The following is a 40,461-nucleotide window of genomic DNA, read 5'->3' on the forward strand; positions in this document are numbered from 1 at the left end:
AGGTCCGTAGGAGGGGGGGAGAGGGGCGGGGATTTTGCAGTGCAGACCGCGTCGGGGGAAAAAAAACCCGCGGAGGGGGGGGCGGGCCCCCGCCCCTCTCCCCCCCCCCCCCGCTACCGGTTGGTTCGCTCGGATCAGCGATCGAGTTCCCGCGCGACCGCGCGCACCACCTCGGAGATCCGCTGCGCCGTCTTGCGGTCGGGATAGCGCCCCTTGCGCAGATCCGGCTGCACCTTCGCTTCCAGCAGCGTGATCATGTCCTCGACCATGCCGTGCAGTTCGTCCGGGCTGTGCTTGCGGGCGACGGGCTCCTTGCGGGCGTTGCGTTCCTGGTTCTGGCGGACCGACGGCGGCGCTTCGACCAGTTTCAGGCTCAGCGCCTGCGGGCCGCGGCGGCCGGCCGCCATCCCGAACTCCACCCGCTGACCGGGCTTCAGCGTTTCCACACCCTGGGGCAGCGCGGACGAGCGGACGTAGACGTCCTCACCCTCGTCCTGGGAAAGGAAGCCGAAGCCCTTTTCCACGTCGTACCACTTCACCTTGCCGGTCGGCACTGCGCTCACCCGTTCGTCGTTCGGCGCCCGGCCCGCGGGCCCGGCGCACATGTCTGCTGAAACCCGCTGGTGGGCGGGCCACTGCTTTCTCTCGAAAGCTCTGCCTGCACTCGAAAAACGCGCCCCGCAAGCATGCAGGACGCGAGAACGTCCCCGAGTCTACCCCGGTGGGCAGGACGCCAGCACATCAGTTTTACCGTCGACAGGTGACCAACCCCGCTGATCCCCGGCCGTCCACCCCACCGCCCGGGCGCACCCCCGGCAACTGGCTCCTGCGGCTGGCGCTGGGCCTGTTCGCCCTCGGACTGCTCGCGATCGTGGCGATCTTCCTCACGCCGATCTTCACAGACGGCAAGCCCGGATTGTGGTTGTACCTGGGGGCCATAGCCCTGACCCCGCTGGGCTTCGTGCTGGCGCTGACATTCGCGCTGCTGTCCGGCCGGCGAGCCAGATGACCTCTATGCGGTACCCGGGCGAATCGCCGCCCGAAACTGTTGTGTGATGATAATCACATAACGGAATAATAACGCCTATTGCGGGGAGTTGACGCCCCTCAGCGCGAGCCCACTAGCTGCGCAGAGTCCCCGAGAGCCCGTTGTGACCACTCCGCAACCCTGCCGCACACGCCGGTTACCAAAAAGTGATTTTTCGCGGGATCCGTCGTACCGTCTATCCCAGCCGGGCACTCCGGCCCACCGGCCCGCCGCACCGAACCTCGCCCCGCGGGTACCGGACCCCAAGGAAACGACAGGGGCGAGGGCGGGACGGGCACCCTCTCAGCCTGGACCCGAGCGAATCCCTCGCAGGTGCGTACGAGAGGAAGACGAACCCGAATGAGTGGACGCCATCGCAAGCCCACCAATACCGGTCGCACTGTCGCCAAGGTTGCCGTCACCGGCGCCATGATGAGCGGTGCGGGTGCAGCCCTCGCCGGTAACGCCAGCGCGGCACCCGACTCCGACTGGGATCGACTCGCGCAGTGCGAAGCCGGTGGTAACTGGGGCATCAACACCGGCAACGGCTATCACGGCGGACTGCAGTTCTCGCAGAGCACCTGGCAGGCACACGGCGGCGGAGATTATGCGCCGACCGCCAACCAGGCCAGCCGCGAACAGCAGATCGCCGTTGCAGAAAAGGTCCTCGCCTCGCAGGGCTGGGGCGCCTGGCCTTCCTGCTCCTCCTCGCTGGGCCTGAGCAGCGGCTCGACCCCGCGCGAAGTGCCCTCCGATACCCCGGCCGTGCAGACCCAGAACCAGAGCACACCGGCCGCCCCCGCTGCCCCGCAGCAGGCACAGGCCCCGGCCCAGACGCAGACCCAGGAGGTCTACACCGCGGTCGATCGCGCCCTCGCCACCGTCCAGGCGCAGGGTGTTCAGGTACCGCAGCCCGCGCTGGACCTGTTCGAGGCGGTCAAGGCCGGCACCCCGCAGCTGGATCCCGCGCTGCTGGGCTTCTACGAGTCCAACAAGGGCCTGCTGCCGAACTGAGCGGCAACCACCCTTACAACGAAAAACCCCGTATCCGAATCTCGGATACGGGGTTCTTTCGTTCCGCCCGCTCAGCGGTTGATCACCGTATGCGGGTGCACGTACGGCAGCTGCTCGGCAGCCACCGGGAACTCGGTGTCCTCGCCGAACGGCGAGAGGTTACCGGCACGTGTCGCCGACAGCTCGGTCACGGCATGCTCGCCGTCACCCACTTCGGGCCAGCCGTTGTCGACGTAGGGTTTCTTCGATTTGTTCACCACGCACTCATTCTGGCATGTCCACCCGGCAGCCTCGCACGACAACCGACCCCGGCGGGCCGGGGTTTCCCGCGACTTGCCCCCGTTCCGGCACACAGGTCGGCACCGACGGCGGAGATAGGCCTAATCTGGACCGGATGACCGGCCCAGACTCGTATACCGCCTGGCTCGGCGGCCGCTCCGATGCCCAACTGGTGGCGTTGCTCGAACGGCGACCCGATCTCGCGGTACCGCTGCCCGCTTCGATGGCAGTGCTCGCCACCCGCGCCGAACAGCGCGCCTCGGTGCTGCGGGCCGCCGATGATCTGGACACAGCGGCGTTCGGGATAGTGGAGGCACTGGCCGCGCACACTTCGGCCGGCAACGAACCGCCGACACGTACGGAGCTGAAACGCGCGCTGCGCGCCCGCGCCAAGGCCGCGACGGTGGACGCGGCGCTCACCGAACTCGCCGACCGGGCCTTGGTCTGGTTCTCCGGCGACCGCATCCGGCTGGTATCCGCCGTCGCCGAGGCCCTGCCGTGGCCCCTGGGTAGCGGGACCGATACCGATACCCCGGGCGAGCAGGAAATCGCGGCAACGCTCGCCGGCCTGCCGCCCGCCGAACGGGCCCTGCTGGACAAACTGGCCGAAACCGGTCCGCGGGGACGCACCCGCGACGCGGCACCCGACGCCCAGGCCGACCGCCCGGTTCCGCAACTGCTGAGCCGCCGCCTGCTACGCCGGATCGATGACGAGACGGTGGAGCTGCCGCCCGCGGTGGGGCAGTTGCTGCGGGGCGAACCGGTCACCGATCCGCGCCGCCTCACCCCACCCGAACCGGTGGTCACCGTGCATGCCCTCGCCGAGGTCGACGGCGTGGGCGCCGGTGAGGTCGGCGAGCTGCTTCGGCATTGCGCCGCGATCGTGGAGGTGCTGGGCCAGGCGCCGGCCCCCGCACTGCGCGCCGGTGGCCTCGGGGTACGGGAAATACGCCGGATCGCCCGCGCCGCCGGTGTCGAGGAATCCCGCGCCGGCTTGCTGGTGGAATTGCTGGCGGCGGCGAAACTGATCGAGAAGGGTTTTCCGGATCCCCCGCCCGAGGCCGATGCCGACGAATTCTGGGCGCCCACCCCCGCCGCCGATTCGTGGCTGGAGGCGCCGCCCGCCCGCCGCTGGGTACCGCTGGCCCACGGCTGGCTGGAACTGGACCGCTACCCCTGGATGATCGGCCTGCGCGATGCGGCCGACAAACCGCTGGCGGCGCTCGCACACGAACTCCGGGTGCCCTACGCGGTCCGGGAACGCCGGACCGTTCTCGAGGCCCTCGCCGAACAACCTCCGGGCACAGCCCTGGCGCCCGCCGATATCGGTCGGCTGCTGGCCTGGCGCGCACCCCGGAGACGACGGCTCTACCGAGGGCAGGTCGTGGACAACACCCTGCGCGAAGCGGCCGCGCTGGGTCTCGTCGGCCGCGGCTCGCTCACTGCCGCCGGACGTGCCCTGCTCACCGAGCCCCTGTCGGCGGCCGAAGCCGCACTCGAGGCGGCGCTCCCCGACCCCGTCGATCATGTGCTGGTCCAGGCGGACCTCACAGTGGTGGCGCCCGGGCCGCTCACCGCCGAACTACAGCAGCGCATCGCCCTGGTCGCCGATGTGGAATCGGCGGGGGCCGCAACGGTCTACCGATTGTCGGAACCCTCACTGCGCCGGGCACTCGACGCGGGACTCACCGCCGCGGAACTACACCACCTGTTCGAACGGCATTCGCGCACACCCGTTCCGCAGACACTGACCTACCTCATCGACGATGTGGCGCGCCGCCACGGCCGGTTACGCGCCGGGATGGCGCAATCGTTCGTCCGCAGCGAGGATCCCGCACTACTGGCCCAGGTACTCGCCTCACCGGTGGCGGATACGCTGGCGCTGCGTGGGATCGCACCCACGGTGGCAATCTCCCAGGCACCGCTGGGCGAACTGTTCGAAGAACTCCGTTCGGCGGGTTTCGCACCCGCCGGCGAGGATTCCTCCGGCGCGATAGTCGACCTGCGGCAGCGCGGGGCGCGGATCAATGTGCGCCCGCTGGCCCGCCAGCCGTATCGCCCCGCGCCGCCCACCACCGAACAGCTGGAACTCCTGGTCACCGAGCTGCGGGCCGGTGAGCGCGCCGCCGGGGCGACCTCCGGGAAAACGGTGCGCAGCGACGGCAGCCGCACCAGCACGGCCGCCGCCCTGGCCCTGTTACAACTCGCCGCGCGGGTGCATCGGCAGGTGCATATCGGCTACGTCGACGCGAAGGGCACCGCAATCCAGCGGGTGGTCGAACCGGTGCGGGTCGGCAACGGTCAGCTCGAAGCACTGGACACGGTCACCGGGGCAGTCCGGCAGTTCACGCTGCACCGGATCTCGTCGGTCGCACTGCTGGAGTAGCCGTGGCCGGTCAGCCGCGCAGGTTGCCCGGATAGAGGTACTGGTCCGGCGGTGGGGTCGTGCCGTGCAGCCAGGCATCGAAGAATCCGGTCAGATCGACCGGCGATTTCGACTGCATGAAGGCACGGAATTCCGGCATCGAACTGTGACCGTAGGCGTGGGTGGTCACGAATTCCCGCAGGGCCCCGAAGAACACCGCATCCCCCAGCTGTTTACGCAGGGCATGCAGGAACAACGGGCCGCGGTAGTACACCGAGGTGAACATCTTCTCCGGCCCCGGATCCTGCAGCGGTACTGCCCAGAACTTGGGCTTGTCCATCACCTTTCGGATCGTGTCCCGGTATTCGGCGTCCACGTCGACGCCCTCCATCCGCTCCGGCCACAGATAGTCGGCGGTATAGCTCGCGAGGCATTCGTTCAGGCAGATATCGGACCAGCTGTACACCGAAACCGAATCACCCCACCACTGATGCGCCACCTCGTGCACCACCGTGTTCAGGTCGGCCCAGTCGGCGTAGACGGGCCGGGTCTGGGTTTCCAGCGAGAACGGTAGCGGGGCGGACAGATAGATACCGCCCGCGTTGTCGAACGGGTAGGGGCCGTACAGGCTTTCGGTGAAATCGAGCACCTCCGGCAGCCGCTGCTCGTGTGCGCGCAGTTCCTCGGCGCCGGGCGCGAACCCACTCAACAGCGGCGTACCGTTCGCGCGCCGCTGCTCCAGATATTCGAACTTGTCGATGGCGACCGTTGTGAGGTAGCCGATCACCGGGTGCCGCTGTTCCCAGCTCACCGTGCGGAATCCGTCGCGCACCTCATCGCGCACCCGGGCACCGCCGGACATCACTTCCCATTCCGCCGGGACGGTCGCGTGCAGGGTGAAGGTGGCCTTGTCGCGGGGGGAATCGTTGAGCGGGTACCAGGTCGCGGCCGAATGCGGTTGTCCCGCCGCGAAAGCGCCACCGGTCGGAGCGTAGGTCCAGCCTTCGCCCGCAGTATCGGCAGCGACACCCGCGTACTCGACGGTGACGGTGAAGGGCAGTCCCGGCAGCAGCGGCAGCGCCGGGGTGACGACCAATTCGTGTGGATCCTGCCGGACGAAACCGGCGGGCATATTGTTCACCCGGACCGCGCTCACCGGTGGCCCGTCGAAATCGAGGTTGAACGCGGTGAGCGGCTGGGTGGCATGTGCATCGATACGCGTGGACCCGGTGAGCTGGTGACCGGCCGGGTCGTACCCCAGTGTGACCTCGTAGTGTCCGACGTCGTACCCGCCGTTGCCGTCCTGCGGAAAGTAGGGATCGCCCAGTCCGTCGGCACCGGCGAGGTTCGCGGATTGGGCGTGCCCTACCGCGGGTGCCAGGGACAGACTCGACAGCACAACCACCCCGGCGATCAGCCAGCGGGTGAGTTTCATGCGGTTTCCACCTTCCGTGGTTCGGCATACGATCACAGCGACCACCCCGTTCGATGACGTTAGTCGCAGATCCCACCCGAGAAGCGTATGCGCCCCGGCGCGCTGCCGGTTTCGCCGGATGCGGCGCGCGCGAGCGTAACCCGCGGCAGGTCAGGCGCCGAGCCCCTCCGGTAACTGCCCCGGGCCGAGCAGCAGGCGTTTGGTGGCACTTCGCTGCACCTGATCGGCCAGCGCGAGATTATCGGCGAGCAGCCGCCATTCGATCTCGTCGATGGCCGCGCGGGCACGCTCGATCACGGCGCGGTCCGGGGTGCCCCAGGCGATCGGCATGGTGTCGACCGGGAGCCAGCGCTCCCCGATCGTGCGCGCGGACCGGTCGCCGTGGACCGCGATCGCCGGCACTCGTTCGCCCGGCGCGAACCGGTGCCCGGGTAACTCCCGCACCTTCTTGGTGACCAGCGCGTACCGTGACTCGCCGGTATCACGGCGTGCCACATTGACCAGTGCGAGCAGTACCGCGCCGCGCGAATGGAATCCGGAGACGACCGCCGGGATCAGCTCACCGTCGGCGTAGAGCCGGGCGATACCGGCGCGGCGCGGCGCCCATAACGCGACCCACAGCGCGGTCGCGGCGCCCAGCGCGCAGGCCAGTGCCAGCGGATAGGACCAGGCATGCCCCAACCGCACCAGGTACGCGGTGGCGGCTGCGCAGACCAGCGTCGCGATCAGTGCCGCCAGGCGCACCCGGCGGCGCCCCGCGACCACTTCGTTGACCGCCTGCACATGCCGGCGGTCCACCGCGAAGTCGAAGTGCCGCACTCGCCACCCCTTACACAGTCGGTCGAATCCGCGGGACCCTACTGGTCGTTCGCCCCGAACGCAGGACCCAGCAGATCATCGGCATCGGTTATCCGATAGGCATATCCCTGTTCGGCGAGGAAACGTTGCCGATGCGCGGCATAATCCGCGTCCAGCGTGTCGCGCGCCACGACGGAGTAGAAATGCGCTTGGCCGCCGTCCTGTTTGGGCCGCAACAATCGGCCCAGCCGCTGGGCCTCCTCCTGGCGGGAGCCGAACGTTCCCGAAACCTGCACCGCCACCGAGGCTTCCGGTAGGTCGATGGAGAAGTTCGCCACTTTGCTCACCACGAGCACGGGGATCTCCCCGAGACGGAACGCCTCGAACAGCGCCTCGCGTTCCTTGTTCTTCGTGGACCCCTGGATCACCGGGGCATCCAGTGCGGTGCCCAACTCGTCGAGCTGATCCAGGTAGGCGCCGATCACCAGCGTCGGGGCATCGCGATGCCGATCGAGGATGGATTTCACCACCGCGACCTTGGTGTGCGCGGTGGAGCACAATTTGTAGCGCTCCTCCGGCTCGGCCGTGGCATAGGACATCCGCTCGGCATCGGTCAGGGTGACCCGCACCTCGATACATTCGGCCGGCGCGATCCACCCCTGAGCTTCGATATCCTTCCACGGCGCGTCATAGCGTTTCGGCCCGATCAGCGAGAACACATCGCCTTCGCGGCCGTCCTCGCGGACGAGTGTCGCAGTGAGGCCCAGCCGGCGCCGCGACTGCAGATCGGCCGTCATCCGGAACACCGGCGCGGGCAGCAGGTGGACCTCGTCGTAGATCACCAGCCCCCAATCGCGGCTGTCGAAGAGTTCGAGGTGCTTGTACTCGCCTTTCGATTTACGGGTGATCACCTGGTAGGTGGCGATGGTGACCGGCCGGATCTCCTTGCGTTCGCCCGAGTACTCGCCGATCTCCTCATCGGTGAGCGAGGTCCGCGCGAGCAGTTCGCGCCGCCACTGCCGCCCGGCGACGGTATTGGTGACCAGGATCAGGGTGGTGGCCTTGGCCCGGGCCATAGCAGCCGCGCCGACCATGGTTTTCCCGGCCCCGCAGGGCAGCACCACCACCCCGGACCCGCCGGCCCAGAACGAATCGGCGGCCATCTCCTGGTAGTCGCGCAAATGCCAGCCGTCGCCGTGGTAATCGAGATCGATGGCATGGGCCTCGCCGTCGACGTAACCGGCCAGGTCCTCCGCGGGCCACCCGATCTTGAGCAGCTGCTGTTTGATATGCCCGCGTTCGGACGGGTGCACGATCACCGTGTCGTCGTCGAGACGGTCCCCGAGCATCGGGGCGATCTTCTTGTGCCGGAGCACCTCGGCCAGTACCGCCGCATCCAGGCTCACCAGGGTGAGCCCGTGCGCGGGATGTTTGACCAGCTGCAACCGCCCGTAGCGGGCCATCGTATCGACGATATCGACCAGCAGCGGCTGCGGAACCGGGAACCGGGAATGGCTGACCAGGGCATCCACCACCTGCTCCGCGTCGTGCCCGGCGGCACGCGCGTTCCACAGGGCCAGCGGGGTGATGCGATAGGTGTGCACATGCTCGGGCGCACGCTCCAGCTCGGCGAACGGGGCGATCGCCTGCCGCGCCATATCGGCGAGCTCGTGATCGACCTCCAGCAGCACAGTCTTATCGCTTTGTACGATCAGTGGCCCATCCGCCACGGGGCCCTCCTCACCTCGACTTCTGCCCATTGTCCCCGAAGCCACCGACAACGCCGGGTGACGAAGCAGACAACGCGCCGGGGGCCGGGCACGACCCGCGACCTCACCGGCTCCGCGCCTGCCCGGCAGGCTCCCGGGATCACTACCCGAGAGAGCCACCTTCTGTCCGGTGGGACGACAGGCACGATCGGCTGCACCACCCGCACCGGTCCGGCGGATGCACCCAGCAAGCACGGAATCCGCGTAGCCGCCGGCCAGGCCCGTACCTGCCGACGCGGCCGGACGGGACGCGAGTGGCTGCCACCGTATCGCCGAGCCGATCCGTGTCCGGGCATCCGGGGGCCGAATCCGGCCGCGGCCCCGATGCCGTGATCGGACGCAGCGGCCGGAACCGGGACTTCGATCGGTACGACGCATCCCGGGCTCCGATAGGAGCAGATTCAACGCCGCACGGCCAGTAGATGCCGACTGGACCGCGACACGACGGCCGGTCCTCACGATCATCGTGGAATGATCGAATTCTCGGCGGCGGCCGGTGTCGCGGTCGCGGCGCTCGGGTTGGTGCTCACGCCCGGACCGAACATGATGTACCTGGTCTCGCGCACGATATCGCAGGGCCGCGGCGCCGGACTGATCTCCCTGGCCGGGGTGGCCGCCGGGTTCGCGGTGTATCTCGCTGCAGCCGCCACCGGGATCACAGCGGTGTTCGCACTGGTCCCCGAGTTGTACACGGCGCTGAAGATCGCCGGCGCCGGTTATCTGCTGTGGCTAGCGTGGCAGACGCTGCGGCCGGGCGGGACCTCGGTGTTCGCACCCGCCGAGCTCCCCCGCGACCGGGCGGGCCGCCTGTTCACCATGGGGTTGGTCACCAACCTGCTCAATCCGAAGATCGCCGTGATGTACCTGGCCCTGATCCCGCAGTTCGTCGCCCCGGCGGCGGGTCCGGTGTGGTTGCAGAGCCTGTGCCTGGGCGGGGTGCAGATCGCGGTGGCGCTGGCGGTGAACGCACTCATCGTGTGCACGGCCGCTACGGTGAGCCGTTTCCTGGCGGGGCGGCGGCTGTGGTTGCGGGTGCAGCGACTGCTGATGGGCACGGTGCTGGGTGGGATGGCAGCGCTGCTGATCACCGACCGGACCCGGCCGCTACCGGCCTGAGCCGAACCACGCCGGCGGTCGCACGAGCCGTCCCGGCGGCAGCATCCGGCCTCGGTGATCGCGAGTGCGGGAGGTTCGTAGCGGCCCCATCGCGTCGGCGGCCGGGCGGTCAGCGCAACTGGACCCCCGTGAGCTTCGCCGGGTTGGCGATATCGTAGGTGCCCTGGACGAGACCGTCCACCACGGTGAAACCCATGACCCGCGCCGGGAATCCGGGGTGTGTTTCGTCGCCCGGGTGAGCCCGGACAAGCGCGCCCAGCTGACCGTTGACCCGGACGAATTCCACCCCGGTCGCGAGGAAATCCTTGTCCTGCCCCTCGAGCCCGTAGCGACGGATGAGACCGAAGAACAGGCGGGCCACCTTGTCCGGGCCGACGATCACATTGCGCGCGGTCGGCGTGGTGCCGCCGGAATCGCCGATCATCACCGCGTCCGGATGCAGCACGGCCGCCACCGCCTGCGCATCGCCGGTATTCAGCGCGACCAGCAGCTTCTGCACCGCCGCCTCGTGCTCCCCATCGGCGACCGGTTGCGGTGTCTGTTCCCGGACCGCCTTACGTGCGCGCGCCGCCAGCTGCCGCACCGCCTCGGTGGAGATATCCAGGATCGTGGCGATCTCGCCGTAGGGCACCCCGAGCCCCTCGTGCAGTACGAACGCGACCCGTTGCGGCGGCGTGAGCTGGTCCAGCACCACCAGTGCCGCCAGCCGGAACTCCTGCCGCAGCACCACCGTGGCCAGCGGATCGGAATCGCCCGCTGCGGCCACCGGTGTCACCACCGGCTCCGGGAGCCATTGCCCCACATAACTTTCCCGCCGGACCGCGGCGCTGCGCAATCGGTCCAGGCAGAGCCGGGAGACCACCGTGGTCAGCCAGGCCCGCAGATCCTCGATCTGGGATTGCGACGCCCCCGCCAGGCGTAGCCAGCTCTCCTGCACCGCGTCCTCGGCATCGGACACGCTGCCGGTCATCCGGTAGGCCACCGCCAGCAGATGCCCGCGATGCGATTCGAACTGGTCGGCGAGAAGCGCGGCTACCACCGCTCGAATTCTACGGAGAGCCGGACATCGCGTAGGCGGCGCACCCGGTAAAACCTGCTACCGCGGACACCTCCACGATGGGAACATCGGGCGGGTGGACGAACAGACGCTGACCGACGGCACGGTGTGGCTCGACCGGCCGGTCCCCGACGATATCGATGCCATCGTCGAGGCCTGTCAGGATCCGGCGATCGCCGAATGGATCACGATCCCGTGGCCCTACTGCCGTGCCGACGCCGATGAGTTCATCGGTGCAACGGTCGCGGACGGCTGGGCGACGCGCAGCCCGATCTGGGCCGTCCGAACCGCTGAGCGCGGCCGTTTACTCGGCACCGTGAGCCTGGGCACCCGGCCGCGCGACGAAACCGCCGCCGAAATCGGCTTCTGGCTGCACCCGGAATACCGCAGGAAAGGGATCATTTCCCGGGCGGTCACACTGACCTGCGACTTCGGCTTCGACCCGGCAGGTATGGGCCTGATCCGTATCCACTGGCGGGCCTACGTCGGCAACCATGCCTCGGCCGCCCTCGCCCGCACACACGGATTCCGGTACGAAGGGCTCGCACGGCTGGGCAGCGACCATCGCGGTACCCGCCGCGACCACTGGGTGGCCGCCCGGCTGAACACCGATCCGCCCGGCCCGGCCGGCGGATGGCCCGCCGACATCTGAACTCCCACTCCGCACGCACGGAATCGCCGAGGTCGCCGCCACCGCCCGCGGAACCCGACCGACCCACCGCGCCCACGGGCCACGACTGACCCGCGGCACCGCGGCAGGGGTTTCCGGACGCTCAGCGCTCACGGCGCAGGCGGACGGCTTCGGCCAGCCGGTCCAGCTGAGCGGCGGTGGTGTCCCAGTCCATGCAGGCGTCGGTGATCGACTGACCGTAGGTGAGATCGCCGGCCCGGCCGAGCGTCAGGTCCTGCCGGCCTTCGACGAGGAAGCTCTCCAGCATCACACCGACCACACTTCGTTCGCCCGCGGCGATCCGCTCGGCGATATCGGCGACCACGACCGGCTGGCGTTTGTGGTCCTTGTTGCTGTTGCCGTGGCTGGCGTCGACCACGATCCGCTGCGGCAGCCCGGACTTCTCCAGCCGCGCGCACGCGTCGGCCACCGAGGCGGCGTCGTAATTGGTGCCGTTGGAGCCGCCGCGCAGGATCACGTGGCAGTCCTCGTTACCGGCGGTCTGGATGAGCGCCGACCGGCCGTCCAGGTCGGTACCGGGGAAGACATGGCTGGCCGCGGCCGCCCGGACCCCGTCCACCGCGACCTGCACGTCACCGTCGGTGCCGTTCTTGATACCGACCGGCATGGACAGCGCGCTGCTCAGCTGCCGGTGTACCTGGCTGGCCGCGGTGCGCGCGCCGATGGCGCCGTAGGTCACCAGGTCGGAGATGTACTGCGGGGTGATGGGGTCGAGGAATTCGCAGGCCACCGGTAGGCCCATGGCGGTGATGTCTAGCAGTAACTGGCGGCCGATTCCCAACCCCGTGTTGACGTCGAAGCTGCCGTTGAGATGGGGATCGTTGATCAGGCCCTTCCAGCCGAGGGTGGTCCGCGGCTTCTCGAAGTACACCCGCATGACCAGGTGCAACCGGTCGGACAGGGTCTCCTGCAGGGCGGCGAGCCGGCGGGCGTAGTCGAGGGCGGCCGCGGGATCGTGCACCGAGCACGGTCCGACGATCACCATGAGGCGGTCGTCGGCGCCGTTCAGCACGTCGACGGTGCCGTGGCGCCCGGTGCGCACCGTGGCGGCGTGTTCATCGGTGATGGCGTGGACCCGGCGCACTTCCGCGGGGGAACGCAGCGGGCTCACGCTGAGGGTTCGCTGGTCGTCCAGATCGCTGTGGTCGGCATCGATATCGACTGCGATGGTCATCGTGGGTGGTGTCCTTCTCGTTCAGGCCGACCCACGGAAAAGAAAATCCCCGTCGAGCCGGTCGTCATCCGGCTCGGGGTGTACTGGTCAGCGCGCGTGGTTGCCGCAGACCGACCCGCCCCGGGCCGGCTTGCTAAACCAGAAATACACGCGCTGCACGATTTGCCAGGCTACCAGGCGGCGGAACGCGCAGGTGGGCCCGGGGCGGAATCGAGTGAAAGAAAGTGATGCTCAACACTTTTCCGCCCCGGCCCGTTCAGAACTGTCCCGGTTCGTAACTACCGGCCGGAGTGTGGGCGATGGCGTTGATCCGGTTCCAGGCATTGATCGTGGCGATAGCGGCGATCAGCCCGCCGATCTGCTCGTCGTCGTAGTGTTTGCGCACCCGCTGCCAGGTGTCCTCGCCGATTCCGCCGCCGTCGGCCAGCCGGGTGGCCGCCTCGGTGAGTTCGAGGGCGGCCCGTTCGGGCTCGGTGAACACTGTCGCTTCCCGCCAGGCGGCAACCAGATTGATCCGGACCTGGGATTCACCGGCGTGGGCGGCGTCCTTGGTGTGCATATCCACACAGAACGAGCAGCCGTTGATCTGGCTCGCCCGGATCTTCACCAGCTCGTAGACCTCCTTGGGCAGGCCGGAATCATCCACCACCTTTCCGGCGGTGACCAGGCGCTTGGTGTAGCTCGCGGTGACTTTGTTGGCGAAGAGATCGATACGGGGTTCCATCTCGAGTTCCTTTCGTGGTGCGGTCTCGTGGTGTCGACGACGCACGCACTCCAGGTGTGACATCCCGTGTTGATTTTCTTTTCCCGCCGTCCGGCGGCGGGCCGCCTCAGCCGGTGAAGTCGAACTTCACCCCGGTCAGCCGTTCGGAGAGGTCCCAGAGGGAACGGGCGGTGAGCTCGTCCTTGGCGCGCTGGGAACAGCCGGAGGGGCCGGGGTATCCACGCGTTCCGCCGAGTCCGGTCGGCCCGTAGTAGCCACCGGGTTCGACCGGCGCGGTGGCGGCGAAAAGTTCCGGTAGCGCGCCCATTTCGGCGCTCTGGGCGGCGAGTTTGTTCCCGAGGGCCATAACCTTGTCCAGGATGGATTCGGTATGCGATTGCAGGCCGGTGGCCGCGTAACCCGGATGCGCCGCAACGGCCAGTTTCGCCGAACCGGCCGCGGTGAGCCGGCGCTGGAGTTCGAAGGTGAACAGCAGATTCGCCAGTTTGGATTGACCGTAGGCGGGCCAGCGCTTGTAGGGACGGCGCTCCCAGTTGAGGTCGTCGATATCGATCGCACCGATGGTGTGGGCCCCGCTGGAGACCGTGACGACCCGTTCGCTGATCTTGCCGAGCAGCAGGCCCGTCAGCGCGAAATGCCCGAGATGGTTGGTCCCGATCTGCATTTCGAATCCGTCGGCGGTGCGGCGCAGCGGTACCGCCATCACCCCCGCGTTGTTGATCAGGACACGCGCACCGTCGACCCCCGCCGCGAACTCGCGGATCGAGGAGAGATCGGCCAGGTCCAATCGCCGGACCTGCGCACGATCCCCGATTTCGGCTGCGACGGCCTGCCCCTTGTCCACGTCCCGGCAGGCCAGGATCACCTGCGCCCCGGCGCCGGCCAGAGCGCGCGCGGCGACCGCGCCCAGGCCGCTGTTCGCGCCGGTCACGATCACGGTCCGGTCCTGCTGATCGGGGATATCCCCGACGCCCCAACCACTCATGGGGCGAGTCTAATCCGCATGGCAGCCATATACCGGGCGTGCGGCCCAGGGATACGCCGGACGCGGGCGAACACCGCGTGGACCGGCTCGAGAGTGACCCACCCCCTTCCCAAATTAGATAGGGTTGCCTAACCTATTGAGGGACCAGAACGCGCCGCACACAACTTCGAGTCCCTGTCCCCGATGAGGCCTATCGCAACCTTTTCCGCCGCCACCGGCACCGAGTATGCCGGTGAGCCTTCTTCTCCGGGGCCCCCGGACCGCCGATGAACAGGTCGGCTCAACCCTGCTGATGATCGTCGCCCGGTATCGCACGCCGGCATCCGGCAACCCTGGACACCCGAGGTCGTTATCTGCCCTCATCCGGAACGATCGCCTGTCCGTTCCCAGGACGTGGCAACTGTGGCGGGCGGAGCCCGCGACAGCTCCGGCAAACCCGCCCCGCACGGCGCGCGAGCCGTCCATAGTGGTCGCATGGAGTAATTTCGATTTCCACTGCCGCCGGCGACCGGCTCCCGGCGAACGAGCCGCGCACCGACCGCCTCGGACAGCACAGCCGCGAGCCCCTCCGATCGGACGCAGAGGATCCCACACCATGATCGAGAACCTCGGTGGCGCACCGTCGCCGGCCGACGATCCGCCGGAATCGGTGGTAGCGCTGGTGGATTCGACCTCGGGCACCGAACGCGAGCTGGTCGGCCGGTGGATCGCCGAAGGCGGCCTGGCCGCCGAACTCGGCGTCGGAGCTCCCGTCACCCAGCTCGATCTCGATGCCGCCGCCGTGGCCGGCCGGCTCACCGGCCGCACCGACGATCCGCTGGTGGTTCCCGTGCGGGTGCTGTGGCTACCACCCGAACGCGACGGCGTCCGCCGGGTCACCTTCGGCGATCTCGCCCTGCTCACCAACCCCCGCCGCCCCAACCGGCTCGCGCAACGCCGGCTGGTCGGCCGGGCCCCGGACCGGCATCTGGTGCTGACCGGCACTCCCGCCCGGCTCACCCAGTTACGCGCGAACCATCCGGAAGCGGCGGCGCTGCACCACACCGGCAGCGCCGAACCCTTCGCACGCGCGGTGGTGCGGGCCGCGGTGGTCGCGCTGGAACGGGCAGAACGTACCGTGATCGGCGACCGCTACAAGGTGCCGCGGCTGGTGGCCGAGGAGATCATGGACTCGCCGGATTTCCTGCGGCGGCTGGAACGTATCGCCGACGAGACCGGCACCGATCCACAGGAGGTGGCGCGGCGCGCCGAGAAAGCCCTGAACGAACTGGTCGCCGCGCAGAGCCGCACCGTTTCCGACCTGTTCACTCAGGCCATGCGCCCGGTACACGCATCGACATGGAAGGTCGACTGCGACGAGTCGGGTCTGGCCGCGCTACGCGATCTCAACCGGCGGTATCCGCTGGTGTTTCTGCCGTCGCACCGGTCGTATGTGGACGCCTTCGTCCTGGGCGATGTACTGGCGCGCAATGATTTCCCGCCCAACCACGTCGTCGGCGGGGCGAATCTGCGGTTCTGGCCGATGGGCCCGATCGCACGGCGGACCGGCACCATATTCATCCGGCGCAGTTTCGCCGGCGATACCGTCTACCAGGCGGTCGTCGAGGAATACTTCGGGTATCTGCTCGCCCGCCGCTTCAACCTGGAGTGGTATTTCGAAGGCGGCCGCACCCGCACCGGGAAACTCCGCCCACCACGCTACGGCCTGCTGAACTACCTGGCCGCGGCCGTGCGCCGCGACCGGGTCGCCGACGCGCTGCTGGTTCCGGTGTCGATCACCTACGAGCGGCTCAACGAACTCGGCGCCATCGCCGACGAACAGGCGGGCGGCCGGAAGAAACCCGAAGGCCTGGCCTGGATGGCTCGCTATGTGCGCAACCAGCAGCATTCGGCAGGCCATGTGTATGTCCGCTTCGGCGATCCGATCTCGGCACGCGACCGGCTGGCCACACACGGCGATCCGCTCACCGAGCCTCCGGTCACGATCCCGCTGCACCGTACCGATACCGGCGAGCGCCCGGACCGCGCCGAACCGGATCCCCTCGGCGAACAGCTCGGCGAACGAGAACGCGCCGCGGTGCAGCGGCTCGCCTTCGACGTGGCTGTCGGGATCAACACGGTCACGCCGATCACCGCCAACGCGCTGGTCACGTTGGCTCTGCTCGGCGTGCACGACCGCGCGCTGACACTGGCCGAGGTCTGCGAAGTCCTCAATCCGGTCATGGACTACATCGGCAAACGCGGCCTGCCCCGCGGTGAGGTCGCGAAATTGCGCGACGAAAAGAGCCTCGTCGTCGTGCTGGAGCAACTGTCACTCGCCAAGGTGGTCACGATCTATCGCGGCGGGGTCGAACCGGTGTATGCGATCGAGCCGGGCGCTCATCTCGAGGCCGCGTTCTACCGCAACAGCGCGGTCCACTGGTTCGTCGACCGGGCGATCCTGGAACTGGCGATCCTGGCCGCGGTCGAGGCGGCCCCCGACGATCCGGTGGCCGGCGCCATCGGACCGGATGCCGATGCCCTGGATATCGGCTGGGCGGAGGCGTATCGGCTGCGCGATCTGCTGAAGTTCGAATTCTTTTTCCCCGACCGGGCGGAATTCGCCGAGCGGATCACCGCGGAAATGCTGTTGGTGGACCCCGCCTGGCGGTCGCGTCCCCGCAACACCCTCGGCAGTGAAATCCTGGCTGCGCTCACCGGTAGCGGTTTCATGATGGCCCACCGCGTACTGCGTTCCTTTTTCGATGCGCAATTGGTGGTGGCCGAGCGGCTGGCCGATCGGGACCCGACGGCCGAAATCGACCAGAAGGAGTTCATCGCCGAATGCGTATCGGTCGGTAAACAGATGCTGCTGCAGAAACGCCTGCACAGCACGGAATCGGTATCCACCGAACTTTTCGGAAGTGCGCTGAAATTGGCCGCGAATCACGGTCTCGTCGAGGCCGCCGAACCGGATTCGGAGAAATCCGCGACGGCGTTGGCGGAGTCCCGGCGCGATTTCGCCGGCCGGCTGCGCACAATCGGTATCCGCATATCGCAGGCCGCCGCGCTCGACCCGTCCAACCGCACCGAAGGGCGGACCCGATGAGCAGGGCCACCACCACCGGAACCGGTGGCGCGGAGGCGCTCGACGCAGTGGTCGCGGCGATCCGGTCGGGTCCGCAAGGCGCGGATATCGGCGCGGTTTTCGACCTGTCGGCGATCGCGGATCTACGTACCATGGCGGGCCGCCGGTTCCGCGACCCCGATTCCGCGACGGCCGGCCTCCTGTTCGAGCAGTTACGCCAGAGCGGCGGCAGTTCGGGGCCCGGCCTGCTCGAACGTCTCGCCGGCCACGCCGCCGGGAGAACACCCGGCGAACTGACGGCGCAGAGCGAGCGGGTGTTCAAACGCGGTTGGTATGACAGGGTCTACCCGGAGGCCTGGCGGCTGGTGCGGGAACACCTCGCGGCCCGGCACACCGTGGTGCTGACCGGCACGGTCACCGAGTACCAGCTACATCCCGTGGCCGCCGCACTCGAGATCGGCCATACACTCGGTGCTCGGCCCCGGCTGGCCGGGGGCCTGTTCACCGGAGGGTTCGACGGCCCCCTGCCCTACGGCCCGGACAAGGCCGCGATGGTGGTCGATTTCGCCGCCGCCCACGGCATCGACCTGCGGCGTTCCTACGTATACACCGGTAGCGCCACCGATCTCCCGTTGCTGTCGAGTGTGGGAACCCCGGTCCCGATCGCACCGGACAGCACCCTCGCGGCCGCTGCGGCCGACCACGGCTGGACCCGGCCGCCCGTCGCCGCTCGGACCTCCCCCACCACCGCGGACCGGGTGCGCACCGTCCTCGGCTTCGCCGCCCTGCTCGGCGGCGCGCTGTTCGGAGTGCTGAGCAAGGCGTACACCCGCGACCGCCGCACCATGGCCGACGCACTGATGCGTTACGGCACCGGCTGGCCGTTACGGCTGTGCGGTATCAGGCTGCGGGTCACCGGCGCCGAATACGCCAGGAATCCGCGCCCGGCGGTGTTCCTGTTCAACCACCAGAGCCAGTTCGATGTCCTCATCGTTCCGGCCGTGCTCGGTGCGGGAGTGACGGGGGTCGGGAAGAAGGAACTCATCCGGCATCCGGTTTTCGGTCCGCTCATGCGGTTCGTGGGGGTGACGTTCATCGACCGCTCGAACACCGACCGCGCCAAGGCCTCGCTGGCGCCGGTCGTGCATACCCTGCGCGACGGGCTGTCGATAGCGATAGCGCCGGAAGGCACCCGCTCCTATACCTCGCAACCGGGCAAGTTCAAGAAAGGCGCGTTCCATATCGCCGCGCAGGCGGGCGTACCGGTGATCCCGGTGGTGATCCGCAATGCCGCCGATATCGGCCGGCGCGATTCCATGATCGCTCGTCCCGGCATCGTCGATATCGCGATTCTGCCGCCGATCGACAGCACCGGCTGGGATCCCGCGGATCTGGGTCAGGAGGTCGCCGCGGTCCGGCAGCGCTATCTCGACACCCTCCGCGACTGGCCCACCGCCACCGGTTAGAGCGACCGGCCCAGCAGCAGTTTCCAGGGCATGAGCGCGGATTCCAGCTGGACCGACAGGCTCATCTTGGACGCGCCCAGCGTCCGCTCCTCGAAGCGGATCGGCACTTCGGCGATACCGGCGCCCTGTTTCTTGGTCCGGTAGTTCATCTCCACCTGGAACGAATAGCCATTGCTGCGGATGGATTCGATATCGATCGCCCGCAGCGTATCGGCCTGCCAGGCCTTGAAACCGGCGGTGGCATCCTTGATACCCAGCCGCAGGATGGCATTGACGTAGAAGTTCGCCCAGGCCGAGAGCGCCTTGCGGTACCACTTCCATTCCGCGGCGGTCGAGCCGCCGGGCACGTAGCGCGAACCCAGTACCACCCCGATACCGGGCCGGTTCAGCTGTTCCAGCATGGCCGGGATCACTTCGGCGGGATGAGAGAGATCCGCGTCCATCTGGATCACCACATCGGCGCCTTCGTCGAGGGCCCGGGTGATCCCCGCGATATAGGCGCGCCCGAGGCCGTCCTTCTCGGTGCGGTGCAGCACGGAGACCACATTCGGCAGGTCCACGGCCAGTTTGTCCGCCACCTCGCCGGTACCGTCCGGGGAGTTGTCGTCGACTACCAGTACGTGCAGGTCGGGCACGGGTAGCGCAGTCAGCCGTTCCACCGCAACCGGCAGATTGTCCCGCTCGTTGTAGGTCGGCACAACAACGGTAACCCTCAAGGGTCGCCCTCCCTGGTCTCGCCCGTCAGCCGAACCATGAGCCGCGAGCGTCGCTACGTATTACCCGTGAACGGTAGCCCAACCGCGGACACGCAGCTGCAGCGCACCGGTCATACCGGCCGCTTCCCGGGCTGGACCGGCCGATCGTGACCCCGCACATCATTGCCCGTCGCGCCACTCCCGATCCGCCGCGTCCTGTGCGGCGTTGCGCTGCCGCACGATATCGAGCGCGCGCTCGGCAGTGGCGCGATCCGGATACGGACCCATCCGGTCGCGGAACCAGCACTGACGTCCGCGCTCGGCCCGCTGATGCTTCAAGCAGTAGTACCACCGTTCGGCCATGACCCCAGCATTCCATCCATCCGGGGCCAGGACGAACAAAACCCCCGGACCGTTGCGGTCAGGGGGTGGATTGTGGCCAGGGCCGGGATCGAACCGGCGACCTTTCGCTTTTCAGGCGAACGCTCGTACCAACTGAGCTACCTGGCCGCAGGCACCCGGAACGAATGCCATCCGATGGATGGCGGATTGCTCCGGACATCCACTGGCGACCCTGACGGGACTCGAACCCGCGACCTCCGCCGTGACAGGGCGGCGCGCTAACCAACTGCGCCACAGGGCCTTGCTCTGTGCAACCTACTTTCGTAAGTCGTACCCCCTACGGGATTCGAACCCGCGCTACCGCCTTGAAAGGGCGGCGTCCTAGGCCGCTAGACGAAGGGGGCTCGTCCCGGATCTCTCCGGACCGGCTTTTCAACGGCTGTCCGTTGGGAGCTCGCATAGCTTATGTCAGGGTGCACGCAATTCCCAAATCGGCTGGTCACGCCGGGGAAGTGAGCTCCTCCAGCTGTGCCTGCGCCCGCCAGCCGTGCGCCCGGAACTTCGCGGCCCATTCCGTCGTGCAGCTCGCCTGCACCACCACCTCCAGCACCTCCCGGAAGCGGGTACGCAGATCCGGACCACCGCGGTGGGCGTCGACGATATAGCGCTGGCCGATCAGCGCGCCGGCGAGCGTGCGCGTGAAACGGTCGAGGTCGGTATCCGGTCGCAGCTGCCCCTGATCGACGGCTCCGACAGCCAGGCTCCGGATGGTCGAGCAGAGCATCCGGCAACCGCCGCCGTCCTGCTGCCCGAACCCCGGATCGATGACCAGACGGAATTCGGCCTGCACGATGATGTCGTGTTCGAGGCGCAGTGCCACCTCGTCGAAGATGCCGTGCAAAATATCGAGCGGGCCCAGTTCCGCCCGAATGAGCCAGCGATCGATAGTGCGGCCATATCGCTCTACGGCCGATTCGAGTACAGCCCGCGCCAGATCCTCTTTCGAGTCGAAATGGAAGTACATGGCGCCCTTGGTCGCTCGCGATCCTTCCAAAATACGGTTGAGCGAAGCCGCGGCATAGCCGCTCTTCCCGAACTCAACGGCGGCGGACCGGATAATTGCCGCCCTTGTCCGACGGGCCCGCTCTTGCTGCCGTGCCATGCTCGAAACGCCTCCGAAGCCTTGTGCATCCGCCGGAATTTCCACCTGCGGAATGCCCGCGACCGATCAGCTGCTTTCGACGAGCGGGCCGACGTCGCGAACGTATCCTGTTGTATCCGACCTTCGGTCGGTTTTATGACCTGTATAGAACTTTCGGTACGGAACCCAGCCCAATGGAGAAACACACCGGCTGGTATAATTTGAACGCCCGGGTGCGCCGCAGGGGGTGCGCATCCGGGCAACTCCGTTGCGCTCTGCCTCGTCCCCGATCCGCCTCCCGCAGCGTCGACCCAAGTGACACCCCGAATTCGCTGAATCGTCACGGTACTCGGAATCGGGTACCGACACGCGGTAAACCGATAGAGCCGTCTACGATTTCGCGAACGGGATTGTGCGAACGCAACATGGTTCGCCGAGTCGCGAATGGTCGAACGAATCGAACCGGGCAACACCGAATGTTCACCCGCCGAGGCGGGTTTCGAACCGGAGTTCAGCCGGCCACTCCTATCCCTCGGTGCATACCGCCTCGCCCAGGAGCGATCGCGAACCGCCGACACTCCGGGAAACTCGTCCCCGGGCCCCACTTTTGCGAGAATTCTGCCTTTACCGATCCAAAGACATTGGTATCCAACATATTTGGATCGTATCGTGCTACCCGTTGTATCAACAATGCCAGAGGTACCGTGTTTCGATACCCGGTGGTATGGTTTCGGATCGCCGAGCGCCTCGAAACGGGGCGGACAGCCGTACTACCTCGCCCGACGCCTCACCCACAGCTACCGGCCGGCGACGCCGGCACACCCCGGGTAGCTCCACCGAGTGACACAAAGCACCAGCGTAACCACCCGATTACGTCCTCGCACCGTCTTCCCAGTACACTATCGCCCGCGCCCCTATAGCTCAGTTGGTAGAGCTACGGACTTTTAATCCGCAGGTCCCAGGTTCGAGCCCTGGTGGGGGCACCGCTCGGGCTCCCGGTCGATCACCGGGAGCCCGTTTTCGTTCCCGGACGCCGAGCTGCCCCGCTGTGACTTCCACCAGGTTCTCGCCCCGGGCACTGTGACCGAAATCGGCCGCCGGCCGCCACGACCCGGGATGTGCCGTTTCCCACGCCCGCTAACGCAAATGGGAAGGCCGTCGATATGCCCATAACCGAGCTTCGGGTCATACACTCGCTGTGACAACCCGATGGCAGACGCCGTACATCACCGTGCACTCTGTGTCCCCCGGATGCGTTTCGCATCACACCTACGGTGCCGTAAGGTATGGCCGCATCGGCAACGGTCTACATCAGGTGACCCGCACCAACGCAACATATGAAGGGCTTGATCACATGGCAAGGGATCTGACTCAACTCGAGCTGCTCTCCGAGTTGGAGCCGGTTGCCGAGCAGAACGTCAACCGGCACCTCTCCTTGGCTAAAGAGTGGCATCCGCACGACTACGTCCCGTGGGACGAGGGGCGCAACTTCGCCGCGCTCGGCGGTGTGGACTGGGACCCCGAACAATCCAAGCTCAGCGAGGTCGCGAAGGCGGCCATGATCACCAACCTCCTCACCGAGGACAACCTGCCTTCCTACCACCGGGAAATCGCCGAGAATTTCTCCCAGGACGGCGCATGGGGAACCTGGGTCGGGCGCTGGACCGCCGAGGAGAACCGCCACGGCATCGCCATGCGCGACTACCTGGTGGTCACCCGCGGTGTGGACCCGGTGGCACTGGAACAGGCCCGGATGGTCCATATGACCAACGGCTTCGCCTCCCCCGCCGAGGCCGACGCCGGATTCCTGCACTCGGTCGCCTACGTGACCTTCCAGGAACTGGCCACCCGCGTCTCGCACCGCAACACCGGCAAGGTCTGCGACGACGCGATCGCCGACCGGATGCTGCAGCGCATCGCGGCCGACGAGAACCTGCACATGATCTTCTACCGCAATATGTGCGGAGCGGCCCTGGACCTCTGCCCGGACCAGGCACTGGACGCAATCACCCTGATCCTGGAGAACTTCCAGATGCCGGGCGCGGGGATGCCCAATTTCCGGCGCAACGGTGTCCTGATGGCCAAGCACGGGATCTACGATCTGCGCCAGCACCTCGAAGAGGTCGTTCAGCCGGTCCTCAAGAAATGGGATATTTTCGGCCGTACCGATTTCACCGCCCGCGGTGAGGAAACCCGGGAGCGGCTCGGCCTTTTCCTGGACAAACTGTCCAAGGACGTCGACAAATTCGAAGAACAGCGCGACCGGATGCTCGCCCGCGAGGCCGCCAAGCGGGAGAAGGCTCTCGCCGCGACCGGCAGCTGAGGCCGTTCACCCGTACCGCACGACACAGACGTAACCGCCGGGAACATCCCGGCGGTTACGTCGTTTCCGGCCCTATCAGTTTGTGGTGCCGTTCAGTTCATGGGTAGAGCGCCGTCCACTCCGCCCACATCGGTGACCTGCCAGCCGGCGTTCTCGTCCAGGGTCACGGTGTAGGTGACCGTTGTCTGGGTGCCGTCCGGGTTCTGCGCATTGGTCGAGGTGACGTTGACGAATACGTTCACTTCGAAGACCCCGTCCTGCTCGGACATGACCTTCGCGGTGATGGGGCTCGCCGTGGACGTCCATTGCAGCGGAACCAGGATCTGCTCCAGTTTCGGCGCCGTTTCGTCGAATTTCCCGGCCAACTGCGGGGTGGTGTTCTGCTTCAGCGCCGTGATCCAGGCGTCGAGATCCTGGAAGTTCACCGTGGCCGCGCCCACCGCGTATTCGGTGGCCAGTTGTTCGGCATGGCGGTCGTCGGCGGCGCGTTCGTCGCGTTCGGCCAGATCACTGCGCGCGGTGAAATACAGCGCCGCGAACACGATCGCCACCACCGCGAGCACGGCGATCAATGCGCCGCGGGCCAAGCTGGATACCTGAATAGACACGGTGCCCGGCCGTTCGGCACCGCGCTGCTCGCCCGGTTTGTCTTCCGGGGAATCGGTGGTGGGGGCTGCGCCGGCGCTCGGCTTGCTGCCGGGGTCTTCGGTCTGGTCGGCCATGGTTTGTCGTCCTCTTTCGTTCGCCCCCGGTCGAGTCGAACCCGGGCTGTGCAGGAAATGGTCGGTTATCGGGTTGCCGCCACCCGGAACTGTTCGCGCCGGTCGCATCCGTTGTATTCGGTGACGCTGTCTCGGGCGATGCGGTGTTCGGCCGGATCGCCTCCGGCGGCCGGCGGGTAAGGCCGTACCGCGTATCCACCGTGGTCGCGGGCCCGGGTCGGGCCGTGAACACCGGGCGATTCACTTTCCAAGAGGCTAACGGTGGCTCCGGCGCAATCGACCGGCAGGGGCGCGCGCCGGTGAGGCACCCGATAGTGACGCCGCACCCCGCAGCAGGGAAAATGGATCCTCATGCAGGCAGAGTTGGCACAGGAGACAGGTTTGCGGATCGGCCCCTACCCGGTCGACCCGCCAGTGGTACTCGCCCCGATGGCGGGGATCACGAACCTGGCATTCCGGAAACTCTGCCGGGAGTTCGGCAGCCCGACGGCGATCTATGTCTGCGAGATGATCACCGCCCGCGCCGTGGTGGAACGTAACGAGAAAACACTGCACATGATGTCGTTCGACCAGGGCGAGTCACCGCGATCCATGCAGTTGTACGGGGTGGACCCGGCCACGCTCGGCGAGGCCGTGCGCATCATCGTCGGCGAGGGCTGGGCCGACCATATCGATATGAACCTCGGCTGCCCGGTCCCGAAGGTGACCAGGCTCGGCGGCGGCGCCGCCCTGCCGTACAAGCGGAACCTGTTCGCCTCGATCGTCCGTGAGATGGTCCGGGCGGCCGAACCGGCCGGCGTTCCGGTGACCATGAAATTCCGGATCGGCATCGACGACGACCACCGCACCCATCTCGACACCGGCCGGATCGCCGAGGCCGAAGGTGCCGCGGCGGTCGCGCTGCATGCCCGCACCGCCGCCCAGCGCTACTCCGGCACCGCGGACTGGTCCGCCATCACACGGCTCAAAGAAGCGGTGACGACCATCCCCGTGCTGGGTAACGGGGATATTTTCAGTGCTGCTGACGCCGTCACGATGATGGCGCAGACCGGCTGCGACGGGGTTGTGGTCGGCCGCGGCTGCCTGGGCCGGCCCTGGTTGTTCGGCGAATTGAGCGCCGCCCTGCGTGGCGAACCCGCCCCCACCCCGCCGAACCTGGGCGAAGTGGGCAAGATCCTGGCCCGGCACGCCGGACTGCTCGCCGAACATCACGGCGAAGACAAGGGTATGCGCGATCTGCGCAAACATATGGCCTGGTACTTCATGGGCTTCCCGCTCGGCGCCGACCTGCGCCGCAGTTTCGCCACGGTCTCCTCGCTCGCCGAACTCGACGGCCTGATCGCACAGCTCGATCCCACCGTCCCCTTCCCCGCGGACGCCGAAGGTCCGCGCGGCCGGCAGGGCTCACCGGGCAAGGTCGCGCTGCCGCACGGCTGGCTCGACGATCCGGACGACGGCACCGTGCCCACCGCGGCCGATGTGATGCACAGCGGCGGCTGACCGAGTCGACACACCTCGACACGCCGAACGGCGGGTAGCCGAAACCATCGCTCGGCGCGTGAAAACATAGCTCCAGGCAACTTTCCAGCATTACCCGCACCGCCCGCCCGCTCGAGATGTCCGAGTGGCTCTCAGTGGCGAAATCGTTATCATTGCGGAATCCCGCCTCAGCCTTTCGAGCACGGCTGCGGCGGCAGCGAGTTGCGAAAGAGCGAGGTTCATTGGTGGGTGACGATCGGAACGGGCGTTCACCACGGCCCGGAGGTCGCGCACCGTGGGAGCGGTATCCCACGGCAGAGCCCCCCGAAATGGACGACGCACGAGGGGCTCGGCGGCAACGGCAACCCGAGCCGCCGGCAGACCAGGCGCCACTGACGGTGCAGGATCTGGTCGATCGGGTAGACAGCGAACGTACGGCCCGGCGCCGCCCGGGCGAAACAGGCCGGCATGCCTCGCCGGGCCCGGCGCAACCACCGCCGGACCGGGCAGTGAGTCCACCGCCGCGCCAGGGTGCCGAACCGCGACCGAGGCCGGAGGCTCCCGGGCCCACCGGCCCGCCGACCGGCCGAACCGCGCGGCCACCGGCCCCACCCGGCGGCCGGCCCCCCGGTCCGCCGCCGGGGAATGTGCCCGGACCGCACGCCACCGGCGCGACCCCGGCCCAGCCCGGACCGCCGCAGCGCCCCGCACCGCCGGGCGGCCCCGGGCCGCGCCGCCCCGACCGGGCACAACCTCCGGCGACGCGCTCCCAGCCACCGGTCCCGCCCACCCAGCGCGCCGACGGCGATCACGCGGGCCCCGCGCGCCCGCCCGCCTCTCGCGGCCCAGGGGACCAGCCCGGTCCGATTCGCCCGCCCGGACGCCCCATGGACCCCGGCCCGCGGGCGGGCAGTGATCCGCCGCCCGCGCGAGGCCCCGCCCGGCCGCCTACGGAAGGCCGGGCGGCCGTCCCCCCGCCGCCGCCCGAACCGGCCCGCGACGCTCCCCGCAACCGGCCGCCGAACGGCCGGCGTCCCGCGCCGGCCGCGGAGCCCGAACCCACGACCACGCTGTCCCAGCAACCGGACCCGGAGCGCGGGATTCCACGACCCGGTCCGGGCGGGGCTCCGAAACGCCCCCGGCAATCGCGCAGCACACTCGGGCGTCGCGGTAAAGGTGCCGCGGCCGCGGTCGACGAAAATGCCACCGACGTACTGGCGCCCCTCGACGAAGAGGGCGGAACCCGTGCCGGCGGACGAACCGATACCGGCGGCTGGCCCACCTCGGGTCCGGCCGAACCCGAAACAGTCGGCAAGCCGAAGCCACGATCGGCGGCCCTGTCGCGGCGCGAGAAACGGCTACGCCTGGCAGCCCGCGCGGGTGTCGCATTCCTCTCCGTACTGGCACTGCTGATCACCGGCGGCGGCTGGAGCTATCTGCGCGCCACCGGCAACAGCTTCACGCAGGTCTCGGCGCTCGCCGAGAACGAAGACGATGTGATCGATGCGCAGGCTCAGCTCGGTGACGAGAATTACCTGATCGTCGGCACCGATACCCGCGCCGGGGACAACGCCGAGGTCGGCGCCGGCACCGTGGAAGATGCCGAGGGCGCGCGCGCCGACACCACGATGCTGGTGCACATCCCGAAGAACCGGCAGCGGGTCGTGATCGTGTCTTTCCCCCGCGACCTGGACGTCACCCGGCCCGAATGCAAAGGCTGGGACAATCAGAAACCCGGCTACACCGATGAGGTGTTTCCGTCGGCCATGGGCGACAAACTCAACGCCGTGTACGCGCTGGGTGGCCCCCGCTGCCTGCTGTCCACTATCCAGCGTTTGACGGGTAGCACGATCAACCACTTCATCGGTATCGATTTCGCCGGTTTCGAACAGATGGTGGACAAGGTCGGTGGCGTCGAGGTGTGTGCGAGCAAACCACTCGAAGACGGCATGCTCGGCACGATCATCCCGGAGGCGGGGCGTCACAAGATCGATGGGAAGACCGCGCTCAACTATGTCCGGGCCCGGCACGTCTACGGCGAAGAACGCAGTGACTACGACCGCATCAACCGGCAGCAGAAGTTCCTCGCCTCGCTGCTGCGCGGCGCGTTGTCGAGCAAGATGCTGTTGGATCCCGGCAGGTTGAACGGATTCGTCCAGGCCTTCTCCAAGGCGACCTTCGTCGACCAGGTCGAACCCAACGACCTGCTGATGCTGGGCAAATCGCTGCAGGATCTGGAGTCCGGGGCGGTGACCTTCCTGACCGTGCCCACCGCGGGCACCACGTCCTACGGCAACGAGATCCCCCGCACCTCCGATATCCAGGCGATCTTCCAGGCGATCCGCGACGATCAGCCACTTCCCGGGGAGAAGACCGCACCGGCCCCACCGCCGACCTCCGAAGCTCCGGTGCCGCCGTCGCTCACGGCGGTGGATCCCAGCACCCTGTCGCTGCTGGTGTCCAACGGCTCGGGAATCGAGGGCCTGGCGAGTTCCACCGCGAGCGAGATGGCCAACGTCGGTTTCAACATCTACAACTACGGCAACTACACGGAAGGGAGCTCGACCGAGACGAAGGTCCGCTACTCCCCTGGTCACGAGGCCGAGGCGGCCACGGTGGCGAGCGCCATCCCCGGGGCGTCCATTCAGCTCGACGAGTCTCTCGGCAGCATTGTCGAACTCGTCCTCGGCGAGAACTACCAGCAGACCGTGAACGAACCAGCCCTGGTCGGTAGCCCCATCACCGATGTGGCGGCCGCCGGCACCGAACCGGTGGAACTGCCCAGCGACCTCGAACATGTGAACGCCGGCGACGATCCCTGCGCCGCGCCGTGACCACCGGAACAGCCCCCCTAGCGGGTTGTTCACCCTTTGTTGGTGACGTGGACAGTGCGGCGAACTAGTCTTCGTTTCATGCGTGTCATCTACAACGAGCGAATGGCCGATCTCGCCCACCTGCTGGGCGAGATGGCCGGTCTTGCCGGTTCGGCCATGGATCGCGCCACGCAGGCTCTGCTCCAGGCCGACCTGCCGCTGGCCGAACAGGTCATCAGCGAGGGGGATCGGATCGCCGAGATGATCGCCGACGCGGAGGAGAAGTCCTTCGCGCTGCTGGCCACGCAGGCCCCGGTCGCCGGCGATCTCCGGCAGGTGGTCAGCGCGATCCAGATCGTCAACGACGTCAACCGGATGGGTACGCTCGCCCTGCATGTGGCCAAGGTGGCCCGCCGCCGGCACCCCAACCACGCCCTGCCCGAGGCGGTCAACGGCTATTTCGCCGAAATGGGCCGGATCGCGGTCAGTATGGGCCAGGGCGCCAAGGAAGTACTGGAATCCCGCGACCCCGAACGCGCGGCGCAGCTCAACCAGGACGACGAGGCGATGGACGATCTGCATCGCCACCTGTTCACCCTGCTGATGGACCGGGAATGGAAGTACGGGGTGGCGCCCGCTGTCGATGTCACCCTGCTCGGCCGCTACTACGAGCGGTTCGCCGATCACGCGGTGGAGATCGGCCGCCGGGTCATCTTCCTGGTGACGGGCGAACTCCCCCCGGACACCGACAGCGAGAGCTGATCCGGCCGGTTTCAGCCCAGATATGAGTGTGGCCCGAGAGCAACCTCGGGCCACACTCATATCTGCAGGATGACCCCGATGCCCATCCCCGGATTCCCATGGGTGGGGCCCGCCCGGTTCTGGAGCGACCAGAGGGAGGGAGCGCAGCGACCGACCGGCGGGAGTGAAGAACCGGGCCCGAAAGGACCCCACCCTCGAGCCGCGGAGCGGCTCCAAAATCACAGCCCGCCCCTTCACCGATCGTCCACCCCGATAGCAGGGTCACCAGATCGCCAACCCGTCGCCGCGGGGCTGCCTCCAAAATTGCAACCCGCCCTTCACGGATGGTCTACGCGGCGACCGACATATCCAGAGCCCCGAGACTCCACACCACCCGAGACAGCGCAACAACGAGCACACCGCGCTTCACGGAAGATCTACCGTGAGACCAGGGACCACGGGCCCAACCTCCGCCATCGAAAGACCCGGCCATGCACACGATTCACCCGAAGCGGCCCGAAATATAATCCTCGGTAGCTTTCTCACCCGGATTGGAGAAGATCTTCTCGGTATCGTCGATCTCGACCAACCGGCCCGGTTTGCCCTGGGCTTCCAGGTTGAAGAATCCCGTCTTATCGCTCACCCGCGCCGCCTGCTGCATGTTGTGGGTGACGATGACGATCGTGTATTCCTTCTTCAGCTCGGTGATCAGGTCCTCGATCGCCAGCGTGGAGATCGGGTCCAGCGCCGAACAGGGCTCGTCCATCAGCAGGACATCCGGGGAGACTGCGATCGCGCGGGCGATGCACAGACGCTGCTGCTGGCCGCCGGACAATCCGCCGCCCGGCTTGTCGAGCCGGTCCTTCACCTCGTTCCACAGGTTCGCGCCGCGCAGCGAGCGTTCCGCGACCTCGTCCAGTTCGGATTTGTTGCGCATGCCTTGCAGTTTCAGGCCGGCCACCACATTGTCGCGAATGGACATGGTGGGGAACGGGTTCGGGCGCTGGAACACCATGCCGATGGTGCGGCGCACGCCCACCGGGTCCACCTGGGAGCCGTAGATGTCCTCGCCGTCGAGCATGACCGCGCCCGAGACGCCGGCGTTCGGGGTCACCTCGTGCATCCGGTTCAGCGACCGCAGTACGGTGGATTTACCGCATCCGGAGGGGCCGATGAAAGCGGTCACGCTGCGCGGCAAGACGTTCAGCGAGACATCCGCGACGGCATGGAATTTGCCGTAGTAGATGTTCAGGTCTTTGATATCGATGCGCTTGGCCATCTATTTTTCCGTTTCCGCCTTATCGGTTCCGCATCAGGAACTTGTTGACACCCGCGGCCGCCAGGTAGAGCAGTGCGATCAGCAGGATGAGCGTGAGCGCCGCACCCCATACGCGCTGGCGTCCCGCGTCTTCCGCGTTCGCCAGTTCCTGGTAGATCAGCAGCGGCAGCGAGGCCATATTGCCGTCGAAGATATTCATATTGATCGACTTGCTGTAGCCGACCAGCACCAGCACCGGCGCGGTCTCGCCCATGACGCGGGCCAACGCGAGCAGGATGCCGGATATCATGCCCGGCAGGGCGGTCGGGATAACGACCTTGACGATCGTCTTCCATTTCGGGATACCGAGCGCATAGGAGGCTTCGCGCAGTTCGTCGGGGACGAGTTTGAGCATTTCCTCGGTGTTGCGCACCACGACCGGCAGCATCAGCAACACCAGGGCCAGGGCGACCGCGAAGGAGCTCTGCGGGAAGCCCAGGGTCGCGATCCACAGGGCGAAGACGAACAGCGCGGCGACGATCGAGGGAATGCCGGCCAGGATATCGACCATGAAGGTGGTCACCTTGGCGAAGCGGCCGGTGCCGTATTCGATCAGGTAGATCGCGGCCATGATGCCCAGCGGTACCGCGATCACTGCCGCCACCGCCGATTGCACGATGGTGCCGTAGATCGCGTGGTAGACACCGCCACCACTCTGATCGGGCAGAATGCCCTTCTGCGAGTTCTGCCACCAGTCCAGCGAGAGGATCGCCTCGAAACCGTTGGCTATCACCATCCCCAGTACCCAGCCGAGTGGGATGAGGGCGATGAGGAAGCACAGTGTGAACAGCCCGGTGGCGACATTGTTCTTGATCTTCCGCGCGGTGCTCACATCGCGGAAGGTCGGCGCCTTGATCGGCTGATCGAATTTGGTCATGGTGGTCATCAGCCGTTCACCTTTCCACCGGCCACGAACCGGGCCAGCGCGTTGACCACGAACGTCAGTACGAAGAGCACGAAGCCCGCCGCGATATAGGCACCTGTCGGCAGCGGCGCGCTGAACTCGGCGGCGGCCGATGCGATTTTGGAGGCGAAGGTGAAACCGCCGTCGAACAGCGACCAGCCGCCCGCGTCCGCCGATGTTTTCAGGATGAGGAGCACGGCGATCGTCTCGCCGAGCGCCCGGCCCAGCCCGAGCATGGAACCGGCGATGACACCGCTACGCCCATAGGGCAGCACGGTCATCCGCACGACTTCCCATTTGGTGGCGCCGAGCGCCTGGGCCGCCTCGATATGCGCGGCGGGAGTCAGCGCGAACACTTCCCGGGCGACCGAGGTGATGATCGGCAGGATCATCACGGCCAGGACGATTCCGGCGGTGAAGATCGTGCCGCCGCCGGCGATGGAGACATTGCCGTCGGCGAACAGGAAGAACCAGCCCAGGTTGTCGTTGAGGAAATGCTGGATCGGTTTCAGGTAGGGCGCCAGCACCAGCAGACCCCACAGGCCGTACACGATCGAGGGCACCGCGGCCAGCAGATCGGTCAGCATCGAGAACGGGCGGGCCAGCTGTTTCGGTGCGTAGCGAGTAAGGAACAGCGCGATACCGACCCCGATCGGCACCGCGATGATGAGCGCGAACGCGGAGCTCAACACCGTCACCATGAACAGGTCGCGGATACCGAAGCGGAGGTTGTCCGCATCGCCGGTGTTGAACTCCGTGCTGGTGAAGAAGTTCACCTGGTCAGCCCCGAGCGAAGGCACCGCGCGGATGAGCAGGAACAACGCGATCAATGCGATCGAGCCCACGATGATCGCGGCGGCGGCTACGGCCAGCGATTTGAAGACCTGTTCGGCCCGCCGGCCGTGCCCGCCGCCCTGTGGGCTCAGCGGCGATTTGTTCGGTTCGCTCGACATGGATGCGGTGTCTCCGGCCTTACGCGGGCTCGCCCCGGTGGACGAGCCCGCGGAGGCTACCTCTGGGTTGACTGTCATATTCGCACTATCAGGAGATGGCGTTGATCGCCGTGGTCAGCTTGGTTTTGAACTGCTCCGGGATCGGTACGTAGCCGTTGTCCTCCAGGCCTTCCTGACCGTTGGTGATGGCCGAGGTAAGGAACCCCTTGACCGCGGCGGCGACCTCACCGTCGGCGTACTTCGAGCAGACGATCTCGTAGGTCGGCAGGATGATCGGGTAGGAACCGGCTTCGGTGGGCTTGTAGAACGACGAGGTGTCGAGCACCAGGTCGTTGCCCTCGCCCTTGATCTTCACGCCGTCGATCGCCTTGCCCGCGGTCTCCGAGGTGAGTTCGACCGGCTCCGGCCCGGCGGAGGTGATGACCCGCACCTGGGAGAGGTTCTGCGCCTTGGCGAAGGACCACTCGTTGTAGGAGATCGAGTTCGGGGTCGACTTCACCGCGGCCGAGGTGCCCTCGTTGCCCTTGGCACCTTCACCGACGCCGCCGTTGAAGACCTTGCCCGCATCCTTGCCCCAGGCGCCGTCGGAGGCCGCATCGAGGTAGAGCTGGAAGTTGTCGGTGGTACCGGACTCGTCGGACCGGTAGATGACCTTGATGGGCTCGGCGGGCAGTTGCGCGTCCGGGTTGAGCGCCTTGATCTCCGGCGCGTCCCAGGTCTTGACGGTGCCGTTGAAGACCTTGGCCATAGTGGGTCCGTCGAGCGCCAGATCGGTGACGCCTGCGACGTTGTAGGTGATGGCGATCGGACCGAACACCGTCGGCAGGTTCCAGGCCGGCGAGGCGCAGCGCTCGGCGGCCTTCGCCACCTCGCCCTTGGATTCGCTCAGCGGCGAGTCGGAACCGGCGAAATCGGTCTGGCCGCCGAGGAATTCCTTCACGCCCGCGCCCGAACCGCTCGAGGTGTAGTTGAGTGTCTGGCCGTCGCAGTTGGTTTCGTAGGCTGCGGTGAAACGCTCGACGGCGTTCTTCTGCGCCGACGAACCGCTGGCCTTGAGTGCTTCTGCGCCACCGCACTGGACGTCGGCGTTGGCTTCGACACCGGTCGCGCCGGTGTTGTCGTCGCTGCCGCAGGCAGCCAACGGCAGGATCGCGGCGGCGAGAACGCCGACGATGGCGCTGCTGCGCTTGAACTTCACTCCAGTCCTCCGGATACATCCTGCTCGCCCGGTCCCTCACCGGCCCGGACGGGCCTCATGATGTGACTGTTCCCGGGGGAACTTGCACACCAGGCGGCCCACGACCGCCCAGAATCAACCTAGGGGCCGTCGGTAGACAGCCGGACCAGGGCGAGTGAACGGAAAGTGAACACCGGCGGAGTGATGGCGCCCGATATGTGTGATATTTGCCGCGCTGTTACTCAGCACACCCTCGAACGCCCCGGGCGGTCGCTTTTATCCGTCGCCGTCCGGCGCCGAGTAGGCGATATCGATATGCGCCGGACCGAAACCGAGACGGCTGTAGGTCCGGACCGCGGCGGTGTTGTCGGCCTCGGTGTACAGCAGCACCTCGCCCAGGCCGGCGTCCCGCAGGTGGTGCAGGCCGATCAGCGTGAGCAACCGGCCGAGCCCACGGCCCTGCGCGGCGGGATCGATACCCACCACATAGACCTCACCGGCCGGCGGGTCCTCGTCGTGGACCTTGGTCCAGTGGAAACCGAGCAACCGGCCGGGATCGTCGGCGGCGAAGGCCAGGAACAACCCTGCCGGGTCGAACCAGGATTCGGCGCGACGCTGCACCAGTTCGGACTCGGTCCATCCCCCCTGCTCAGGGTGCCAATCGAAGGCCGCGTTGTTGACCCGGAGCAGTTCGGCATCATCGGCCGGGCCGGCGTAGTGACGAACCACGAGATCCGCCGGGACCTCCACCTCCGGTAGCTGTGGAGTTGCCAGCGGCCGGCGCATCTGCCACAGCTCCCGCGCCGCGACCAGACCCAGCCGGGCCGCGACCGCCTCCGCCGCGGGCAGTTTCCCGTGCGCCCACACCCGGGCCCCGCTACCGCCGGCGGCGAGCACGGCGGCCACCAGTTCCCGGCCGATGCCCCGGCCGCGATGCTGGGGCGCCACGGCGGCCTCGGCCATGGCGGGGTGTTCGTCGTGCGCCGGAGTAAGCCCCGCGTATCCGGCCACCGCACCGTCACTCAGGGCAAGCAGATGCCGGACCGGCGAATCCCCTCGCAACGCGAGCAGCCCCTGTTCGGAAACCGGTGCAACACCGTCCGCCGCCGCGGCGGCGGCCAGCAGGGCACTCACCTCGTCACCGTTGCCGAGTGCACCGTCTGCCCAGCGCAATTCGATATCGGGCATCGCTTCCACGCTCACTGGACCGTACCGTTCACCGGGGCCATCGAATCCTCTTCCGCACCCTCGCGGTCTCCGTTACCGGCGCGGGATTCGGCATCGCCCTTGTTCTGCGACCGAGCCGGTCGCACAGCCTTGTAACCCACATTGCGGACCGTACCGATCAACGATTCGTATTCGCTGCCCAGCTTCGCCCGCAACCGCCGCACGTGCACATCGACCGTACGGGTGCCGCCGAAGAAGTCGTACCCCCATACCTCCTGCAACAGCTGCGCCCGAGTGAAAACCCGGCCGGCATGCTGCGCGAGATACTTCAACAGCTCGAACTCTTTATAGGTGAGGTCGAGCGGGCGCCCACGCAACCGCGCGGTATAGGTGCCCTCGTCGATCACCAGCTCGCCCAGGGTGATCTTTCCGGTGTTCTCCGGGCTCGCCGCCCCACCGGTGCGGCCGACCAGCAACCGCAACCGGGCATCGAGCTCGGCCGGACCGGTACCGGGCAGCAGAATATCGTCGAGACCCCAATCGGCGTTCACCGCGACCAGACCGCCCTCGGTGAGCACGGCCACCACCGGAACCGACGATCCCGTACTGCCGAGCAGCCGGCACAAACCGCGCGCAGCGGCCAGATCGGTTCGCGCATCCACCAGCGCGATATCGGCGGTACCCGCCTCGAGCAACGATGCCACCTCGGTCGGCGCGGGCCGCACGGTATGTGCGAGCAGCGATAGCGAAGGCAGAACCGAATCGGGGTCCGGATCGGCAGTCAGCAGGAGCAGCTCCACGGCACTCCTCCCATCTCGTAGCTACGCGAAAGCCAGCTTCGTCGCCGTCGCCACGTTGCTTATCCACAAGTGATGGCTGCAAGATTAGCGCGCTGAGTCATGGCGGCGCCTACGGCGCCGCGGGTTCGGGGCCCCCTTGGTCTCGTTCTTCACTCCTCCGCTCCTCCGCTTCGCTCCCCCGCTGTGTCATGGCGCCGCCTCCGGCAGCGCGGGTTCGGGTCCCCTGAGGTCTCGAATCTTCCCTCCTCCGCTCCTCCGCTCCGCTCCCCCGCTCCGTCAGTCCAGATCCGAGACGGGACCCGAACCACAGAGGTGAACCGCAGGCAGCGGGCGATTTCGGGGCATCGCCGTTGCGATTCCGGAAAGCGTACCGCGGGCAGCCGACCCGCGGGGCGTCCATTAGGGTGCATGACATGCGGAAGCTGATCATCGGACTGCTGTGCCTGGCCGGCCTGGCAGTGGTCGCCGATTTCGGCGCGGCCGCATATTCGGAATACCGGGTGTCGCGATCGCTGCGGGTGGGCGCCGAACTCAGTGCCGACCCGGAAGTCACCTTCCACGGCTTCCCATTCCTGCGCCAGGCGCTCGGCGGCCGCTACGACAATATCGAGGTCAACGCCGATAGTGTGCGCGCCGATATCCCCGGCGAAATCGCGCTCGAAGCCACCCTGCTGGGGATGCGGTTGCCGTTCGGCGACCTCGTCGACGGCCGGGTACGCAGCCTGCCGGTGGATCAGGTGGATGTCCGGATGCGGGTCGCTCCCACCGAGCTCGGCCGGCTGTTCGGCATCCCCGACCTCGAAGTGCATTCGCGGCCCGCGGACAAATCCGACGGAACCGGCGGCTCGGGCGGGTCGGGAATGACCACCGCGGGCGCACTGGTACTGACCGGGACGCTACCGAAGGCCCCCAGCGGCCAGCAGGGCGCGAGTTTCACCGGGGAACGGGTCAGCGTGGCGGCGGATCTGCTGCTCGACGGCGACCAGGTGCGGATAGTGGCCACCGGGCTGTACTCCGACGAACTCTCCCCCGTCCCGTCGGAGCCGGTGGTCGACGAGGCCGATATCCCGGCGGTACTGGCGATGTTCACCCGTACCATCGATACCAAGGAACTCCCCTTCGGGATCCGGCCCACCGAGGTCACCGCACTGGGTGGCCATATCGTGGTAGAGGGCCGGGGTGAAGATGTGACGATCGACCTGAACAGATTGCGGCGACCATGATCGAGATCACCATTCTGGTGGCAATGCTGCTGGCAGGGCTGGCAGTGGGGCTCTACCTGCGCCACCGCGAAGGCGCGGTACGGAACGCTCCGGTCACCCTCGATCGCGATACCGCCGCCCGCGACGAACTGCTGGTGGCCGCCGGGGTCACCGGGGCCGGGCCGGCGGTCCTGCATTTCTCGGCGGATTGGTGCGGGCCGTGTGCCGCGGTGCGCCGGGTCGTCGCGGACGCCACCGCGGACCTCGCCGATTCCCCGCAACCGCCGCGGGATATCGAGATCGATATCGACGCGGATCCGGCGCTGGCCCGAGCGTTGAACGTGCTCTCGCTGCCCACCACCTTCGTCTTCGACGCCGAGGGGCGGGAACGGTTCCGCATCTCCGGGGTACCCAAGACGAGCGATCTGCGCAGCGCGCTCAGCCCACTGACAGCCGCGCTGTAATTTCCCGCTGACAGCACCTCCGTGATTCCTGGAGGCGCGGCCGGGGGCACTGATCGAGGCCTTCTCCGCAAGCGCGCGAGCTGTGCTCTCGGAGCGGCTCCGCGACACCGAGGCGCGGGGCCTTTACATCGACGCCGACTCCAGCATCATGGGCTCGAGACCCTGTTGATGCTGTGCTCGGGCAGACCGTTTGTGAAGGGGCGGGCTGTGATTTTGGAGACGCTCCGCGTCTCGAGGGTGGGGCCCTTGGAGGCCCGGTTCTTCACTCCTCCGCTCCTCCGCTTCGCTCCCCCGCTCCGTCGCTCCAGAACCGGGCGGGCCCCACCCCGAGGAAGGTGAACCATCCGGGCTCGGAGTGAACCACCCGGGCTCGTGGTAGGCCGTCCGGGGCTGGGGGTCGTGTGGCCATCCGTAGAGGGGTGGGGCTGTGATTTTGGAGACGCTCCGCGTCTCGAGGGTGGGGCCCTTGGAGGCCCGGTTCTTCACTCCTGCGCTCCTCCGCTTCGCTCCCCCGCTCCGTCGCTCCAGAACCGGGCGGGCCCCACCGATGGAGGTGCTGAACCGTCCGGAGAGGTGGGGAGGGTGGTGGTCGGTATCGGGGGATCGGGACCGGTCCGGTCCGAGGTCGCGAATAGTTTTCGGTGCCCGGGGGCCCGCCCAATGGGGTGGGGTGGGCCTGAGGCGCGAGTGGAGGCGAGAAGCATGGGTTCACTCGGGGGCAGTTCGGGACCGGGACGGTCCGGGATCGGGAATGGTTGCCGCAAGGCCCCCTGACCAGGGGATTACCCCCTACCCATTGGATCCTCGGCGGGATTGGGTAGACTGCGCGTTGTGCAAAACCACCGCGAGCTGATGCTCACCCGTCGCCGCACAGTCGATCTGTGCCGCCTCGGTGGTTGTTGCTGCCTGTGCCGCTGAGCGGTCGGCTCTTTTCCTGACGCCGACCACGGTTCGTCCGCGCGAGTGATTCATCCCCCGGCGAACCGGCCGAATTCCGCCGAACAGTTCGAGCGCAGGAGTTTCTTTCATGCCCCCTATCACCACCTCGACAAGCGGCCCGGGGACAGCCGCCGGGCAGGTCGATATCCGTGGTCCCCGCTTCGTCGCCTGGATCACCACGGGCGTCCTGGTCGTGGTGCTGCTGCTGGCTGCCGTGAACACACCGGCCGCTGCGGTGCTGATCGCGATCCAAGCCGTCGTTTTCGCGCTGGGCGCGGCCCTGGGACCACGCCGGCATCCGTACGGCCTGCTCTACGCTCGTCTCGTCGCGCCACGTTTGGGACCGGTCACCGAAACCGAGCCGGCCGCGCCGCTGCGGTTCGCCCAGCTGCTCGGTTTCGTGTTCGCTGCCGTGAGCTTGCTGGGTTTCCTGCTCGGCGTCTCCGTGGTGGGCGCGCTCTTCGCCGGGTTCGCCCTGTTCGCGGCATTCCTGAATGCCGCGTTCGGTATCTGCCTCGGCTGCAAGATCTACCCGCTGGTCACCCGGCTGGTCCCCCGTTCCCTGTCCGAATCTCCCGCACCGAACTGAATCGCTAGTCACCACTGAAAGGAAACAAATGGCTCGCTCCGATGTCCTGGTCTCCGTCGACTGGGCCGAAGAGAATCTCAAGACCCCCGGCGTCGTCTTCGTCGAGGTCGACGAGGACACCTCCGCCTACGAGGGCGGGCACATCGAGGGCGCCGTCCGGCTCGATTGGAAGACCGACCTGCAGGATCAGGTTCGTCGTGACTTCGTGAACCAGGAGCAGTTCTCCGCGCTGCTCTCGGAACGCGGAATCGCCAACGACGACGAGGTCGTACTCTACGGCGGCAACAACAACTGGTTCGCCGCATACGCGTACTGGTACTTCAAGCTTTACGGGCACAACAACGTCAAACTGCTCGACGGCGGCCGCAAGAAGTGGGAGCTCGACGGGCGTCCGCTCTCCCGTGACGCGGTTTCCCGCCCGGCCACCCAGTACAAGGCCGCCGCACCGGACAACTCGATCCGCGCGTTCCGCGACGAGGTCATCGCCGCCATCGGCACCAAGAACCTGGTCGACGTGCGCTCCCCCGACGAGTTCACCGGCAAGATCCTGGCTCCTGCGCACCTGCCGCAGGAGCAGAGCCAGCGGCCCGGCCATATCCCGAGCGCGATCAACGTGCCGTGGAGCAAGGCCGCGAACGAAGACGGCACCTTCAAATCGGATAAGGACCTCGCCGAGCTCTACAGCGAGGCCGGGCTGGACGGCAACAAGGAAACCATCGCCTACTGCCGTATCGGCGAGCGTTCCTCGCACACCTGGTTCGTGCTGCAGGAGCTGCTCGGACACCAGAACGTCAAGAACTACGACGGCAGCTGGACCGAATACGGTTCGCTGGTCGGCGCACCGATCGAGTTGGGAGAGTAACCACCATGTGCGCAGCACCCACCCAAGGTCAGGCCATTCCGGCCGGCGTCGATGTGGAGAAGGAGACGGTTATCACCGGCCGTGTCCTCGGCACCGACGGCGAGCCCGTAGCGGGCGCCTTCGTCCGCCTGCTCGACGGCAACGGTGATTTCACCGCCGAGGTCGTCGCCTCCGGAACCGGCGATTTCCGCTTCTTCGCGGCCCCCGGCACCTGGACCCTGCGGGCGTTGTCGTCCGCGGGTAACGGCACCTCCGAGCTGAAGCCCGAAGGCCCCGGCATCCACAACGTGGACGTCACCGTCGCGAAGTAGCAGCTGAACGGAACGGCCCAGGACCGCCTCATAAGAGCCGGTCCTGGGCCGTTCCGCATTCTGGACTGTCAGACCTGGCCTATGCCTCCGGCACGGCCGATGCGAGATGCTGTTCGGTGCTCTTGCGGGTGACGCCGGCCAGCCGGTCGTGCACGGCGATCACGGGTTCGTCCCGCACCGGTCCCGCCGCGCCCGGCCCGGGTACACGGAGCCCCGTAAGCACGCAGCCGACACCAACGACACTGGACAATCACCGCACACCACTGCGACGCCCCACCGCCGCTGCCGCGATCCTTCACGGACCGCCGCAAGAGTAGCCCCCGCGATTCGATCGAACACCGAATCCCGGCCGACCAACAGCCGTGCCGATTTCAGCTAGGCCGGCAGCGGCTCGCCGTTTCACACCGGACCCGACGCAACCAGCGGCGCAGCCGAGTCTTACGAGGCCCTGTGAGGTTTTGGCCCGTCCCTGCTGTCAGCACTCGATGCAATGCGGCGCAGCCGCGAGCATCGAGTGCTGACAGCAGGGACCAAGGGGGCCAAAAACCACAC

The 40,461-nt window shown here is 67.4% G+C and carries 35 protein-coding genes and 4 tRNA genes; 17 read left to right on the forward strand and 22 right to left on the reverse strand.

The features are described from left to right. Positions 1–134: 134 nt before the first annotated feature. A complete protein-coding gene (locus ACFWPH_RS10680; protein WP_039822144.1) occupies positions 135–554 on the reverse strand; it encodes a cold-shock protein in 420 nt (139 codons plus the stop codon). Positions 555–760: 206 nt separating this feature from the next. Between ACFWPH_RS10680 and ACFWPH_RS10685 the strand changes: the two genes are divergently transcribed. Further along, entirely contained in the window at positions 761–1,009 is a 249-nt protein-coding gene (locus ACFWPH_RS10685) for a hypothetical protein (protein WP_378749741.1), read from the forward strand. A 378-nt stretch (positions 1,010–1,387) separates the two neighbouring features. Then, entirely contained in the window at positions 1,388–2,041 is a 654-nt protein-coding gene (locus ACFWPH_RS10690; protein ID WP_378749742.1) for a transglycosylase family protein, read from the forward strand. Between the two features lie 71 nt (positions 2,042–2,112). Here ACFWPH_RS10690 and ACFWPH_RS10695 read toward each other — a convergent pair whose 3' ends face one another. Next, positions 2,113–2,301: a hypothetical protein gene (locus ACFWPH_RS10695; RefSeq protein WP_280415106.1), complete on the reverse strand. Its 189-nt coding sequence runs from the start codon at positions 2,299–2,301 to the stop codon at positions 2,113–2,115. Between the two features lie 134 nt (positions 2,302–2,435). On the opposite strand from ACFWPH_RS10695, the gene ACFWPH_RS10700 reads away from it, so the two are divergent. Then, a complete protein-coding gene (locus ACFWPH_RS10700; RefSeq protein ID WP_378749743.1) occupies positions 2,436–4,706 on the forward strand; it encodes a helicase-associated domain-containing protein in 2,271 nt (756 codons plus the stop codon). Positions 4,707–4,716: 10 nt separating this feature from the next. Here the strand turns inward: ACFWPH_RS10700 and ACFWPH_RS10705 are convergent, their stop codons facing one another. The 3 genes from ACFWPH_RS10705 to ACFWPH_RS10715 form a co-directional block, all read right to left on the reverse strand. Further along, positions 4,717–6,120, reverse strand: coding sequence for a M1 family metallopeptidase (locus ACFWPH_RS10705; RefSeq protein WP_378749744.1), 1,404 nt, complete (start codon positions 6,118–6,120; stop codon positions 4,717–4,719). Between the two features lie 150 nt (positions 6,121–6,270). Further along, positions 6,271–6,939 carry a DUF3239 domain-containing protein gene (locus ACFWPH_RS10710; RefSeq protein WP_378749745.1) on the reverse strand — a complete coding sequence of 223 codons (669 nt, stop codon included), beginning with the start codon at positions 6,937–6,939 and terminating at the stop codon, positions 6,271–6,273. Positions 6,940–6,977: 38 nt separating this feature from the next. Then, positions 6,978–8,648: a DNA repair helicase XPB gene (locus ACFWPH_RS10715; RefSeq protein WP_378749747.1), complete on the reverse strand. Its 1,671-nt coding sequence runs from the start codon at positions 8,646–8,648 to the stop codon at positions 6,978–6,980. 510 nt (positions 8,649–9,158) lie between these two features. Between ACFWPH_RS10715 and ACFWPH_RS10720 the strand changes: the two genes are divergently transcribed. Then, entirely contained in the window at positions 9,159–9,803 is a 645-nt protein-coding gene (locus tag ACFWPH_RS10720; protein WP_378749749.1) for a LysE family translocator, read from the forward strand. 109 nt (positions 9,804–9,912) lie between these two features. Here the strand turns inward: ACFWPH_RS10720 and ACFWPH_RS10725 are convergent, their stop codons facing one another. Continuing rightward, a complete protein-coding gene (locus ACFWPH_RS10725) occupies positions 9,913–10,842 on the reverse strand; it encodes a sigma-70 family RNA polymerase sigma factor (RefSeq protein WP_378749751.1) in 930 nt (309 codons plus the stop codon). A gap of 94 nt (positions 10,843–10,936) precedes the next feature. Between ACFWPH_RS10725 and ACFWPH_RS10730 the strand changes: the two genes are divergently transcribed. Continuing rightward, positions 10,937–11,512: a GNAT family N-acetyltransferase gene (locus tag ACFWPH_RS10730; protein ID WP_378749753.1), complete on the forward strand. Its 576-nt coding sequence runs from the start codon at positions 10,937–10,939 to the stop codon at positions 11,510–11,512. Between the two features lie 121 nt (positions 11,513–11,633). On the opposite strand, the gene ACFWPH_RS10735 is transcribed toward ACFWPH_RS10730, so the two are convergent. From ACFWPH_RS10735 to ACFWPH_RS10745, 3 genes are all read right to left on the reverse strand, one after another. Continuing rightward, the gene (locus tag ACFWPH_RS10735; RefSeq protein ID WP_378749755.1) at positions 11,634–12,725 is read right to left on the reverse strand and encodes a 3-deoxy-7-phosphoheptulonate synthase; all 1,092 of its coding nucleotides are present in this window, start codon (positions 12,723–12,725) and stop codon (positions 11,634–11,636) included. Between the two features lie 256 nt (positions 12,726–12,981). After that, a complete protein-coding gene (locus ACFWPH_RS10740) occupies positions 12,982–13,449 on the reverse strand; it encodes a carboxymuconolactone decarboxylase family protein (RefSeq protein WP_378749757.1) in 468 nt (155 codons plus the stop codon). A 106-nt stretch (positions 13,450–13,555) separates the two neighbouring features. Continuing rightward, complete coding sequence (locus tag ACFWPH_RS10745; protein ID WP_378749759.1) at positions 13,556–14,434, reverse strand: oxidoreductase; 879 nt, start codon at positions 14,432–14,434, stop codon at positions 13,556–13,558. A 595-nt stretch (positions 14,435–15,029) separates the two neighbouring features. Between ACFWPH_RS10745 and ACFWPH_RS10750 the strand changes: the two genes are divergently transcribed. Both ACFWPH_RS10750 and ACFWPH_RS10755 read left to right on the forward strand, forming a co-directional pair. Continuing rightward, positions 15,030–17,522 (forward strand): glycerol-3-phosphate 1-O-acyltransferase, encoded by a 2,493-nt coding sequence (locus tag ACFWPH_RS10750; protein WP_378749761.1) that lies wholly within the window; start codon positions 15,030–15,032, stop codon positions 17,520–17,522. Further along, entirely contained in the window at positions 17,519–18,967 is a 1,449-nt protein-coding gene (locus tag ACFWPH_RS10755) for a 1-acylglycerol-3-phosphate O-acyltransferase (RefSeq protein WP_378749763.1), read from the forward strand. The genes ACFWPH_RS10750 and ACFWPH_RS10755 overlap by 4 nt, the downstream gene beginning before the upstream one ends. Here the strand turns inward: ACFWPH_RS10755 and ACFWPH_RS10760 are convergent. From ACFWPH_RS10760 to ACFWPH_RS10785, 6 genes are all read right to left on the reverse strand, one after another. Further along, positions 18,964–19,683, reverse strand: a complete 720-nt coding sequence (locus ACFWPH_RS10760; protein WP_378749765.1) for a polyprenol monophosphomannose synthase — start codon at positions 19,681–19,683, stop codon at positions 18,964–18,966. The two genes, ACFWPH_RS10755 and ACFWPH_RS10760, sit on opposite strands and share 4 nt — an antisense overlap. Before the next feature lie 159 nt (positions 19,684–19,842). Continuing rightward, positions 19,843–20,025: a hypothetical protein gene (locus tag ACFWPH_RS10765; RefSeq protein WP_033244115.1), complete on the reverse strand. Its 183-nt coding sequence runs from the start codon at positions 20,023–20,025 to the stop codon at positions 19,843–19,845. A gap of 73 nt (positions 20,026–20,098) precedes the next feature. Then, positions 20,099–20,172, reverse strand: a tRNA-Phe gene (locus ACFWPH_RS10770). A 56-nt stretch (positions 20,173–20,228) separates the two neighbouring features. Next, positions 20,229–20,305: transfer RNA gene (locus ACFWPH_RS10775), tRNA-Asp, on the reverse strand. A gap of 30 nt (positions 20,306–20,335) precedes the next feature. Then, a tRNA-Glu gene (locus tag ACFWPH_RS10780) sits at positions 20,336–20,408 on the reverse strand. 95 nt (positions 20,409–20,503) lie between these two features. Further along, positions 20,504–21,166 (reverse strand): TetR family transcriptional regulator, encoded by a 663-nt coding sequence (locus ACFWPH_RS10785; protein ID WP_378750635.1) that lies wholly within the window; start codon positions 21,164–21,166, stop codon positions 20,504–20,506. Positions 21,167–22,055: 889 nt separating this feature from the next. On the opposite strand from ACFWPH_RS10785, the gene ACFWPH_RS10790 reads away from it, so the two are divergent. Together ACFWPH_RS10790 and ACFWPH_RS10795 are read left to right on the forward strand one after the other, a co-directional pair. Further along, positions 22,056–22,128 (forward strand) — tRNA-Lys (locus ACFWPH_RS10790). Positions 22,129–22,499: 371 nt separating this feature from the next. Next, positions 22,500–23,468 carry an acyl-ACP desaturase gene (locus ACFWPH_RS10795; protein WP_378749768.1) on the forward strand — a complete coding sequence of 323 codons (969 nt, stop codon included), beginning with the start codon at positions 22,500–22,502 and terminating at the stop codon, positions 23,466–23,468. A gap of 92 nt (positions 23,469–23,560) precedes the next feature. On the opposite strand, the gene ACFWPH_RS10800 is transcribed toward ACFWPH_RS10795, so the two are convergent. After that, on the reverse strand, positions 23,561–24,190 hold the full coding sequence (locus tag ACFWPH_RS10800) for a hypothetical protein (RefSeq protein WP_378749770.1): 630 nt from the start codon (positions 24,188–24,190) through the stop codon (positions 23,561–23,563). A gap of 351 nt (positions 24,191–24,541) precedes the next feature. Here ACFWPH_RS10800 and dusB point away from each other — a divergent pair, with 351 nt between their 5' ends. The 3 genes from dusB (at position 24,542) to phoU (ending at position 29,244) form a co-directional block, all read left to right on the forward strand. Continuing rightward, on the forward strand, positions 24,542–25,690 hold the full coding sequence (dusB, locus tag ACFWPH_RS10805; protein WP_378749772.1) for a tRNA dihydrouridine synthase DusB: 1,149 nt from the start codon (positions 24,542–24,544) through the stop codon (positions 25,688–25,690). A gap of 866 nt (positions 25,691–26,556) precedes the next feature. Continuing rightward, positions 26,557–28,503 carry an LCP family protein gene (locus tag ACFWPH_RS10810; protein ID WP_378749774.1) on the forward strand — a complete coding sequence of 649 codons (1,947 nt, stop codon included), beginning with the start codon at positions 26,557–26,559 and terminating at the stop codon, positions 28,501–28,503. Positions 28,504–28,581: 78 nt separating this feature from the next. Further along, complete coding sequence (gene phoU / locus ACFWPH_RS10815; protein ID WP_033244111.1) at positions 28,582–29,244, forward strand: phosphate signaling complex protein PhoU; 663 nt, start codon at positions 28,582–28,584, stop codon at positions 29,242–29,244. A gap of 481 nt (positions 29,245–29,725) precedes the next feature. On the opposite strand, the gene pstB is transcribed toward phoU, so the two are convergent. The 6 genes from pstB to ACFWPH_RS10845 all read right to left on the reverse strand — a co-directional run bounded on the left by pstB (position 29,726) and on the right by ACFWPH_RS10845 (position 35,542). After that, complete coding sequence (gene pstB / locus ACFWPH_RS10820) at positions 29,726–30,502, reverse strand: phosphate ABC transporter ATP-binding protein PstB (protein ID WP_378749776.1); 777 nt, start codon at positions 30,500–30,502, stop codon at positions 29,726–29,728. Between the two features lie 19 nt (positions 30,503–30,521). Then, the gene (pstA, locus tag ACFWPH_RS10825; protein WP_280413829.1) at positions 30,522–31,427 is read right to left on the reverse strand and encodes a phosphate ABC transporter permease PstA; all 906 of its coding nucleotides are present in this window, start codon (positions 31,425–31,427) and stop codon (positions 30,522–30,524) included. Then, positions 31,427–32,476 carry a phosphate ABC transporter permease subunit PstC gene (gene pstC, locus ACFWPH_RS10830; protein ID WP_378749778.1) on the reverse strand — a complete coding sequence of 350 codons (1,050 nt, stop codon included), beginning with the start codon at positions 32,474–32,476 and terminating at the stop codon, positions 31,427–31,429. Before pstC ends, pstA begins: the two co-directional genes overlap by 1 nt. Before the next feature lie 10 nt (positions 32,477–32,486). Then, positions 32,487–33,596: a phosphate ABC transporter substrate-binding protein PstS gene (pstS, locus tag ACFWPH_RS10835; protein WP_378749780.1), complete on the reverse strand. Its 1,110-nt coding sequence runs from the start codon at positions 33,594–33,596 to the stop codon at positions 32,487–32,489. 255 nt (positions 33,597–33,851) lie between these two features. Beyond that, the gene (mshD, locus tag ACFWPH_RS10840; protein WP_378749782.1) at positions 33,852–34,763 is read right to left on the reverse strand and encodes a mycothiol synthase; all 912 of its coding nucleotides are present in this window, start codon (positions 34,761–34,763) and stop codon (positions 33,852–33,854) included. A gap of 11 nt (positions 34,764–34,774) precedes the next feature. Next, positions 34,775–35,542, reverse strand: a complete 768-nt coding sequence (locus ACFWPH_RS10845) for a winged-helix domain-containing protein (RefSeq protein WP_378749784.1) — start codon at positions 35,540–35,542, stop codon at positions 34,775–34,777. Positions 35,543–35,955: 413 nt separating this feature from the next. On the opposite strand from ACFWPH_RS10845, the gene ACFWPH_RS10850 reads away from it, so the two are divergent. From ACFWPH_RS10850 to ACFWPH_RS10870, 5 genes are all read left to right on the forward strand, one after another. Next, positions 35,956–36,765, forward strand: coding sequence for an LmeA family phospholipid-binding protein (locus tag ACFWPH_RS10850; RefSeq protein WP_062972572.1), 810 nt, complete (start codon positions 35,956–35,958; stop codon positions 36,763–36,765). Beyond that, positions 36,762–37,208 carry a thioredoxin family protein gene (locus ACFWPH_RS10855; RefSeq protein WP_378749787.1) on the forward strand — a complete coding sequence of 149 codons (447 nt, stop codon included), beginning with the start codon at positions 36,762–36,764 and terminating at the stop codon, positions 37,206–37,208. Before ACFWPH_RS10850 ends, ACFWPH_RS10855 begins: the two co-directional genes overlap by 4 nt. A 1,027-nt stretch (positions 37,209–38,235) precedes the next feature. Further along, complete coding sequence (locus ACFWPH_RS10860) at positions 38,236–38,736, forward strand: DUF4395 domain-containing protein (protein ID WP_378749789.1); 501 nt, start codon at positions 38,236–38,238, stop codon at positions 38,734–38,736. A 28-nt stretch (positions 38,737–38,764) separates the two neighbouring features. Continuing rightward, entirely contained in the window at positions 38,765–39,598 is an 834-nt protein-coding gene (locus tag ACFWPH_RS10865; protein ID WP_378749791.1) for a sulfurtransferase, read from the forward strand. 5 nt (positions 39,599–39,603) lie between these two features. Continuing rightward, a complete protein-coding gene (locus ACFWPH_RS10870) occupies positions 39,604–39,909 on the forward strand; it encodes a DUF1416 domain-containing protein (protein ID WP_378749793.1) in 306 nt (101 codons plus the stop codon). The last annotated feature ends 552 nt before the right edge of the window (positions 39,910–40,461 follow it).

It is taken from the genome of Nocardia sp. NPDC058499 (assembly GCF_042719915.1).
Lineage (GTDB): Bacteria > Actinomycetota > Actinomycetes > Mycobacteriales > Mycobacteriaceae > Nocardia.

Coding starts and splice junctions, on each gene's coding strand:
- ACFWPH_RS10690 (WP_378749742.1), top strand. CDS start 1,388: ATGAGTGGACGCCATCGCAAGCCCACCAATACCGGTCGCACTGTCGCC.
- mshD (WP_378749782.1), bottom strand. CDS start 34,763: ATGCCCGATATCGAATTGCGCTGGGCAGACGGTGCACTCGGCAACGGT.
- ACFWPH_RS10745 (WP_378749759.1), bottom strand. CDS start 14,434: ATGAGTGGTTGGGGCGTCGGGGATATCCCCGATCAGCAGGACCGGACC.
- phoU (WP_033244111.1), top strand. CDS start 28,582: ATGCGTGTCATCTACAACGAGCGAATGGCCGATCTCGCCCACCTGCTG.
- ACFWPH_RS10700 (WP_378749743.1), top strand. CDS start 2,436: ATGACCGGCCCAGACTCGTATACCGCCTGGCTCGGCGGCCGCTCCGAT.
- dusB (WP_378749772.1), top strand. CDS start 24,542: ATGCAGGCAGAGTTGGCACAGGAGACAGGTTTGCGGATCGGCCCCTAC.
- ACFWPH_RS10705 (WP_378749744.1), bottom strand. CDS start 6,120: ATGAAACTCACCCGCTGGCTGATCGCCGGGGTGGTTGTGCTGTCGAGT.
- ACFWPH_RS10765 (WP_033244115.1), bottom strand. CDS start 20,025: ATGGCCGAACGGTGGTACTACTGCTTGAAGCATCAGCGGGCCGAGCGC.
- ACFWPH_RS10740 (WP_378749757.1), bottom strand. CDS start 13,449: ATGGAACCCCGTATCGATCTCTTCGCCAACAAAGTCACCGCGAGCTAC.
- ACFWPH_RS10720 (WP_378749749.1), top strand. CDS start 9,159: ATGATCGAATTCTCGGCGGCGGCCGGTGTCGCGGTCGCGGCGCTCGGG.
- ACFWPH_RS10850 (WP_062972572.1), top strand. CDS start 35,956: ATGCGGAAGCTGATCATCGGACTGCTGTGCCTGGCCGGCCTGGCAGTG.
- ACFWPH_RS10785 (WP_378750635.1), bottom strand. CDS start 21,166: ATGGCACGGCAGCAAGAGCGGGCCCGTCGGACAAGGGCGGCAATTATC.
- ACFWPH_RS10870 (WP_378749793.1), top strand. CDS start 39,604: ATGTGCGCAGCACCCACCCAAGGTCAGGCCATTCCGGCCGGCGTCGAT.
- ACFWPH_RS10735 (WP_378749755.1), bottom strand. CDS start 12,725: ATGACCATCGCAGTCGATATCGATGCCGACCACAGCGATCTGGACGAC.
- ACFWPH_RS10755 (WP_378749763.1), top strand. CDS start 17,519: ATGAGCAGGGCCACCACCACCGGAACCGGTGGCGCGGAGGCGCTCGAC.
- ACFWPH_RS10860 (WP_378749789.1), top strand. CDS start 38,236: ATGCCCCCTATCACCACCTCGACAAGCGGCCCGGGGACAGCCGCCGGG.
- pstB (WP_378749776.1), bottom strand. CDS start 30,502: ATGGCCAAGCGCATCGATATCAAAGACCTGAACATCTACTACGGCAAA.
- ACFWPH_RS10810 (WP_378749774.1), top strand. CDS start 26,557: ATGGACCCCGGCCCGCGGGCGGGCAGTGATCCGCCGCCCGCGCGAGGC.
- pstA (WP_280413829.1), bottom strand. CDS start 31,427: ATGACCACCATGACCAAATTCGATCAGCCGATCAAGGCGCCGACCTTC.
- ACFWPH_RS10750 (WP_378749761.1), top strand. CDS start 15,030: ATGATCGAGAACCTCGGTGGCGCACCGTCGCCGGCCGACGATCCGCCG.
- ACFWPH_RS10865 (WP_378749791.1), top strand. CDS start 38,765: ATGGCTCGCTCCGATGTCCTGGTCTCCGTCGACTGGGCCGAAGAGAAT.
- ACFWPH_RS10800 (WP_378749770.1), bottom strand. CDS start 24,190: ATGGCCGACCAGACCGAAGACCCCGGCAGCAAGCCGAGCGCCGGCGCA.
- pstC (WP_378749778.1), bottom strand. CDS start 32,476: ATGACAGTCAACCCAGAGGTAGCCTCCGCGGGCTCGTCCACCGGGGCG.
- ACFWPH_RS10855 (WP_378749787.1), top strand. CDS start 36,762: ATGATCGAGATCACCATTCTGGTGGCAATGCTGCTGGCAGGGCTGGCA.
- ACFWPH_RS10795 (WP_378749768.1), top strand. CDS start 22,500: ATGGCAAGGGATCTGACTCAACTCGAGCTGCTCTCCGAGTTGGAGCCG.